General features: G+C 35.1%; 59 protein-coding genes, 1 riboswitch and 2 other annotated features. Of the genes, 23 read left to right on the top strand and 36 right to left on the bottom strand.

From position 1 onward, the window contains the following. Positions 1–24: 24 nt before the first annotated feature. The 4 genes from A6J74_RS19270 to A6J74_RS19255 form a co-directional block, all read right to left on the bottom strand. Positions 25–165 carry a DUF3985 family protein gene (locus tag A6J74_RS19270; RefSeq protein ID WP_000404759.1) on the bottom strand — a complete coding sequence of 47 codons (141 nt, stop codon included), beginning with the start codon at positions 163–165 and terminating at the stop codon, positions 25–27. A gap of 96 nt (positions 166–261) precedes the next feature. Continuing rightward, positions 262–1,314: a site-2 protease family protein gene (locus A6J74_RS19265; protein ID WP_002093078.1), complete on the bottom strand. Its 1,053-nt coding sequence runs from the start codon at positions 1,312–1,314 to the stop codon at positions 262–264. A gap of 42 nt (positions 1,315–1,356) precedes the next feature. Further along, positions 1,357–2,064, bottom strand: coding sequence for a DUF3169 family protein (locus A6J74_RS19260; protein ID WP_000837707.1), 708 nt, complete (start codon positions 2,062–2,064; stop codon positions 1,357–1,359). Continuing rightward, entirely contained in the window at positions 2,054–2,275 is a 222-nt protein-coding gene (locus A6J74_RS19255) for a helix-turn-helix transcriptional regulator (RefSeq protein ID WP_000776159.1), read from the bottom strand. The genes A6J74_RS19260 and A6J74_RS19255 overlap by 11 nt, the downstream gene beginning before the upstream one ends. 164 nt (positions 2,276–2,439) lie before the next feature. On the opposite strand from A6J74_RS19255, the gene A6J74_RS19250 reads away from it, so the two are divergent. Next, the gene (locus tag A6J74_RS19250) at positions 2,440–3,234 is read left to right on the top strand and encodes a hypothetical protein (protein WP_001044580.1); all 795 of its coding nucleotides are present in this window, start codon (positions 2,440–2,442) and stop codon (positions 3,232–3,234) included. Between the two features lie 154 nt (positions 3,235–3,388). Here the strand turns inward: A6J74_RS19250 and A6J74_RS19245 are convergent, their stop codons facing one another. Next, positions 3,389–4,003, bottom strand: coding sequence for a DedA family protein (locus A6J74_RS19245; RefSeq protein ID WP_000455364.1), 615 nt, complete (start codon positions 4,001–4,003; stop codon positions 3,389–3,391). A gap of 414 nt (positions 4,004–4,417) precedes the next feature. On the opposite strand from A6J74_RS19245, the gene A6J74_RS19240 reads away from it, so the two are divergent. The 5 genes from A6J74_RS19240 to A6J74_RS19220 all read left to right on the top strand — a co-directional run bounded on the left by A6J74_RS19240 (position 4,418) and on the right by A6J74_RS19220 (position 8,839). Beyond that, entirely contained in the window at positions 4,418–4,861 is a 444-nt protein-coding gene (locus A6J74_RS19240; protein WP_000388765.1) for a DUF3978 family protein, read from the top strand. A gap of 30 nt (positions 4,862–4,891) precedes the next feature. Next, complete coding sequence (locus tag A6J74_RS19235; protein WP_000735064.1) at positions 4,892–5,353, top strand: L,D-transpeptidase; 462 nt, start codon at positions 4,892–4,894, stop codon at positions 5,351–5,353. Positions 5,354–5,717: 364 nt separating this feature from the next. Next, entirely contained in the window at positions 5,718–6,383 is a 666-nt protein-coding gene (locus tag A6J74_RS19230; RefSeq protein ID WP_000148831.1) for a response regulator transcription factor, read from the top strand. Further along, positions 6,361–7,800, top strand: a complete 1,440-nt coding sequence (locus A6J74_RS19225) for a sensor histidine kinase (protein WP_000201947.1) — start codon at positions 6,361–6,363, stop codon at positions 7,798–7,800. The genes A6J74_RS19230 and A6J74_RS19225 overlap by 23 nt, the downstream gene beginning before the upstream one ends. Before the next feature lie 136 nt (positions 7,801–7,936). Beyond that, the gene (locus A6J74_RS19220) at positions 7,937–8,839 is read left to right on the top strand and encodes an EamA family transporter (RefSeq protein ID WP_000410523.1); all 903 of its coding nucleotides are present in this window, start codon (positions 7,937–7,939) and stop codon (positions 8,837–8,839) included. A 42-nt stretch (positions 8,840–8,881) separates the two neighbouring features. Here the strand turns inward: A6J74_RS19220 and metG are convergent, their stop codons facing one another. After that, on the bottom strand, positions 8,882–10,516 hold the full coding sequence (metG, locus tag A6J74_RS19215) for a methionine--tRNA ligase (RefSeq protein ID WP_000021595.1): 1,635 nt from the start codon (positions 10,514–10,516) through the stop codon (positions 8,882–8,884). Positions 10,517–10,566: 50 nt separating this feature from the next. Then, positions 10,567–10,837, bottom strand: a binding site (T-box leader). Here metG and A6J74_RS19210 point away from each other — a divergent pair. From A6J74_RS19210 to A6J74_RS19195, 4 genes are all read left to right on the top strand, one after another. Continuing rightward, on the top strand, positions 10,801–11,769 hold the full coding sequence (locus A6J74_RS19210; protein ID WP_002049370.1) for a class I SAM-dependent methyltransferase: 969 nt from the start codon (positions 10,801–10,803) through the stop codon (positions 11,767–11,769). It overlaps the preceding feature by 37 nt. Before the next feature lie 412 nt (positions 11,770–12,181). Next, complete coding sequence (locus A6J74_RS19205) at positions 12,182–13,876, top strand: methyl-accepting chemotaxis protein (RefSeq protein ID WP_000878428.1); 1,695 nt, start codon at positions 12,182–12,184, stop codon at positions 13,874–13,876. 225 nt (positions 13,877–14,101) lie between these two features. Beyond that, the gene (locus A6J74_RS19200; protein WP_001009246.1) at positions 14,102–15,793 is read left to right on the top strand and encodes a methyl-accepting chemotaxis protein; all 1,692 of its coding nucleotides are present in this window, start codon (positions 14,102–14,104) and stop codon (positions 15,791–15,793) included. Between the two features lie 116 nt (positions 15,794–15,909). After that, positions 15,910–16,227, top strand: coding sequence for a metal-sulfur cluster assembly factor (locus A6J74_RS19195; RefSeq protein WP_000082520.1), 318 nt, complete (start codon positions 15,910–15,912; stop codon positions 16,225–16,227). Between the two features lie 88 nt (positions 16,228–16,315). On the opposite strand, the gene nprB is transcribed toward A6J74_RS19195, so the two are convergent. The 7 genes from nprB to A6J74_RS19160 all read right to left on the bottom strand — a co-directional run bounded on the left by nprB (position 16,316) and on the right by A6J74_RS19160 (position 22,333). Then, on the bottom strand, positions 16,316–17,965 hold the full coding sequence (nprB, locus tag A6J74_RS19190; protein ID WP_033658435.1) for a neutral protease NprB: 1,650 nt from the start codon (positions 17,963–17,965) through the stop codon (positions 16,316–16,318). A gap of 158 nt (positions 17,966–18,123) precedes the next feature. Next, the gene (locus A6J74_RS19185; protein ID WP_000488950.1) at positions 18,124–18,819 is read right to left on the bottom strand and encodes a pirin family protein; all 696 of its coding nucleotides are present in this window, start codon (positions 18,817–18,819) and stop codon (positions 18,124–18,126) included. A gap of 51 nt (positions 18,820–18,870) precedes the next feature. Further along, a complete protein-coding gene (locus A6J74_RS19180; RefSeq protein WP_000845485.1) occupies positions 18,871–19,281 on the bottom strand; it encodes a MarR family winged helix-turn-helix transcriptional regulator in 411 nt (136 codons plus the stop codon). Positions 19,282–19,392: 111 nt separating this feature from the next. Then, the gene (locus A6J74_RS19175) at positions 19,393–19,827 is read right to left on the bottom strand and encodes a DUF3920 family protein (protein WP_000422813.1); all 435 of its coding nucleotides are present in this window, start codon (positions 19,825–19,827) and stop codon (positions 19,393–19,395) included. Between the two features lie 134 nt (positions 19,828–19,961). Then, on the bottom strand, positions 19,962–20,555 hold the full coding sequence (uptA, locus tag A6J74_RS19170) for an undecaprenyl phosphate transporter UptA (protein ID WP_000900210.1): 594 nt from the start codon (positions 20,553–20,555) through the stop codon (positions 19,962–19,964). A gap of 80 nt (positions 20,556–20,635) precedes the next feature. Beyond that, complete coding sequence (locus tag A6J74_RS19165; protein WP_000380223.1) at positions 20,636–21,835, bottom strand: cation:proton antiporter; 1,200 nt, start codon at positions 21,833–21,835, stop codon at positions 20,636–20,638. Beyond that, complete coding sequence (locus tag A6J74_RS19160) at positions 21,836–22,333, bottom strand: cation:proton antiporter regulatory subunit (RefSeq protein ID WP_001026079.1); 498 nt, start codon at positions 22,331–22,333, stop codon at positions 21,836–21,838. Positions 22,334–22,742: 409 nt separating this feature from the next. Here A6J74_RS19160 and A6J74_RS19150 point away from each other — a divergent pair, with 409 nt between their 5' ends. The 3 genes from A6J74_RS19150 to A6J74_RS19135 all read left to right on the top strand — a co-directional run bounded on the left by A6J74_RS19150 (position 22,743) and on the right by A6J74_RS19135 (position 25,416). Beyond that, complete coding sequence (locus A6J74_RS19150; RefSeq protein ID WP_000227598.1) at positions 22,743–24,176, top strand: alanine/glycine:cation symporter family protein; 1,434 nt, start codon at positions 22,743–22,745, stop codon at positions 24,174–24,176. Between the two features lie 169 nt (positions 24,177–24,345). Then, positions 24,346–24,786 (top strand): Dps family protein, encoded by a 441-nt coding sequence (locus A6J74_RS19145; protein ID WP_001041895.1) that lies wholly within the window; start codon positions 24,346–24,348, stop codon positions 24,784–24,786. Positions 24,787–25,218: 432 nt separating this feature from the next. Beyond that, positions 25,219–25,416: a hypothetical protein gene (locus A6J74_RS19135; RefSeq protein WP_000656329.1), complete on the top strand. Its 198-nt coding sequence runs from the start codon at positions 25,219–25,221 to the stop codon at positions 25,414–25,416. Positions 25,417–25,432: 16 nt separating this feature from the next. On the opposite strand, the gene A6J74_RS19130 is transcribed toward A6J74_RS19135, so the two are convergent. Together A6J74_RS19130 and A6J74_RS19125 are read right to left on the bottom strand one after the other, a co-directional pair. After that, positions 25,433–25,714: a hypothetical protein gene (locus A6J74_RS19130; protein WP_000390904.1), complete on the bottom strand. Its 282-nt coding sequence runs from the start codon at positions 25,712–25,714 to the stop codon at positions 25,433–25,435. Between the two features lie 119 nt (positions 25,715–25,833). Then, the gene (locus A6J74_RS19125; protein WP_001225748.1) at positions 25,834–26,412 is read right to left on the bottom strand and encodes an LOG family protein; all 579 of its coding nucleotides are present in this window, start codon (positions 26,410–26,412) and stop codon (positions 25,834–25,836) included. A gap of 73 nt (positions 26,413–26,485) precedes the next feature. Between A6J74_RS19125 and A6J74_RS19120 the strand changes: the two genes are divergently transcribed. The 3 genes from A6J74_RS19120 to A6J74_RS19110 all read left to right on the top strand — a co-directional run bounded on the left by A6J74_RS19120 (position 26,486) and on the right by A6J74_RS19110 (position 28,839). Beyond that, positions 26,486–26,809 carry a MazG nucleotide pyrophosphohydrolase domain-containing protein gene (locus A6J74_RS19120; RefSeq protein WP_000355745.1) on the top strand — a complete coding sequence of 108 codons (324 nt, stop codon included), beginning with the start codon at positions 26,486–26,488 and terminating at the stop codon, positions 26,807–26,809. A 53-nt stretch (positions 26,810–26,862) separates the two neighbouring features. Next, positions 26,863–27,369: a ferritin gene (locus tag A6J74_RS19115; RefSeq protein WP_000949401.1), complete on the top strand. Its 507-nt coding sequence runs from the start codon at positions 26,863–26,865 to the stop codon at positions 27,367–27,369. Between the two features lie 300 nt (positions 27,370–27,669). Next, positions 27,670–28,839, top strand: coding sequence for a DUF418 domain-containing protein (locus A6J74_RS19110; protein ID WP_001076342.1), 1,170 nt, complete (start codon positions 27,670–27,672; stop codon positions 28,837–28,839). A 44-nt stretch (positions 28,840–28,883) separates the two neighbouring features. On the opposite strand, the gene A6J74_RS19105 is transcribed toward A6J74_RS19110, so the two are convergent. The 4 genes from A6J74_RS19105 to A6J74_RS19090 all read right to left on the bottom strand — a co-directional run bounded on the left by A6J74_RS19105 (position 28,884) and on the right by A6J74_RS19090 (position 35,307). Beyond that, entirely contained in the window at positions 28,884–30,065 is a 1,182-nt protein-coding gene (locus A6J74_RS19105; RefSeq protein WP_000706852.1) for a NupC/NupG family nucleoside CNT transporter, read from the bottom strand. 499 nt (positions 30,066–30,564) lie between these two features. Further along, on the bottom strand, positions 30,565–31,746 hold the full coding sequence (locus A6J74_RS19100; protein WP_000673857.1) for a NupC/NupG family nucleoside CNT transporter: 1,182 nt from the start codon (positions 31,744–31,746) through the stop codon (positions 30,565–30,567). A gap of 354 nt (positions 31,747–32,100) precedes the next feature. Further along, positions 32,101–33,543, bottom strand: coding sequence for an alanine/glycine:cation symporter family protein (locus A6J74_RS19095; protein WP_000346394.1), 1,443 nt, complete (start codon positions 33,541–33,543; stop codon positions 32,101–32,103). A 333-nt stretch (positions 33,544–33,876) separates the two neighbouring features. Then, positions 33,877–35,307: an alanine/glycine:cation symporter family protein gene (locus A6J74_RS19090; protein WP_001022880.1), complete on the bottom strand. Its 1,431-nt coding sequence runs from the start codon at positions 35,305–35,307 to the stop codon at positions 33,877–33,879. Between the two features lie 307 nt (positions 35,308–35,614). On the opposite strand from A6J74_RS19090, the gene A6J74_RS19085 reads away from it, so the two are divergent. Continuing rightward, positions 35,615–36,253, top strand: coding sequence for an NAD(P)-dependent oxidoreductase (locus A6J74_RS19085; RefSeq protein WP_000689917.1), 639 nt, complete (start codon positions 35,615–35,617; stop codon positions 36,251–36,253). A gap of 47 nt (positions 36,254–36,300) precedes the next feature. Here A6J74_RS19085 and A6J74_RS19080 read toward each other — a convergent pair whose 3' ends face one another. The 4 genes from A6J74_RS19080 to A6J74_RS19060 all read right to left on the bottom strand — a co-directional run bounded on the left by A6J74_RS19080 (position 36,301) and on the right by A6J74_RS19060 (position 39,702). After that, positions 36,301–36,432: a hypothetical protein gene (locus A6J74_RS19080; protein ID WP_002093070.1), complete on the bottom strand. Its 132-nt coding sequence runs from the start codon at positions 36,430–36,432 to the stop codon at positions 36,301–36,303. Positions 36,433–36,485: 53 nt separating this feature from the next. Continuing rightward, entirely contained in the window at positions 36,486–37,409 is a 924-nt protein-coding gene (locus tag A6J74_RS19075) for a thioester domain-containing protein (protein WP_001022548.1), read from the bottom strand. Between the two features lie 124 nt (positions 37,410–37,533). Continuing rightward, positions 37,534–38,373, bottom strand: coding sequence for an aldo/keto reductase (locus A6J74_RS19070; RefSeq protein WP_000793554.1), 840 nt, complete (start codon positions 38,371–38,373; stop codon positions 37,534–37,536). A 165-nt stretch (positions 38,374–38,538) separates the two neighbouring features. Further along, entirely contained in the window at positions 38,539–39,702 is a 1,164-nt protein-coding gene (locus A6J74_RS19060) for an MFS transporter (RefSeq protein WP_002049375.1), read from the bottom strand. Between the two features lie 373 nt (positions 39,703–40,075). Here A6J74_RS19060 and A6J74_RS19055 point away from each other — a divergent pair, with 373 nt between their 5' ends. The 3 genes from A6J74_RS19055 to A6J74_RS19045 all read left to right on the top strand — a co-directional run bounded on the left by A6J74_RS19055 (position 40,076) and on the right by A6J74_RS19045 (position 42,519). Then, on the top strand, positions 40,076–40,420 hold the full coding sequence (locus tag A6J74_RS19055; protein ID WP_000760481.1) for a winged helix-turn-helix transcriptional regulator: 345 nt from the start codon (positions 40,076–40,078) through the stop codon (positions 40,418–40,420). Between the two features lie 435 nt (positions 40,421–40,855). Further along, on the top strand, positions 40,856–41,296 hold the full coding sequence (locus A6J74_RS19050; protein WP_001115309.1) for a DUF1641 domain-containing protein: 441 nt from the start codon (positions 40,856–40,858) through the stop codon (positions 41,294–41,296). 44 nt (positions 41,297–41,340) lie between these two features. Beyond that, positions 41,341–42,519, top strand: coding sequence for an NAD(P)/FAD-dependent oxidoreductase (locus A6J74_RS19045; RefSeq protein WP_000043190.1), 1,179 nt, complete (start codon positions 41,341–41,343; stop codon positions 42,517–42,519). A 196-nt stretch (positions 42,520–42,715) separates the two neighbouring features. Here A6J74_RS19045 and tyrS read toward each other — a convergent pair whose 3' ends face one another. From tyrS to A6J74_RS19020, 5 genes are all read right to left on the bottom strand, one after another. Continuing rightward, positions 42,716–43,975: a tyrosine--tRNA ligase gene (gene tyrS, locus A6J74_RS19040; RefSeq protein WP_001021116.1), complete on the bottom strand. Its 1,260-nt coding sequence runs from the start codon at positions 43,973–43,975 to the stop codon at positions 42,716–42,718. Between the two features lie 52 nt (positions 43,976–44,027). Beyond that, positions 44,028–44,244: a binding site (T-box leader), on the bottom strand. A gap of 105 nt (positions 44,245–44,349) precedes the next feature. After that, positions 44,350–45,267 carry a UDP-N-acetylmuramate dehydrogenase gene (gene murB / locus A6J74_RS19035; protein ID WP_001057110.1) on the bottom strand — a complete coding sequence of 306 codons (918 nt, stop codon included), beginning with the start codon at positions 45,265–45,267 and terminating at the stop codon, positions 44,350–44,352. A gap of 386 nt (positions 45,268–45,653) precedes the next feature. Further along, positions 45,654–46,049: an SET domain-containing protein gene (locus A6J74_RS19030; RefSeq protein ID WP_000573656.1), complete on the bottom strand. Its 396-nt coding sequence runs from the start codon at positions 46,047–46,049 to the stop codon at positions 45,654–45,656. Positions 46,050–46,244: 195 nt separating this feature from the next. Beyond that, on the bottom strand, positions 46,245–47,747 hold the full coding sequence (locus A6J74_RS19025) for a DUF4077 domain-containing protein (RefSeq protein ID WP_000455097.1): 1,503 nt from the start codon (positions 47,745–47,747) through the stop codon (positions 46,245–46,247). Positions 47,748–47,778: 31 nt separating this feature from the next. Further along, positions 47,779–48,837 carry an endonuclease/exonuclease/phosphatase family protein gene (locus tag A6J74_RS19020; RefSeq protein ID WP_000734836.1) on the bottom strand — a complete coding sequence of 353 codons (1,059 nt, stop codon included), beginning with the start codon at positions 48,835–48,837 and terminating at the stop codon, positions 47,779–47,781. A gap of 218 nt (positions 48,838–49,055) precedes the next feature. Next, positions 49,056–49,115: riboswitch (Fluoride riboswitch) on the top strand. Between the two features lie 54 nt (positions 49,116–49,169). On the opposite strand from A6J74_RS19020, the gene crcB (A6J74_RS19015) reads away from it, so the two are divergent. Both crcB (A6J74_RS19015) and crcB (A6J74_RS19010) read left to right on the top strand, forming a co-directional pair. Beyond that, positions 49,170–49,574 (top strand): fluoride efflux transporter CrcB, encoded by a 405-nt coding sequence (gene crcB / locus A6J74_RS19015; RefSeq protein ID WP_000639332.1) that lies wholly within the window; start codon positions 49,170–49,172, stop codon positions 49,572–49,574. Next, the gene (gene crcB, locus A6J74_RS19010) at positions 49,571–49,927 is read left to right on the top strand and encodes a fluoride efflux transporter CrcB (RefSeq protein WP_000969609.1); all 357 of its coding nucleotides are present in this window, start codon (positions 49,571–49,573) and stop codon (positions 49,925–49,927) included. Before crcB (A6J74_RS19015) ends, crcB (A6J74_RS19010) begins: the two co-directional genes overlap by 4 nt. 28 nt (positions 49,928–49,955) lie before the next feature. Here the strand turns inward: crcB (A6J74_RS19010) and A6J74_RS19005 are convergent, their stop codons facing one another. The 7 genes from A6J74_RS19005 to A6J74_RS18975 all read right to left on the bottom strand — a co-directional run bounded on the left by A6J74_RS19005 (position 49,956) and on the right by A6J74_RS18975 (position 55,933). Continuing rightward, a complete protein-coding gene (locus tag A6J74_RS19005; RefSeq protein ID WP_000980960.1) occupies positions 49,956–50,195 on the bottom strand; it encodes a DUF3947 family protein in 240 nt (79 codons plus the stop codon). Positions 50,196–50,292: 97 nt separating this feature from the next. Further along, positions 50,293–50,505, bottom strand: a complete 213-nt coding sequence (locus tag A6J74_RS19000) for a DUF3955 domain-containing protein (protein ID WP_000792613.1) — start codon at positions 50,503–50,505, stop codon at positions 50,293–50,295. A gap of 177 nt (positions 50,506–50,682) precedes the next feature. After that, the gene (locus tag A6J74_RS18995; protein ID WP_001293756.1) at positions 50,683–51,876 is read right to left on the bottom strand and encodes an MFS transporter; all 1,194 of its coding nucleotides are present in this window, start codon (positions 51,874–51,876) and stop codon (positions 50,683–50,685) included. A 5-nt stretch (positions 51,877–51,881) separates the two neighbouring features. After that, positions 51,882–53,429: an ABC-F family ATP-binding cassette domain-containing protein gene (locus tag A6J74_RS18990; protein WP_000054846.1), complete on the bottom strand. Its 1,548-nt coding sequence runs from the start codon at positions 53,427–53,429 to the stop codon at positions 51,882–51,884. Between the two features lie 436 nt (positions 53,430–53,865). Then, complete coding sequence (gene speG, locus A6J74_RS18985) at positions 53,866–54,381, bottom strand: spermidine N1-acetyltransferase (protein ID WP_000076822.1); 516 nt, start codon at positions 54,379–54,381, stop codon at positions 53,866–53,868. 141 nt (positions 54,382–54,522) lie between these two features. Further along, complete coding sequence (psiE, locus tag A6J74_RS18980) at positions 54,523–54,927, bottom strand: phosphate-starvation-inducible protein PsiE (RefSeq protein ID WP_000834705.1); 405 nt, start codon at positions 54,925–54,927, stop codon at positions 54,523–54,525. Between the two features lie 49 nt (positions 54,928–54,976). After that, positions 54,977–55,933: a nuclease-related domain-containing protein gene (locus A6J74_RS18975; RefSeq protein ID WP_002104392.1), complete on the bottom strand. Its 957-nt coding sequence runs from the start codon at positions 55,931–55,933 to the stop codon at positions 54,977–54,979. Between the two features lie 516 nt (positions 55,934–56,449). Between A6J74_RS18975 and A6J74_RS18970 the strand changes: the two genes are divergently transcribed. Beyond that, complete coding sequence (locus tag A6J74_RS18970; protein WP_001001101.1) at positions 56,450–57,007, top strand: cysteine hydrolase family protein; 558 nt, start codon at positions 56,450–56,452, stop codon at positions 57,005–57,007. A 40-nt stretch (positions 57,008–57,047) separates the two neighbouring features. On the opposite strand, the gene A6J74_RS18965 is transcribed toward A6J74_RS18970, so the two are convergent. Beyond that, entirely contained in the window at positions 57,048–57,482 is a 435-nt protein-coding gene (locus A6J74_RS18965) for an Lrp/AsnC family transcriptional regulator (protein WP_033657330.1), read from the bottom strand. Positions 57,483–57,671 lie beyond the last annotated feature (189 nt).

Here is a 57,671-nt window from a genome sequence, read left to right as displayed (position 1 = left end):
GACACTCGAAACACACAACATACCCTATCCCCCAAGCAACTTACTGCCGAACTCTACGATTAAAAAGATAATTAATAGGATCGCGAGTATCTTTAATGCTACATATGCTACTTTAAAAACAACATAAATGAGCAAGACTATCAAAACAATTGATAAAATTTCCATATTTACTTCCTCCAAGCTTTGCTCTTCTTATCTTATTTTACTCGTCCTAGGCTGTTTATGGAACGTTATAAGATGACATATAAAAAAGAGGATACCTCACCCATCGTAAGATACCCTCGCCTGTAGCTGCTCAAACCATTCTCTCTCTACTTGTAAATATCCCATTCCACTCTTCTCAGCACTCTCCAATTCTTTATCAGCTTTCTTCATATAAGTGCGGGAAGCTTCCATATCGTCCTCTAAATATTTAATAATTCCTTGTGTACGGTAATATCCGTTTAAATCCATTTTGGTAATGGCCTTTGCATGTTCCTTTGCTTCTTGCAGAGAAAGGCTATTTATCTGATAAAGAGCTTTATATAAAAGATACCAACTATGAAAACTACTAACGAAAAATTTATTTTCCTTCGTTACAGATAGTTGAACAATTTGTTCTATATACGGTATTGCTCTTTCCATTCCCCTTTGATCAGCTCGGGCATAAAAGACGAGCATAAGTCCGCTCATTATCTCTCTTATACTTTTATCCTCTTTTAATTTTTCCTCACTAAGTTCTACTAATCTCTCATCCCAATCTTTCGGTCTTTTATAACTAAATAACTCACTCGATATTTGAATCGTATATAAATGCTGCTTAGCTTTTTCATCATCTTTAATTAAAATGAGAAATTGCATACCATCACTCAGAAGCGTTCCTTTTATCGGCACGATTGTAACTGCAAAAATCACAAAGTGGAAAACGGAAAAATATAAAAGATATTGATAATAACTCACCATATATATGTAACCTGAAGTAATACCGAATAGTAAACTCATAATTGGCCCACCTAAAGTCATCCATGCCCATTTCTTTGAAAGGTTCGGTGTCTCTATAGAAGACGGCGCTAACATCACCACGCCACCAAAGTACGCCCATAATTTATTTTCTCGAATGCGTAATTTGCCTTTTTCCTTTTGAACAGTGATAGGTCCTACTGTCATAAATTTAAAATTCAAACCACCTATCAAGCCAAATAGTACGTGCCCTAGCTCATGAATGGCTAACACTAATAATACAATTCCAAATACTGCCCATATATTCAACATTACTTCTAATTTTCCAGTTCGGATTACTCCGTATAAAATGGACAAAACTAGCGCCGCCGTCATTGAACTAGCTGGCCTTCTTAAAATATCCACTCTTTTCTCTCCTTAATAAATCATTTTCCTCTGCATTTCGTACATGAATTTTCCGAGATGCAATATCCAAATAAATGAGATTAAGCCAATTAATACAAAATCGATATTACTAGCCGCTGTATATATAACGGCAGCCCACCATACATATGCTAATATTGTATTCGTAAATTCATACGCTTTATATCCAGCCTCATGCACAATGTGTTTTAATCCTTCATCTGCGTTTTTCGTCCACATTTTCATAGATTCCATATATGTTACACCTTGTTCAGGATATAGCTTATTATAACGATTTTTTGTTATGAGCCCGATAATCACTACAGTAGTTAAACAGACAATAGAAGCTACTAAATTCCACACCGCAAATGAAACATTTGTATCCTGCACCAGTGCACGTCTGCATGTAATAACTGCATATACAAACCATGCCTGCGTAACTATATCACCTACACGTAAATATATACTTATAATGCCTAATTTTCTGCCTTGTACGCTCTCTTCTTCATCGCGTGCTTCCGCTAACATACGTGTATTCTTCCAAGTGTAGTACATCATTAAAATTCCAAAAATAGTACATACACCTATAAATAGATTAGATGATAATTTTCTCGGTTCATCCGAGAGTAAATCTAAAGCTATATAAGATGTTAAAAAACCACCCATCATACTTAATGCTATTTTCCCCACAAAATCAAATTGTTTTTTTCGTTTACTCTTCATCTTCCTCTTCCCCCTCCACTAACGTGAATATTTCCTCCACCGGTACATTGAAAATTTTTGCGATTTTTAACGACAATACAATAGATGGTGCATAATCCCCACGCTCAATTAAACTAATCGTTTGCCGTGATGAGCCAATCGCTTTCCCTAAATCCCCTTGTGATAAACGATGCTTTGCTCGCAATTCCCTCACTCGATTTTGAAGCTTCATATCTTCCCTCTTTTTCATTTATTTAATTAAAATTGTAAATAATATCCTTATTTTTGTCAATTATAATTGTCATTACGACTATAATAATTGACAAAAATAAGGATATATTATGATGAAAATAACCTATATAATGAATGTGAAATATTAAACAAAGGAAGTGACATATGAATAAAACATCTACTTTTTCCTATATTCTTACTAAGCTTACAGCGACTTTCCTATTATTATTATTATTTATTAGCACGCTTCTCTTAACAACTAGTCAACAAACATTATATAGTTTCTTAGCTGGATTACGAGAACTGCTATATGTTCCCTTCGTTCCTATTCTTGCTGCATATGCATTTTTTTGTTCTATTTGCATCGATAAATTGAAATTAAAAACACATACAAGACTGAAGACATTATTACTTTATATTTTTTGCGGCTATTTATTTTTTCTTCCCTTCCTAACATTTAAAGAAGCTAGTCTAATACAGTTCTTGTTCCTCGGATCAATTGGTGCATTATGTTCTCTTTCTTTCTATTTATGTACAGTTATAGCAACAAAATTTAAGTGGCTACAATATTTCGTACCAAGCATTGTGTTTATTATATTTATCACAATTAACTTAGTAGATTTAGAAAGGTTTGGAACATCAAAAGAACAATGGGTCGAAACAAAAACAGATAACTCTTTCGAAGCATCTTTTCAACATTTTAGTGGTAAACATAAAGTCCCAATTGAACTAAAACGAGGGGACATATTAGAATTCACCATTGAATCACGAGCTGAAAATTCGAATGGCTACATGGGGGACATAAAAATGGCTAGTGAATTTCAAGAGGAAGAAAATTATTTAGCTCCAGCTGGACCTAATACATACCAGTTCGCGGCAATTAAGACAGGAACTTATTACATTATAGTTAGCGGAAATCAGCTAAAAGGAAAGTTAAAAATAGATTGGAACATAAAATGAAACTTTAATCAGTGGGGGTTTTGTTCATCCCCCACTGATTATCAACCCTCACCAATCGGACTTTTACGGGCAGCCCGACAAATAGCGGGATAAAATAAAAAAGGCAGTGCTTTTGCACCGCCTTCCTAAATTTTGACATAGAATGGATTCCATATTAACTTGCGTTTTGTAACAATACTCGTTTTAACTGTTTACGGAAACGAATGCCTAGCGTAATTGCTACGATTACGATAACTCCAAAAATGATTTTACCAATATGACCTTCTAACACCCCAAAAATATCATGTAAGTTTCCACCTAACCAATAACCACCGATTAAGAAGAATGACACCCAAAACAGAGCACCTGAATAAATTGTAATCGCAAAACGACGGAATGGTAGATTAATAATTCCTGCAAAGTATCCTGTAAAATGGCGTACACCAGGAATAAAGAAACCGATAAAGATCAGGAAGTACCCATACTTATCAAACCACATTCTTGTTAAGTCGATTTTTCTTTGTGTTAAAAATACGTATTTCCCATATTTTTGAACGAAAGGCATACCTAATTTATTTCCTAAAAAGTATTGAATCGTCATTCCTACACTTGTCCCAATAAAGGATAAGATAATTAAAATTGGTAAACTTAAATCACCCTTCTGTGCTAAAAATCCCGCATATGCTAATGTTGGCTCTCCCGGAAACGGAAGCGCAATATATTCTAACAGCAACCCGACAAGTACAACATAATACCCGTATTGCTGAAATAATTCATGAACCCATTCCATGTCATCTCTCCTTTCAGTCACGTACAACTTCTTACTATTATTGTATAAAAAAAATGTCGAAATAACTATCACAATAGCTTACATTTTTATTACATTTTTGTAAGGCTCACACTAAATTTTTTTGTTCTCTATTTACTTATATCTATTAGCATTTAAAAACAAGCTAACAACTATATATCACGCGAATGAAATCCATTAATATACATTTTTTATCCAATTTTTAACACTAAAAAACTATCTTATTTTGTTCTCTATAAAAAACCACCACAAACTCATACGAACTTCATATTAGCTTCATATACGTATTGTAAGATTATATCGGAATTTGTTGAAAAATTTAGCTAATATATGACTAAACATTAAATTGAATAAATATAAGTCGCTTTTCGAAATTGAAAAAAGGGTGAATAAGAAATGGAAGCTTATAAAATGCACGATTTTATTAATACGAATGTTGAATCTCATCAAAATGAAACCGTTTTTAATTTACAAATATGTGAAACAAATGAATTTGACGTAAGTTTAACAAAATCTACTACGCTGTCTTTTATCGTTTCAAAAAAGAACATTAAGATTGTCACTAGAAAATGGGTGAATTCAAATCCAGAAAGCATGATTGGCAAAAGCTACATCATTCCAACGAAAGCTTTTCACTATTTCTTACCAATTATTTCTGAAACTGAAGATGAACTAAATATTCAAGTTCAAAGTTTTGGACTACATGGTGAGCTTTTATTAAACGAAAGATTACTTATTGATAAAAACAACAAATGCAATCCAAAGATTACTACCTTCTTTGAAACATTAGATGAAAATGTTAATCAAGCATTACGAGGATTACAAATTCATTGTATGTAAGACTACTACAAGAAGTAAAAGGAGAATATAATGAAAAAATTATTATTAAGTGCGCTATTATCATTAGGATTTTTAACTCTTCCATTCACTACTGCAGAAGCAGCTACAACGAAAGATCAGCTTATCGTAAACACACAACTAAATAAAATGGATTATTATCAAAATGGAAAATTCATAAAAAGTTTCACTGTCGCTACTGGAAAAGCAGCAACACCTACACCTAAGGGTACTTTTCAAATTGTAAATAAAATTAAAAACCGTCCTTACTATACAGGAAAAATTAAAGGCGGCGATCCACGTAATCCACTTGGGGACCGCTGGCTCGGATTAAATATGGCAGGAACTTACGGAACAACGTATGCGATTCATGGAACTAACAATAATCAAGCAATCGGGAAAGCAACAACACTTGGTTGTATTCGTATGTTTAACAATGATATTCACTGGTTATTTGAGCGCATTCAGCAGCAAGCTACTGTCACTGTAAATTAACCTAAGAACAAGATTTACGTGTAGCCAAGAATTTTATGTCTTGGCTTATTTTATTTATTCATTTACAGTAGCAAAACAACTGTATTTACATATATAATAAAAATAGATTGCGTTCAACATCATCGTAACATTGATAAACATGGATATTAAAATTATACAGTTATAATATTTTATAAATTTTACAATACATACTATAATAGAACTACTGTAATTCTGAAATATTCAGTGACACTAAACAATCCCCCTTGCTACTTTCATTACTATTTTATAGCGGGGGCTTATTATATGTATAGACAATCTGAGTCATCCGAAAAATGATGAATTCGAATATTGCAGTAAAAAGCGTTATTTAGGAGGTGTTACTATGACGCATATACTGGTGATTGAAGACAACCCAGATATACAAGAACTTATTCGTGAATTTCTAATGGCACAAAACTTTACTGTTGATGTAGTTGGTGCTGGTACAGAAGGCATTCTTCTTTTCCAAAAAAATTCATACGACCTTGTCCTCCTCGATGTAATGTTACCAGATATAGATGGCTATAGTATTTGTAAAATTATGCGAGGACAATCTGATGTACCAATCATTATGCTAACAGGCTTACATAATGAAGAAAGTGAAATTAAAGGATTTGAGTTAGGTATTGATGACTATATTACAAAACCGTTCCATTACACCGTATTTATAAAACGTGTAGAAGCTGTATTGAGAAGGGCAGCAACGAAGGAAGCAGAAGCTGCAACTATACTACAATTCCATGAATTGATGTTAAATTCTACAGCATATGCCGCTTATGTTCATGGTAATCAAATTGAATTGACTACAAAAGAATTTGAAATTATATATACTTTACTGCAAAATCGGGGAAAAGTACTATCAAGAAGTGATTTGTTGAATAAGGTATGGGGCTATGAACATTTTGGTGATGTGAGAGTTATAGATACACATATTAAAAACTTACGAAAAAAATTAGAAATTCCTTATATTAAAACGGTGAAAGGCATTGGCTACAAAATCGAATCGTAGCAAAGACAACATCACCAAAAATATATTCATCAAAACCTTATTATTTTGTATTTTGTTATCACTTTGTCTTTATCAAATTATTTATTTTCTAGCCTCAAATTACGATAAAGATCGTTTGAGAGCGTCTGGAACACAAACTGCGGAACAAGCGGAATCAGACAAACAAAACGACCAAAGTAAAACAAAGCAAAATAAAGCTGTGTCAGAGAGTAGCATCTCTAATTTTCAATCTTCTCAAATAGACATGAATACACTCTCTACAGCCATCAATCATCTTTTGCAGCCTAGCCAAACTGCAAAAGCAAAAGAACATGCACAAAATATTCCGGGGAAAAGTAACACAACGTCTTCACTTACAGAAGCGGAAAAGCAAGTTACTAACAATGATGCCTTACATACACAAAATGCAGCAAGTAAAACAAATGATACACATGATAATCCATCGTTAACAGATGTGTTGCAGCAATTAGCTCCACATATTGGGGCGACAATGCTTGCATTATCTCTGCTTGGATCTTTAATCTACGCAAAAATAATCGCCAAACCTTTCCAATATATGAGCGATGCTTTAAAAGATATTATGAATCTTGATTTCTCAGATAAAAAGCTACTTAACAAAAATACAGATCAAACAGATTTTAATTTGCAAGTAGCTGCCTCACAAGTACCTACTATTGTGAAAAATTTACATGAAAGCAATCAAGATTTAAGAAATGAAATCAAGAAGGAACAACAATTAGAACAATCTCGTAAAGAATTTATGTCTATGATATCCCATGAATTAAAAACACCAATCGCAGCCGTTATGGGACAACTCGATGGCATGATTCACGGAATTGGCGCTTATAAAGATAGAGATAAATATTTAAAACGTTCATATGAGATGATGCAAGATATTAACATATTAACGGAAAAGGTGTCAGAATTATCCAAAATACAAAACCCTCAATTTAAACCCAATTTAAAAGTTATCTCATTGACTAATATTATTGAGGACGTTATAAAGAAAGTAGATTATTTTGTATCTGTAAAACAATTAAATGTTCAATCTAACATTAAACAAGATGTACAAATTTTAGCTGATCCTAAATTTATGCAAACTGCTATTTTTAACATTATTTCAAACGCAATTCATTATACAATTGACCATCAGCATGTATATATAAAGCTTTATGAAAAGCCAAACGGTTACGCATTAGAAGTATTAAATACAGGTTCTCAAATTGATGAAGATAAACTTGCCCATTTATTTGAGCCATTCTATCGCGCAAATCCTGACAAACATGGCTTAGTACAAGGTAGTGGTCTTGGGTTATATATTGTAAAACAAATATTAGATAAACATCAGTTTCCTTATGGAATACAAAACACACCTCAAGGTGTAAAATGCTCCATTGTATTCCCAAAGGCAATGTAAAACCTATTGTAATTTCATACCCCAAATTCATACTTTGTATGAATGGCGGAATTTTGTAGAGTATGTTACTCTGTTTCGTTCGCCCGTTGTCCTTATTTGGATAGCGGGCGTTTTTTATTTTAAAAGGAGGATTTTTATGGAGAAGTTTAAGTATTCACTACTCGTTTTACTCGGTGCTTGTAGCTACGGCGTGCTTTCAACTATTTTCAAACTCGGATTTATTAACGGATTTTCAGCACATCAACTATTAGGGGGACAATATGTCTTCGGATGGATTGGACTACTTCTGCTCGTTCTTTTCTTTTCACGCCATAAAGTAACAAAAAAGCAATTCTTGTCATTATTAACAGTCGGCACAACAATGAGTATGACTGGTATTTTCTATGCTATTTCTGTAGAAGAACTGCCAGCATCTATCGCTGTCGTTCTACTCTTCCAGTTCACATGGATCGGAGTAGTCATCGAAGCTATTGCAAATCGAACGTTTCCAAGCCGTGAAAAAGTTATATCTATCATCATTTTATTCACTGGTACATTGTTTGCTGGCGGTGTCTTTGAAGGTCTAGGAGAAAGTTTTTCTACGAAAGGTATTATCTTTGGATTATTAGCTGCTGTCTCTTTTTCATTCTATGTTTTTGCAAGTGGACGCGTTGCTACAGATGTTCCGCCTTATACGAAAAGCTTTCTCATGACAACAAGTGCTACCCTTATCGTCTGCCTATTCTTCCCGCCAACCTTTTTAACAGATGGTGCCCTGCAAGCCGGTCTATGGAAATATGCTTTCTTCCTCGGATTGTTCGGCGTTGTCGTACCTGTCGTTTGTTTTTCAATTGGTGTACCGAAAGTCGGAATAGGACTTGGTACAATATTAGGAGCAGCTGAATTACCAACGGCCATTATCGCTTCTATTACACTTGTACATGAAGTTGTAACGCTTATGCAGTGGATTGGAATTATATTTATATTGTTTGGTATTTTCACTCCTCAGCTCCTTACGTATAGAAAAGAAAACAAACATAATCGTGTGCATAGTGCATAACAAAAGACCTTTCATTTACTTGAAAGGTCTTTTCTCTCTCGTTCACTTTACCGCTCCATACAGTTTCTCTATCTCATGCTCAATTTGTTTTACATCGATTCGCTCAAATAATGGCTGTACGCTATCAATTCTATTGGGCAACGTATTTTGCGGTTCCCAATTTCGTTTAACAATCGACAATGTGTTTCGAACTCTTTCACTTGAAAATGGTAAAAATGGTTCAAGGAGATTTGCAAAATTAGCGATAAGATAAACACAATTATAAATCGTTTCTTCACATGAAACTGGATCATCTTCTCTTTGTTTCCAAGGCTGCTTTTCGTCAAAGTATTTATTTGCAAAACGTACTGCATCAAATATTGTCTCTAACGCCACCTTAAATTTAGTTTGTTCAATAGCCGCTCCTACATATTTATATAATCCTTCTACTTTATCTTTCAGCTCTACATGAATAGTTCCCTTCGGTACAACGCCATCATAATACTTTTCAATAAACCTTAATGTCCGATTCACAAAGTTCCCATATGCACCTAACAATTCACTATTATGACTGTAAATAAACTCACGCCACGAAAAATCAGTATCACGATTTTCTGGTGCATTTACTGTTAAAAAGTAACGGATCGAATCTGGATCATAGCTTTCTAATATATCAGGTACCCATACTGCCCAGTTTTTACTTGTCGATAATTTTCTTTTTTCTACCGTTAAATACTCATTTGAAACGATATGACGAGGAATCGCTTCTTCTCCTACTCCAAGTAATACCGCTGGCCAGATGATAGAGTGAAATGGAATATTATCCTTTCCGTGTACATAATACGTTTTCGTTTCTTTATCCCAAAACTCTTGGTCATCTTTCCCTGTTTTTTCAGCCCAATGTTTACTTGCAGAATAATATCCTGTCACTGCTTCAATCCATACGTAAATTTTCTTATCTTCGTATCCTGCCACTGGAATTGGAACCCCGACTGGTAAATCACGCGATACTGCCCTATCTTGCAACCCTTCTTTTACATATCTTTCTGTTAGCTGAATTGCATTGTCACGCCATGTTCCTTTTTGTTTTGCAATTTCTACGACTCCTTTAATTTGCTCCTGAAATGTATGCAGTGCGAAATAGAAATGCTCTGTTTCCTGTACGGATGGCGTACTACCACATAACTTACATTTCTTTTCTAACAAATCGAGTGGATCTAAAATGGCCGAACAAGCATCACATTGATCTCCTCTTGCTGCTTCATGGCAATGAGGACAAATTCCTTCTACGTAACGATCTGGTAAAAACTGTGTACACGTTTCGCAATATGCTTGTTCCACTGTTTTTTTATAAATATAACCTTCTTCTAATAAACGCAAAAAAACTTTTTGAACTGTTTCATGATGATACTCGCTATCTGTACGTGTATAGCAATCATAAGTAAAACCAAGGCTATGAAAACATCGCTCAAACTCTTCGTGGTACTTATCAGCAATTTCTACCACCGTCACACCTTCTTGTTTTGCTCTAATTGTAATGGGTGTTCCATTACAATCACTTCCTGAAACATACAACACATTCTCACCTTTTGCCCTGTAATAACGTGCTAAAATATCTCCCGGTAACAAACTAGCAATATGCCCAAGATGTAACGAACCATTTGCATACGGCCAAGCGCCTCCAATAAAAATACTCATCCTATATTCCTCCTTTAAAATATAAAAAGCCCCGCCCTTATCTTAAAAAAGATAAGGGCGGGGCTGTATAAACAGTCGCGGTACCACCTTATTTCGCCAATCACTCACATAATTAGCCTTAACAAGTACGGAGCTATATGCTCTTATACTGTGGTTTTGATAACGAGTACCAACTCTCGTCGCCGCCTACTATTATCATTTGATAAGTTCAGGACGAAGCTCAAAGGCCATTGTTCAAATGAATATTCTTGCTTCTTCTCACCTACCGAAGCTCTCTGGAAAGAATGGTTTCATCCTACTTTTCCTTTTCAACGCTTTTACGTATAACACGTATTTTACGATTTAATTATAGAAAAATCAAACTTTATTTAAAAAGAAAAGGAAATCCCATCTTCCTGCCGAATAACTATACGTTCGTAAAAGGAGTGATAACATTGAATCAAAAGCAACTAAGCATGATGAATGAAAAAAGCTGGAATGCAGCTGCTTATGAAGCTTGGACGAATCGCCACGGGGCGCCAGTTGATTATGCGAAAAAGATTATGGAAGAGCCCACACGCGAAGTAGCACATTATTTACCTTACATACAATCGCCAAAAGGAAAACGTATTATTAATTTACTCGGGTCAAAAGGAAACAAAGCCGTCGCTCTTTCCCTATTAGGATCTGACGTAACAGTTGTTGATATTTCAGCGAGTAATGCCAAATATGCAAATGAACTTGCAGAAGCCGCTGGTGTCTCTATCCAATACATCGTCTCTGATGTACTGGATGTAAATCTTTCCGAATCATTTGATGTCGTCTTGCTGGAACTTGGTGTACTTCATTACTTTTTAGATTTAAAACCACTCTTTCAAAAGATTGCTAACTTACTTAAACAAGATGGAATGCTTATCCTTCGTGACTATCATCCTGTTTACACTAAATTATTAGGTGTAGATCATCCATCATTTCGGGCCAATGGAAATTATTTCGATAAAGAATTGATTGAAGATGATGTTGCTTATAGCATTCTTCTTACAGAATCGCAGAAAGAGGCTTTACCGAAAACAAACGTACGCCGCTGGACATTAGGAGAAATTGTTACTACACTTGCGGAAGAACGTTTTAAAATTGAAAAGCTAGTTGAAGAACACGGATCTCATCAAAGGTGGGTTTTCCCTTCTACTTCACCTGAAGGAATTGAAGAACGTATACCAGGTCTATATACATTAATTGCGACAACATGCAAAAAAGGATCCCTTCACGGATAGGATCCTTTTTTGCATGCTTACGCATATAAGTTGAGGTTGGAGATTACCATAATTCTGTAGAATAGGACACAAGATATTTCAACATTTTGTCTCTGACTTACGTCGTCAAAAAGGGGTATGACCAACATAACGAAGAGTAATGTTTCAGTTGATACTGATAATCGTTATCAACTAATTAGAAGTATACATGATGTTATTTCAAATTACAATACCATTTCTAATTTTTATTTATGAATTTTTTGATATACAAATGTATACATTTTAAGAACATTTACTCACATTAATCTGCCATATTCCATTATCTGCTATAATTTTCATGGAACAGATTAATAACTTCTTAATCATGTTTTTATTAATTTCGTTCTAGATATTTATAAATTATAATAAACAGTTTTAAAAGGTAGGGGTAACGATGAAATATGTTAGCATTCGAAAAAAACTACTGTTCACACTCTTAAGCATTTCTTCCTTATTTAGCATTGCTCTTATTGTTATTCTTTCATTTGCGATGCATCAAGCAAGTGAAATCGAAACGTTAAAGAATGATGTATCGAAAAGAGCAACGATTTTAAAAGAACGTGGCGATTGGTTCCAAGCACAGGTCGCTGGTTTACAAGAATATTTACTATCACATGACCAAAAAGGATTGAATAAATTCAACCGGGAAGGAAAAAAACTAGCTGATACTAGGGAGAAAGTAACAAGTGATAAAAAACTCCCAGAAGGAATGAAAGAGGCCATTTTAATGGGAGCAAAATGGCGCAGCGTCGTAGATAATGAAGTCCTCCCTCTTGCGCGTGAAGGAAAATGGGATGAAGCATCCAAAATTGCTCTTGCTCAAACAAATTATGTAAATGACCTTTTAAGTCGTTTTACTAAATATACAAATGAAGAAAATGACAAACGGGATGTATTAATTGCTGACGTAGAGTCTTCTTCATCCCTTATTCAATATATTATTTTCTTCTCACTCATTACATGTACATTAACATCTATTCTATTGGCATGGTGGTTCTCTGGTAAACTCGTTAAACCGATTCGACAAATTGATGCGAAGTTAAAAGAATTAGCTTCGCAAGATGGCGATTTAACCGCTAGATTACACGTAACGAGTAAAGATGAAATTGGTGACATTGCAAATTCCTTTAATCAAATGCTTGCTAACTTACAGCGTATAATAAAGCAAGTTCAACAAACATCAACAAGTGTAAAAGAAGCTTCTGAAAATGTATTTATCGAAACAACTGCTTCTATGGAAAATACCACAAAATCGAAAGAGACTATGAATGCTCTTGTGCACAATATTCGTTCCCAAGTTTCTAGCATCGAAGAAAGTTCAACCGCAATGGATGATATCGCAACGGGTGTTCAGCGTATTGCAGAAACTGCATCTTCTGTCGCTAGCCTAGCTGTTACAACTTCTGAAAAAGCAGATGATGGAAATAAAGTCATTGAGAAGTCTATTACACAAATGCATACAATTAACGAAGCTGTTAACGCTACATCACAAGTGGTAGAGCGACTTATTACACATACGAATCATATTGATACTGCACTTCAATCTATTTCTAATATTGCCGAGCAGACGAATTTACTCGCTTTAAATGCTTCTATTGAAGCGGCCCGTGCTGGTGAACATGGAAAAGGATTCGCTGTTGTTGCCGATGAAGTACGAAAACTTGCTGAACAATCTCAGCTAGCAGCAACTGATATTAACCATTTACTTCATCAAATTCAAGCGGACACAAAAATAGCAAATGACATGATGACACAAGGTCAGTCAGAAGCTTCTGAAGGAATTACAGTCATTCGTACCGCTGGATCTTCATTCTCAGAAATTGTTAATCACATTAACAATTTATCTACACAAATACAAGAAATGTCTGCAACTACTGAAGAAATGGCCGCAAGTTCTGAAGAAATGAATGCAGCTTTAAATAATATCGCTTCTATTTCAAATGAAGTTGCTGCCGAAACATCACAAACAGCAACTTCAGCTGGTGACCAAGTAAACAAAATGAGTATCGTTGCTAAAAAATCATCAGAAATGAAAACAATTGTACAAGAACTTGAAGTGCTCGTTTCTCATTTCAAAACAAATGGTTAAAATGAAAATTCCATTTATACTTCTACGAACTCTAAATTGTTAGAAAGAGCGATTTAGAGTCTCTCTTTTTTCACGCTAAAATATCTCTTTCTATCTCCCATTCTGTCTGCTATAATTCCTAAAGGAAAGAGGAAAGCTTTATTCCTACTGGAATAAAGCTTTCTTTCAATTTTTTACATTAATTAATTCTAATACTAAGATTTTAAAAAGGAGGCTTTTTATCATATGAATTTTATAGGTATCAGAAAAAAACTAATGTTCATGATGGGAACGATTTGTGCTTTATTCGGCATTGCCTTAGCTTTTATTTTATTCTTTACCATGGATCAGTCTCATAAAGCTGAAACATTACAAAAAGAAATTTCTCCTCTTGCAACAGAATTGAAAGAGCGCGGAGACGCTTATCAAGTACAACTTTCTGCTTTAAGAGGTTATTTGCTACAACATGATCAAGTCGAATTAGACAAGTTTAATGAGATGAGTAAACGTCTTGAAGATACAAAAGGGCAACTTCTTTCTAACCCTAACACTTCTCAGTCCGTGAAAAGCACAATGGAATTAGGATCCACTTGGAGAAAGTTCATTGAAGAGAAAGTATTCACTCTTGCAAAAGAACAAAAATGGGAAGAAGCTTTACAAGTAGCTTCTACAGAAAATGGTACTGTTTATAAAGTAATTGGTGATTTCACAAATTACAGTAATGAACAAGCTAAATTACGCGAACAATCTATTGAAAAAATCGATCAATCTTCACTACGAATTGAATATGTTGTCTTCTTATCACTTGTTATTTGTATTGTAACTGCAATTATTCTTGCATGGTGGTTCTCTGGTAAGCTTGTAAAACCAATTCAACAAATTGATATTAAGCTAAAAGAATTAGCCTCTCAAGAAGGCGACTTAACAGCCCGTCTACAAGTAAATAGCAATGATGAAATCGGTGCAATTGCATCATCGTTTAATAAAATGTTAGAAAACCTGCAACATATCATTAATCGTGTTCAAAAAACATCTGTAGAAGTACAAACAGCTTCTGAAAATATGCTAGAAAAGACTAATACATCACGCGAGGCAACAATACGAGTTCAAAGCTCGATGTCCAACTTAAATTCAAGTATTCAATCGCAAACTTCTAGTATGGAAGAAAGCTCAACTGCGATGGATGATATGGCAATAAGCGTTCAACGCATCGCTGAATCTGCTTCATCTGTAGCCGAACTTGCTGTAGCTACATCTGAACATGCTAACGATGGAAGTACTGTTATCCAAAAATCTGTTTCACAAATGACAACGATACATGAAGCTGTAAATGCTACATCAGAAGTAGTCGAACGTCTAATCACCCATACGAAATATATTGATACGGCTGTACAATCTATTTCTAATATCGCTGAGCAAACAAACTTACTTGCTTTAAACGCTTCTATTGAAGCAGCTCGTGCTGGTGAGCAAGGAAAAGGATTTGCTGTCGTAGCTGATGAAGTTCGTAAACTTGCGGAACAATCTAAAACTGCAGCAACAGATATTAACCAATTACTAAATCAAATTCAAAATGATACAGAAACAGCTAGTTCTATGATGTCTAAAGGTCGTTCTGAAGCATTTGAAGGCATTACTGTCGTTCGTGAGGCTGGTACTTCTTTCACAACAATTGTTGAACAAGTAAATAAAGTATCAACTCAAATGCAAGACATATCAGCAACTGCTGAAGAAATGGCTGCAAGCGCTGAAGAAATGAACGCTTCACTTAATAACATCGCTTCTATTTCAAATGAAGTATCTAGTGAAACAGCCGCAACGGCACAATCTGCTGAGCAGAAAGTTATTGTTATGAATGAAATGACAGTAACTGCAAAACAAATGAAACAAACGGTTGAAGAATTAGATCAACTCGTATCTCATTTTAAAACTGAATAGCTCAAAAAAATATTCCTCTTTCAAGAGGAATATTTTTTTGAGCTCATTCCCTGCACATTATACATATATCCGTTATAATGAGAATCGATATCATTAATCTGTAGGGGGTGCTACACATGTCACAACAAGCATTTGAAGAAAAATTATATGCAAACTTAGAAGCTGTTATTGATCCTGAACTAGGTGTTGATATTATCAATCTTGGATTAGTTTATGACGTTACAGCGGATGAAAATAATAATGCTATCATTACAATGACGATGACTTCTATCGGCTGCCCAATGGCTGGTCAAATCGTATCAGACGTTAAAAAAGTACTATCAACGAACGTACCTGAAGTAAACGAAATAGAAGTAAATGTCGTTTGGAATCCACCATGGTCGAAAGAACGTATGTCACGTATGGCGAAAATCGCATTAGGTATTCGTGACTAAATAAAGTGAAACTTTAATCAGCCTACACCAATCCAGTGCTTGCTGGATAAAGAAAGACCTGACGTCATAGTCAGGTCTTTTTCTCTTATTATTTAACGCCTACTGCATCATAAGCTTTCGTTACAGCTTGTAACTCTTTAGAGTTTTTACCATATAAATCTTCTGCTGACTGAAGTGCTGCTTGACGCATCATTTTAAAGTCAGAGTTTGCAGTTAAATATTTAGTAAGAGCACGGTAGTAAATTTTTTCTGTCGCTTCACGGCCCACTCCAGTTACTTTCACGCCGTAATGCGTGCCACCGTCAGATACTAAGTACGCAGCTTTATTGTTAATACTACTGTTAATATGAACGCCGCCATTATCAGCTGTTCCAGTATAGCGTTTATTGTAATGATCTGGGTAACCTTCACCTGGTTTTAATGGGTTTGGAATAGATGCTGGATCTTTCAGAGAACGAAGCGCATCCCCAGGTTTACCAGGTGTATAAATATCAGCACCTAAATCCCAGCTCTTCTTCTCAACCATGACACCCATAATATCAGATAACGATTCATTTAACGCACCTGATTCATTTTTATAAACAAGGTTTGCTGTATGCTCAGTTACAGCATGTGTTAATTCGTGCCCGATAACATCTAGGCCAGCAGATAATGGAATAAATGTCTTGCCATCTCCATCACCATACATCATTTGGATACCGTTCCAAGCTGCGTTATTCCAGCTTTCTCCTACGTGAACAGAGGAGATCAGCTTCGCGCCTTTATCATCGAAAGAGTTACGGTTAAATGTCTTTTTGTAGTAATCGTATACTTTCCCTGCATTTACATGCGCATCAACCGCTGCTTTGTCATCAAAGAACTTATTTTTACTTTCTACTTCGACACCTGTATATCCAAACCATTGTGAGAATATGTTAAACCAGTTTTCATCCATATTCTCTGCATCAAACGTATGAACACCTTGTCCACGCTTACCATCAAATAAATGGAATGCTCCTGTCTTCTCATTTTGAGCAATTTCAAATGATTGTCTAGCACCTAATACTCCGTAACCAAATCCTGTAATGTTATCTACAGCATTATATTTCTCAATCACATTTCCATTTGTTGCATCAACAAAGTAATGCCAATAGCCTGGAGCTGGTTTTGAAATCGATGCCTTAACTAAGTATGCAAGATAGTAGTTTCCATCTTTTTCATACACAAATAAATCTTTTTTCACACCATCATAATTCTTTACTTTACCAACTTCTTTTTCAATATCTGCCTTTGCAATTGTTTCTGCTTGTTCTGCACTAATACTTGCAAAGGTAGGAATATTTTTATCCTCTAAATTCGGAATAACTTGTCCGAAGAATGCTTTTACATTATTCTCTTTATCTAGTGTAACAGTTTGGTCTGAACCATACACAGGAATGTTATTATGTTTCTCAACTAACTTCACATGTGTCGTACCAGATTCAGCATCTTTTTCTTCCCCAATGACATTAAAATGTGTTTCAATATTTCCTGCTAGTTTAAACATATCTTTTTTACTCTCTAAATATTGAAAGACCGTCTCTTTTTTATCTAGTCCTTCCGGTGCTTTCCATTCTTCACCTATGTATGCAGGTGTTTTAAATTCTTGATGATATTGAATTTTTTGTTCTTCTGCTTTCGTTGTCGTTGCTCCAAACGTTCCAAATCCCCCGGCGATAACAGTTAACGCTAATGCTGATGAAATGACTTGCTTTTTCACTATAACATTCCCCATTCCCATAAAGATTTTTGACACTTTTATAAAATTCTGAATTTTTAACCCGATACCTCTTCCAAAAATTTGAGAAACATTTTTCAGATAATTCCACACAAAAAGAGGACACCCTATCAGGTGTCCTCTTTTTTATAAACATTTTGTTATTTTTTTAGCTCAATTGCTAAATAGTGTGATTGCTCTTTCGCTTGAATATGAATATCTTCTTCTACTGCTTCTGCCGCATCGCGCATAACAAGTATCTCACCATTTATCACACTACTTCCTTCAATTTGTACAAGGTACAATTGACGGCCTTCTTTCACAGGAAAATGAATTTCTTTTCCTGCCTCTAACGATAAAGAATATAAATTCGCGTCTTGGTGAATTTGAATTGGCGCATCACCTTCCACTGGGGAAACCATATGGAACCACTCATTTTCACGTTTACTCCAATCAAATTTAAACTCACCATAGTTTGGTTTATGATCAGCACGGTCTGGTAAAATCCAAATTTGTAATAAACGCAATGTTTCATTTCCTAAATTATGTTCACTATGAAATACACCAGTACCAGCACTCATATATTGAACATGTCCACGCTCAATTGTTCCTCTATTCCCCATGCTATCTTCATGTGTTAAGGCACCATCTACAACGTAAGAAATGATTTCCATATCGCGGTGCGGATGCATATCAAACCCAGTTTGTGCCGCTACTAAATCATCGTTAATAACACGTAACGCTCCAAAACTCATATTATTTGGATTGTAATAATTAGCAAAGGAAAAATGAAAATGTGTATTTAACCAACCGTGATTTGCTCTACCCATATTTTTATGATCAACTTTTCTAAACATATCCTTCACCTCATATTATCTCGAATTCAAGATTTACTTTAAAATTGTTTCTTACTGTAATTTTTTTAGTAATTTTAATAATTGATTTTGTTCTTCTATATTTAATTTATGAAACTGCTCCGCTTGGAACGTTTCCTGGGGCGGGACGATCTCCTCATATAAAGCTCTTCCCGTTTCTGTTAACGAAATATATTTCGTAGTACCTTCTTGTTCACGCCCAATCCAGTCCAGCTGCTCCATTTTATTTAAAAGCTGCGTGACATTTCCTTTCGTAACAAATAGCTTCTTCCCAAGCTCTTGCTGCGTTAAACGATTATGTCCTCCAACTTGAGCTAGTACATCAAACTGAGCGGCAGATACATTCCATTTTTTCAAATGCTGATTCGTCTCACGAATACTCTTGTTATAAAAACGTGATAAACGAAACCATAATAGTAGTCCTAATCTATCTTCTGTTTTCATTTCATCACCTCGCTCGTTTCATACTATTAGTTTAGAACTAAACTTTATAGAAGTCAATTACTTATTTTTAGTAAGTAACAAAGGAAGCATAGCGCTATTTCTCCACTATGCTTACATCAATTTTCTATTTTTATATTCATCTAATTTCCTCTCCGCGAACTTCTTCGCATCTTTCTCAATCCATCTCTCTTCATACGATTTACTTCCAACATACAATACTTCTCTCTTATGCTGCATCGCATGGCGAAATTCATGCAGTAGTGTTTTAAGCACTTGCTCATACTCATCCCACATACAAACGAAAATTAATTGTTTTTCTTTATGATAAAAACCACCTACGGGGAATAAAAACTCCTCTTCCTCTTCCCCTAATGATAGAAGTACATGATTTGCATCACACGTATCACAAAAAATAACTGGCGTTTTACATACTTCAATAAGAGAAAATAAATCCTCTCTAATCCTTTTGACATCCCAAGGAAGCTCCGAATCCAACACATACCAATTCTCCACCTGTTGATATACATTTTGAAACTGGAGTTCCATTTCTTTTTATTCCCCTTTCCAAGCTCTCTTTTTCTATATGTATGCCACAATATGGTAAATATTAAACATACTCTTTCCCCCTTTGAAAAATGACAATAAAAAGAACCTATATTAGTATAGGTTCTTTTCCATAATTACTTTTTTTTCATAATTTTTTTTAGTACAAAATAACCAATTGCGCAAACAATAGCAGCAAGTGCAAAATATTTCACATATGGCCCAGCTACTTTATTAATGCTTTCCCACTCTGAACCTAATTTAAATCCTAAATATACAAACACAATTGACCATGGAATAACAGCTAATGTAGTTAGCGTAATAAACTTAGCATGTGACATTTTCGCAATACCCGCTGGTATGGAAATAGCATGACGCACAACAGGAATAAAACGTGCCGTAAAGATAACGCCAGTTCCGTAACGATTAAACCAATCTTCTGCATAATCAATATGCTTCTTCTGAATTAAAATATATTTTCCATATCGCTCAAGAACAGGTCTTCCTCCGTATCGACCAATCCAATAAATAAATAGTTGTGCGATTACACCGCCAATTGTCCCGAACGCAACAGCTCCCCAAAATGTAATGCTTCCTGTTGATACTAAATAGCCTGCATAAGACAATACGATTTCACTCGGAATAACTTCTAACATCAATCCAAGCATAATTCCCCAATAACCAAGTCCTTCTAGAAAAACTAAAACTGAATGAATCAACTCTCCTAACATCATTTACCTCTCTTTACTGTTTTCGTTACCAAAAATAAAAGTACAAGCAGTAAGTATCTTGTACTTTTACTTTTTAAAATTTAGTTAGTCTTCGTATCCCACTTAAAGATTTTATTTAAAAATTTATATACATTCTTTGACTCTTTTGTCAGAAGTGGACCTAAGATGGATAGTATAAGCACGTATAGTGCTGAGAATGGTTTTAACACTGACATTAAACCACCAGCGATACCGATATTAGCCATAATGATGGAGAATTCTCCCCTTGAAACGATTGTTAATCCAATATTTGTAGAAGCTTTATGAGATAATCCAGCTTGTCTTCCTGCAATCATCCCTGCTACAAAGTTACCGATTATCGTAAGAAGTACCGCACCTAGCGTTAACCATATTGCTCCGCCTAACGAGAACGGATCGATACTTAACCCGAAGCTGAAGAAGAAAATTGCTCCGAAAAAGTCTCTAAATGGAACAACAAGATGTTCAATTCGATCACTATGCTCTGTCTCAGAGAAAACTAATCCTAAAAGAAGTGCTCCGATTGCTTCTGCAACGTGAATTGTTTCTGAAAAACCAGCGATGAAGAATAACGAAGCAAATACTACAATAATAAAGATTTCATCTGAACTAATATTGAGCAATTTATTTAATAACGGCGTTGCTTTTCTAGCCACAATAAAGAATAGAAGCATATATCCTAAAGCAATTCCAATTGAAGTAAGAGCACCTAAGAAGGAAGCATGATCCCCAAGTACTAAACCAGAAACGACTGATAAATATACAGCAAGGAATATATCTTCAAACATAATAATTCCTAAAATTAGTTCGGTTTCATTATTACCAGTTCTTCTTAAATCCACTAATACTTTCGCAACGATGGCACTAGAAGAAATCGTAATAATACCCGCAATAATTAAAATTTCTAGTAATGGGAATCCCATGATAAACCCGTATAATAATCCAAGTGAAAAGTTAATTAGAATATAGATTGTTCCACCAATCGCAATAGAACGTCCGGATTTAATTAGTTTCTTCATCGAAAATTCTAGCCCTAGATAGAAGAGAAGGAACAGAACGCCAATTCTTCCAAGGAAGGATATTACACTTGCACTTTCAATAAATTTGAGATCGATTACACCTATTGTCGGCGCGTGCGGCCCTACTAACATGCCAAGAACAATTAGAAAAGGAATTACTGAGAACTTAAACTTTCCAGCGATTACTGCTGCAATTGCCACTAGAACTAAAGCTGTACCAACTTCAAAAATTAAAGTATCCATCTAGTCAGTCCCCCTATTCGAAAGTAACTCATTAATAATTTTTTTAATTTCTTCTCTCTCACCTGAAACTACTAGCATATCGCCTTCTTCAATTACTGTTTCTGGTCCTGGATTAAATAGCTTTTTCATATTCTTTTTCATAACTGCAATTATCGTTACGCTATACGTTTTTCTTATTTCAAGATCACCAATTGTTTTTCCGATTGCTGGAGCTGCATTCTCCACTTTAAACCACTCAATCGCTAAACCTTCAAAGACCATCTCAACATTTTCTAATGCCCTAGGCTTATATACCATTCCACCTAATATTGCTGCAACTTGTCTTGCTTCTGAGTCACGTAATGAAATACTAGAAATACTTTCTTCATGATCTGAATCAAAATGATACATTTCTCTACGTCCGTCATCATGAATCACAATCACCATTTTTTCGTTACCTTTCGTAACGATTTGAAATTTATACCCAATACCTGGAAGTTCACTTTCTCTAATATTCATATTTAGCTCCTCCTCAACAATTTTATTTGAATTTTCTGTTTTTCAGTCTTTTGTTCATCCAACCAATTTTAGAAATTCTAACCACTCCGGATACTTATGATTTGGAAATCTTTTATTGTAATAATAAGTGGCCCCTAGAAAAATACTTGAAGATGTAACGATAAAAAATACATTGCTTCTCATTTTTAAACTCTCAAGGCTTACTTTCAATAAAGTTTCTTCTTTCAAATTATCCCCACTTTCTCGCTTTACATTTAGTTTTTTAAAATGTAAATAATTCTAAAAATATTACGATGTAACATAATCATAACATAAAACGCATTTAAGTAACATCATTTTTTAGAAAAATTGATTCTAGTATATTTTTTGCATATAATTTTCTTATTACAGAAAAAAGGAAGTGTATTATATGGTTGATATCTTTAGCAGATTCCTTGAGGTAACGAATAATATTTTATGGTCATATATTCTTATTGCAATGCTAATCGGCTTCGGTCTTTATTTCTCTTTCAAATTAAAATTTGTCCAAATTACTCATTTCAGTGAGATGGTCAGTTTAATTAGTAAAGGATTTAATCGAAAAGAAAAAAAGAAAGATAGCATCTCTCCATTCCAAGCATTTTGCTTAAGTGCAGCCGCTCGCATTGGTATCGGGAACTTAGCTGGTGTAGCATTAGCAATTTCAATGGGAGGACCTGGTGCAATATTTTGGATGTGGTTTATCGCGATTCTCGGAGCAGCTACTAGTTTTGTAGAATGTACGCTCGCGCAAATTTATAAAGTAAAAGATGGACGCAGGTTCCGTGGTGGCCCAGCATATTACATGGAAAAAGGGTTAAACAAACGCTGGATGGGTGTCTGGTTTTCACTTCTTATTACAGTTGCGTACGGATTAATTTTCAATTCAGTACAAGCAAATACAGTAACAATAGCGTTTGAAAATGCTTTCGGATTAGAGCGAACGATCGTAGGAGCTATACTAGCTTTACTAGTTGCAGTTATTATTTTCGGCGGTATTAAGAGCATTTCACGCATTACAGAAATGATTGTTCCCCCAATGGCAATTGTTTATATTGGTGTGGCTATTTTTGTCGTGATTAACAACTTCAATATGTTACCAAGCATTTTCATGGAAATCTTTAACGGTGCATTCGGTTTAGACCAAGCCATCGCTGGTGGTATTGGAGCAGCTATCAAGTTCGGAATCCAACGCGGTTTATTCGCGACAGAAGCAGGTATGGGGAGCTCTCCTAATGCAGCAGCAACATCTGATGTATCTCATCCTGTAAAACAAGGACTTGTTCAAGCATTAGGTGTTTTCGTAGATACATTCTTAGTATGTACATCAACAGCGTTTATCGTATTATGTTCTGGACTTTACAAAGGATCAAATTTAGAAGGTATTGAATTAACACAGCAAGCATTAAGTTCACAAATTGGACCGTGGGCAAGCACTTTCTTAGCGATTATTATTTTCCTCTTCGCTTTCAGCTCCTTACTAGGAAACTACTATTATGGTGAAACAAATATCGCATTCATTAAAGAAAGCAAAACATGGTTAATGATTTATCGCGTTGCAGTTGTCGGAATGGTGTTCTTCGGATCAATCGCTGCCCTTCAAACTGTTTGGAGTTTAGCTGATTTATTCATGGGACTAATGGTATTCACAAACTTAATTGCCATCTCATTCCTTAGCAAATTTGCCTATGCAGCATTAGTAGACTACATTAAGCAAAAGAAACAAGGTAAAGATCCTGTCTTCCTTGCAAGTTCTATCCCTGGCTTAAAGAATACAGAGTGTTGGGATGGGCAGGATGTAGAAGAAAAACAAAAGGCTGTTTAACAAACAAAGGCCCTATTACTTCACCGTAATAGGGCCTTTTATTTACAACAGTTCATAATTTGTTCAAATTAATTCCAGCAAAAGGGTTGATTTATACAAATTACTAGATTATAATAATTATAAATTAGTAATTGATATAACATAACAACTCAAAAGGAGATTGATCATAATGAACAAACAAGTAATCGAAGTATTAAACAAACAAGTAGCAGACTGGAGCGTTTTATTTACAAAATTACACAACTTCCATTGGTACGTAAAAGGACCTCAATTCTTCACATTACACGAGAAATTCGAAGAACTTTACACAGAATCAGCTACTCACATCGATGAAATTGCAGAACGCATTTTAGCAATTGGCGGCAAACCAGTAGCAACAATGAAAGAATACTTAGAACTATCTTCTATTCAAGAAGCAGCTTACGGAGAAACTGCAGAAGGGATGGTCGAGGCAATCATGAAAGACTACGAAATGATGCTAGTCGAACTGAAAAAAGGCATGGAAATCGCTCAAGACTCTGACGATGAAATGACATCTGACCTACTACTAGGCATCTACACAGAACTAGAAAAACACGCTTGGATGCTACGTGCGTTCTTGAATCAATAATAGATTTTAAAGCGGAGGTAGCTTGCTCAGAATGTGAGGGGGATGGAGCTTTTGACGTAGAGGCGCTCTTTACCTCGCAGGAAAAAGCGAAGCCACCGAACATTCTAGCTACCGGAGCTGGATATTATGTAAAAGCGGAAGCGACTCGTTCAGAGTCGCTTTTTTTATGTAATGGTTGCATTTAACGGTACACGAAATTATATCAACGATTTTTTCATTATATCGATCATTACAAGCAATATATCAACGATTCGACAAAGGATATCAATTTATCGACAAATCACGACAATATTAACACACCCCTCGCCCTACTTTTATCAATATATTACAATCTCATCTATGTTAAAATATAGGAAACACCTTTTAGTAAAATAGATCCAAAAAGCTTTTCCAAATTCATCATTTACTACTTAAATGGCGGGAGTGGTTCAGTTGAAAGACTACTTAATTAGAGCATTTTTTGCGTTAATAACAGTTGGAATCGTCTTACTTATAGCTAATATTTTCAATATACGTGTCGAGGTGAAAGACTATGCTTTCCTCGTTGTCGTAGCAATTGGTGGCGGCTGGGGTGGCTGGTACCTGTATAAAAAACAAAGTAATCAAAATGATAAAGGCATTCCAAAGTAATATGGAATGCCTTCTTTTATTTCCGTCTATAATAAATAACAAAATTCAAACCACTGATACAACCAATCGCAATAAACATAGAAAACGATTGTCCATCTCCACCTAGACTATATTCATCAATGATAAATCCAGACATAAACAATGTTATCGCTGAAACACCAACACACAATATCGAAATAAACCAAAGCGAAAACTCATTAATCAGCTCTTTCTTCTGTCTTAAAACAATTAGCATAACAAGAATAGACGCTGCTAAAATACTTTTAAAAACAGGACGTAAATACACAAACTCCTCCATCTATTCCTCCTTTCCGAAAAACTATATATTCTAACATTAATATATTTAACTAAATTAAAAACACATGTCTTTTTACGATAAAAAAGACATGTGTTTCTATAAATCGCTATAAAAACGTACTATGATAATTGCTTCCACTTCGTCCCCAAGACAGGACGCTCGTAATTTTGGATTTCATGAATTAGTTTATCTGCCGTCTCAGCGGAAACAATTAACTCTTTATTCGATGGATTCATAAAGCCTTCTTCTGCTGCCCGTTCAACCATTTGCAAAATTGGTCCGTAAAAGTCTTTTATGTTCAATAAACCAACCGGCTTATTATGTATACCAATTTGTGACCAACATACTACTTCAAAGAGCTCTTCAAACGTTCCATATCCGCCTGGTAATGCAATGAAAGCATCCGCAAGCTCTGCCATTTTCGCCTTGCGCTCATGCATCGTTTCTACCTCAATTAATTCTGTTAATCCTGTATGTACGATTTCTCCTCGAAATAGACCACGCGGCATAACACCTGTTACACGTCCGCCTAAACGAAGAACTTCGTTTGCTACTTCTCCCATTAATCCAACGCATGAACCACCGTATACGAGCTCATAGTCGTTCTCAACAAACATTTTTCCTAACTGGATTGCCTGCTCTTTAAACTCTGGTCTCTCCCCTAAATTGGAACCTGCAAACACACAAATCTTTCTCATTCCTACACCCCGAAACTATATATTGTTATGATACAATTGACATTGTACAACATATTGAGGAGATGAGGAAGAAATGGATATCGTTGCATTTCAAAGATGGGTTGAGGAATTTTACGAAAAACGAAGCTGGTCACAGTATAATGCCTTTATTCGCTTAAATTTCTTAACTGAAGAAGTTGGAGAAGTTTCACGAGTTGTTCGCGCTATTGAAATCGGCCGCGATCGTCCCGATGAAGATGCGAAAACAGAAGAAGAGCTAAAACAAGAACTAAAAGAAGAACTTGGTGATGTACTATCTAACCTTATTATTCTTTCGCAAAAATATGATTTGGATTTACAAGACATTATGGACGCACACGTCACAAAGCTTTCGAAAAGGTTCGAAGCACTCAAATGAGAATATTATCAATTATGGTATAATATTCTTGTCACAATAATAAGGGGGATTTTATGTTATCTAAAAAATTGCACGACGCATTAAATGAACAAATGAACTTTGAATTTTACTCTGCCCACGCTTATATGGCAATGGCTGCTTACTGTACAGCTGAGAGCTATGATGGATTCGCTAACTTTTTCCTTGTACAAGCTGAAGAAGAGCGTTTCCACGCAATGAAGCTTTACAACTATATTAACGACCGCGGTGAGCGCGCTATTATTACTGGATTCGATAATCCAAATAACGAATATGAATCTGTATTGAACGCTTTTGAAGTCGCACTTGAGCACGAGCGTGAAGTAACGAAACGTATTTATCACTTATCTGATATTGCTTGGGATGAGCGTGAGCATGCAACAATTACATTCTTAAAATGGTTCGTTGATGAGCAAGTAGAAGAAGAAGCTTCATTCGATAGCATCATTCAAAAATTAAAACGTATTACAAGCGATTCAAACGCACTATTTATGCTAGATGCTGAATTAGAGAAACGTACATTTACGCCTCCAACTGAGTAGTATTTTAATCACCTTAATGCATGTATTAAGGTGATTTTTTTATTTGCTTTCTATCTTAAAATCACCTTAAATTTCCTAGCATTTGACATAGAACTAGTTAATAAATGGTATTATTTTCAATATAAAGTGAAACTTTGATCCGTGGGGGGTTCGTTCATCCACCACGGATTATTAGTTGAACTAATCGGGTCTTTACAGGCAGTTGATCTCCCACCTAACCTCTTTGCCCCCGCCAAATTTTGAGGTGGGAGTCTTACTGCTCGTTAATGCGGGATAAAACAATATGTGAGGAGAGAAAAAATGAATCAACGTGTAGAAGCTGTTGATGCAATTCGTGGTTTCGCTTTATTTGGCATTTTACTTGTTAATATAACATTAATTCAATTCGGGTTATTCGCTAATGAAAAACCCACTTATATTTTCGGAAAACTCGATGAAAGTGCTAATTGGTTTATTCAATTTTTCGGCACACAAAATTTCATTTCCCTATTCTCTTTTTTATTTGGGCTTAGCATTATTTTGTTACAAAAAAGTATTATCGCAAAAGGAAAAAAGTTTTTCCCCACATATATAAGACGTATTAGCATTCTTTTACTACTAGGTTTCATTCACGGTACCTTTATTTGGTCCGGAGATATTTTATTTGCATACGGACTTATCGGGATTTTCTTAATGATGTTTATAAATAGAAAACCAAAAACATTATTGATTTGGGCAACTATTCTACTCGCACTCATTACACTTATGTCTTATCAAACTGATCCAAATACAAATATTAATGATTTTGCTCCTTATATTGAAAAAGAGCATAAAGTTCATGAAACTGGAAGCTATATGGATCATGTCAACTTTAGGTTAACTGAAAGTCCTTTCGATTATATTGGGATTAACGGTTTCTTCGGACTAGTTTTCATATCAATTTTCGCAATAATTTTTATGTCCCCACTTTTCTTACTCGGAATGTATGTAGGAAAAAAGGGCTGGCTATTTGAGATTGATAAACACATACCTTCTATCAAAAAGATTTGGCTTATCACTGGTATTTTCTCTTTTACAATTAAAATCTTAGCCGTGTTCGTAAAGCATCCAATTTTAATTATGTTACACGATGGCCTTACATCAGTAACCATGACATTCTTTTACGGAAGCACCATTATTTTATTATTCCATTACAAAAAAGCATCGCGCTTACTAACATATATGGCGAATATGGGGAAAATGTCGGTTAGTAATTACTTAGCTCAATCCATTATCACAACAACAATTTTTTACGCATACGGCTTTGGCTTATTCGGTAAAATCGGATATTTCTTCGGTATTCTTTTGACCATTGGAATTTATACAATTCAATTATTCGTTAGCACCTATTGGCTACAGAAATACCGAATGGGCCCTATAGAATATGCGTGGAGAATGGGAACTTATTTAGAGAGACCACGATTTAAAAAAGACTTGGATAAAGCAAGTTAAACAAAAAAAGCAATGAGCCTACGCTCATTGCTTTTCTTAATTTATTAAAGCATAACCCCAACAATAATCGCTGATAATATACTTACTAACGTTGCACCGTATACAAGTTTTAGTCCGAATGATGATACAACATTTGCTTGTTTGCCATCGATACTCTTTGTTGCACCTGCGATAATTCCGATAGATGAGAAGTTCGCAAATGATACAAGGAAGATAGATAAAATACCTACTGTACGAGTTGATAAATCACCAGCTACTTTTCCAAGGTCAAGCATTGCAACGAATTCGTTCGTTACTAATTTTGTTGCCATAATTTGTCCCGCTGCTAGCATCTCTGATGTTGGAATACCCATTACGAATGCTAATGGTGAGAAGATATATCCTAAAATGCTTTGGAATGTGATTCCGAAAATTGAATCGAATACACCGTTAATTGCTGTAATTAATGCTACGAAACCGATTAACATCGCCGCTACTGTTACAGCGATAGAGAAACCAAGCATAATATATTCGCCTAACATTTCAAAGAATGTTTGTTTCTTATCTTCTTGTAATTCTAAAATATCGTCTTCTTCTTTCACTTCATATGGATTGATAATATGAACGATAATGAATCCACTAAATAAGTTTAATACAAGTGCTGTTACTACATATTTTGGATCAATCATTTTCATATAAGAACCGACGATTGACATTGATACTGTTGACATTGAAGATGCACAAAGTGTGTATAAACGATTTTTCGGTAATTTGCTTAATTGATCTTTTACTGTAATAAATACTTCACCTTGACCAACAATTGCAGCTGCTACTGCATTATATGATTCTAGTTTTCCTAAACCGTTAATTTTACTTAGTACGAAACCGACTGCACGAATGATAATCGGTAAAACTTTAATATGTTGCAAGATCCCAATTAATACCGCTAAGAAAATAATCGGTAATAATACTGTTAAGAAGAATGGTGCTTGTCCATCGTTCGCTAAACCACCAAATACGAAATTAACCCCAGCTTCCGCAAATTTTAAAATAGCGCCAAATCCATCTGCAATCCCTTTTACTAATACAAATCCGACCTTTGTATTTAATAAGAAATACGCAAGTACCAATTGAATGACAAGCATAAGTGCAATTGGCTTATATTTAATTTTCTTACGATCTGAACTTATAAGGAAACCTAGTACAAACACTACAAGTAAACCAACTAGAAACATTACTATTTTCATATGTGAATCCTCCACTTCTCCCACGAGTTATTGGTCGTATAACGTATAACGAATGACGTCTGACCATTGATGTTAAAAAAATTTAAAACCCCTAAATACTATTCAACTGTTATCTAAAATCAGTAAGCGTTTACATAAATTGCAATTTATAAAAGGTAGCCTCTTCTCTCCTACCGTATTAAAAGTCTGAAATTGATACCACCTACAAATCAAATTGTAAGCGTTATCTAGAAGAAATGCAATATAAATTTTAAAAGATTTTCATATGTTAATATATTCCTAATTAATTGGTTTTTTTATGTAATTTAACCATAAAAAACGGCCCTAGCTATGAGCTAGAACCATCCTTTTTTATCCCGCATTAACTGGCAGTAAGATCCCACCTCAAAATGCAGCGAAAGCAAAGAAGTTAGGTGAGGGATCAACTGCCCGTAAATGCCCGATTGGTTCAACTAATAATCACTGGGGGATGAAGCCCCCCGCTGATTAAAGTTTCACTTTATAGCATAACACCAACGATAATCGCTGATAATATACTTACTAATGTCGCACCATACACAAGACGTAAACCGAATGATGATACAACATTTGATTGGTTTTCATCGATACCTTTCGTTGCACCTGCGATAATTCCAATTGATGAGAAGTTCGCAAATGATACAAGGAATACAGAAAGAATACCTACTGTACGAGCTGATAAATCACCAGCTACTTTGCCAAGATCAAGCATCGCAACAAACTCGTTTGATACTAATTTTGTTGCCATAATTTGTCCCGCTGTTACCATCTCTGCTTGCGGGATACCCATTACGAATGCTAATGGTGAGAAAATATATCCTAAAATAGCTTGGAATGTAATACCGAACACTGAATCAAACAAGCTATTGATTGCTGTAATTAATGCTACGAAACCAAGTAACATTGCTGCTACCGTAATTGCAATCGTGAAACCAAGCATAATATATTCGCTTAACATTTCAAAGAATGATTGCTTTTTCTTATTTTCTAACTTCAGTGTATCTTCTTCTTCCGTAATATCGTACGGGTTAATAATATGAATAATAATGAAACCACTAAATAAATTTAATACAAGTGCTGTTACTACATATTTTGGCTCGATCATTTTCATATAAGAACCAACGATTGACATTGATACTGTCGACATTGAAGATGCACATAATGTATATAAACGATGTTTTGGGATTTTACTTAATTGATCTTTTACTGTAATAAATACTTCCGCTTGTCCAACAATTGCAGCTGCTACTGCATTATATGATTCTAATTTCCCTAAACCATTTACTTTACTTAACAAAGTACCAATAGCACGAATAAATATCGGTAAAATCTTAAAGTGTTGTAAAATTCCGATTAATACTGCGAAGAATACGATTGGTAATAATGCAGTTAAGAAGAATGAAACTTCTCCTTTATTAACAAGGCCACCAAATACGAAAACGATTCCAGCTTCCGCATACCCAAGAAGTGCGCCAAATCCATCTGAAATTCCTTTTACTAAAATATAACCCACTTGCGTATTTAATAAGAAATACGATAATGCTAACTGAATTACAAGCATGAGTGCGATTGGTTTATACTTAATCTTCTTTCGATCGGCACTTATAAGAAAACCGAGTACGAATACAACGAGTAATCCTACAAGAAACATAACAAACTTCATTAATAAAATCCTCCATTTAACTCTTCATTAACGTTGAACGTCTGACCATTCAAAACAAGAAATAATCCGAACTTTCCATTTCTCCACCAAAACACTTAACTGGATATGAAAAATCATAAAACCTCTTGTCTCAAAGGCATTTTCCATTCTATCATAAATCCCAACTCATATCCGCACTTTTCTAAAAAAAATTACATTTTATTATAAAAACCTCATTAATGTTCGTCTTTTGCCCCTTTCTCCTGTTTTATAACTACACAAAAAACGAGCATCAAATTTCACTGATGCTCGTTCTATCTTTTATCCCGCTATTTGCCGGGCAGTAAAACTCCCACTGATTAAAGTTTCACTTTATTATACAGCTTTTTCTTTATCTGCTACTTCCGGCTTATCCCAACACTCTGTATTGTTCAACCCTGGAATAGACTCCGCATAAAAGACTGGATCTTTTCCTTGTTTCTTTTGCTTTACGTAATCTGATAACGCTGCGAAAGCGTACTTAGAAAGGAATACAATTGCCACTAAGTTAATAACAGCCATAATCCCCATAAATAAATCTGCTAAGTCCCAAACGATTTGAATTGTTGCTACAGATCCTAACATAACCATACCAAGTACAGCAATGCGGTATGCCGTTAATAACACTTTACTTCCATTTAAGAACTCAATATTTGTTTCACCATAGTAGTAGTTACCTACTAATGAGCTGAATGCAAATAAGAAGATTGCAACCGCTACAAATACAGATGCCCACGGTCCGATATGTTGGCTTAACGCTTGTTGCGTCAATTGAATTCCATTTAAATCAGCTGCACCAGGTACATCAGATAATAAAATGATGAACGCTGTACAACTACAAATTAATAATGTATCTGTAAATACCCCTAAAGTTTGAATGAAACCTTGTTTAACTGGGTGCGTTACGTTCGCAGTCGCTGCTGCGTTCGGTGCACTACCCATACCAGCTTCATTTGAGAATAATCCACGTTTTACTCCTAGTAAAATCGCAGCTCCTAATCCCCCACCAACTACTTCTTTAATTCCGAATGCATGTAAGAAGATTTCTTTAAATACATACGGAATTGCCGTAATGTTTGTTACAACAACGAATAATGCAACTGCTACATATATAATTGCCATTACCGGAACAATCATTTCAACCGCACGCGCAATTCGCTTAACCCCACCGAAAATAATGATTGCAAGTAAACCAGCCATAAACAGACCTACAAGTCTACTATCCATTTTAAATGCGCCATCAAAAGCTGCCGCTACTGTATTTGACTGTACTGCATTAAAAATCAATCCGAAACTCACTGTTATTAGAACAGAGAAAACAACACCTAACCAGCGTTTCTTTAAACCCTTTTCCATATAATACGCTGGGCCCCCACGGAATGCGTTCCCATCTTTTACTTTATAAATTTGCGCTAATGTGCTCTCTACAAACGCAGAAGCACCCCCAATTACCGCAATTAACCACATCCAAAATACAGCACCTGGACCACCTGCTGAGATTGCAATAGCTACACCAGCTAAGTTACCAGTACCTACACGAGAAGCTGTACTCATACAAAATGCTTGGAATGATGATACACCGCTTTTTTCTTTTTGCGCTTTTCTTGTCTTTGAACTCGCCCCGTCCCCAAGTAGGCGAATCATTTCTCCAAAGTAGCGAATTTGGACGAATTTCACACGAAATGAAAAATAGAGTCCTAATCCAATTAACATCGCGATAATGATATATGACCAAAGGACATTATTTACATCCCCAATTACTTTAGCTAAAAAATCCATAATCGAATTGCCCCCTCTTCCTAACAATAAGAAAATTATATTCTAAAAACTTTTAGTAATCAAGAACTTTATGTTAGGTTTTATGACATGATTAAGTTAGATTTCTTAACATACATATGTTTTTCACTTAAAACTATAACCAATACGTGCATTTATCCACTACTCAATCACTCATCCTATTCGACCAATCATACTTTTAAGACAGTACGTTGCCTACAAATAACGAGAGAAATGAACAAACAAAAATTATATTAATAATTACCTTTCACCCTTCTCATCATTTACTACAACAAAAAAGGCGAGCATCAAATTCCTCTCGATGCTCGCCTTTTCTTATACTGCTTTTTCTTTATCCGTTACCGCTGGCTTATCCCAACACTCTGTATTCGTTAAACCAGGAATAGAATCTGCACTGAAGACTGGATCTTTTCCTTGTTTCTTTTGCTTTACATAGTCTGCCAACGCAGCATACGCAAATCGTCCAAGAAGTGTAATCGCAATTAAGTTTGTAATTACCATTAGACCCATAAATAAATCCGCCATATTCCATACGACTTTAAGCGTCGCAACAGAACCGAATAATACCATTGCAACTACCGCAATACGGTAAATTGTTAACCAAGCTTTACTTTGTTTAATGAATTCAATATTCGTTTCACCATAATAGTAGTTTCCTAGAAGTGAACTAAATGCAAATAAGAAAATAATAATCGCTAAGAAGCTACTTGCCCATGGGCCGATTTGTGAACTTAATGCGTTTTGTGTTAATTCAATACCTTCTAAATTTGTTGCTTTATATGCACCAGAACATAATACGATAAACGCTGTTGATGTACATACTAAAAATGTATCTACTAAAACCCCGATTGTTTGAATAAAACCTTGTTTCGCTGGATGCGTTACATCAGCTGTTGCTGCCGCGTTCGGCGCACTACCCATACCTGCTTCATTCGCAAATAACCCGCGCTGAATACCAAATTTCATTGCAGCACCGATACCGCCACCTACAGCTGAATCTAAACCGAATGCACCTTTAAAGATTTCTGTAAATACATCTGGTATTAAATAGAAGTTTTTAATAACAACGAAAATAGCTACTGCAATATAAATAAGTGCCATTGGCGGAACAATCATTTCTGACATACGCGCAATACTTTTCACACCACCAAAAATAATAACTGCAACTAATGCCGCTAATACAATCCCAACAATATAACGCTCTAAACCGAATGCATTTTCAAATGCTAACGTAACTGTATTCGCTTGTACTGAGTTGAAAATTAAACCGTAACTAATTGTGATTAGAATAGAGAACCAAATTCCCATCCAACGTTTATTTAAACCTTTTTCCATATAATAAGCAGGACCACCACGGAAGCCACTGCCATCTTTTATTTTATAAATTTGCGCAAGTGTACTTTCCACGAAACTTGAAGACGCCCCGATAATTGCAATAACCCACATCCAAAATACAGCTCCTGGTCCTCCCATAGAAATAGCTAGCGCTACACCAGCTAAGTTTCCGATACCGATACGAGCTGCTGAACTCATACAGAACGCTTGGAAAGAAGATACGCTACCCTTTTTACGTGTCTTACCAGTTAGTCCATCACTCATTAATCGAACCATTTCTCCTAAATGAGTAATTTGTACGAATTTTAATTTAATAGAAAAATAAAGCCCTAAACCAATTAGCATTGCAATAAGAACATATGACCAAAGAATCGTATTCGTTGATGAAACGAATTGATCTAAAATATTCATACAATTAACCCCTCCTTTTCTCCATAAATCGAATTATATTCAAAAAATATTCAAAAATCAACATTTTTCGACATCTTATAACTTCCAAATATTAGGTTTCTCTACGTAAATACATCCTTCTTTTATGACTCCACTTTCAGTAGCTGTGCATACTAAAACAAAAAATAATTTCATAAACAACACCATTGACAAAAATATATAACTGTAACTATAATAGTTACATCAGGTTGTAACTAACCTAATTACATTACATTCATTCATTCATTTCAGATATACACTTTAACAAAACACTTTGGAGGGATTTATTATGAAAATCGGAATCATCGGAGCAACTGGTAAAGCTGGAAGCCGTATTTTAAAAGAAGCATTAGATCGTGGACATGAAGTTACTGCAATTGTAAGAAATGCTGCGAAAATTACAGAAAAAAATGTAAAAGTTTTAGAGAAAGATGTATTCGCTCTTACATCTAACGATCTACAAGTATTCGATGTAGTTGTAAATGCTTTCGGTGCTCCAGCAGGACAAGAGCATCTTCACGTAGATGCAGGAAATGTACTGATTGAAGCTGTGAAAGGTGCACCACATACAAAATTACTTGTAGTTGGTGGAGCTGGAAGCTTATTTGTAGACGAAGAGAAAACAACACGTGTATTTGATACACCAGGTTTCCCGGGCGAATACCTTGCAACAGCTCAAAACCAAGGTAAAAACTTAGAAATCTTACAACAAACAAATGACATCACTTGGACATTCATCAGCCCTTCTGCACTATTCGCATTAGGAAAACGCACTGGCTCTTACACAGCTGGTAAAGACAATCTTCTTGTTAACTCAAAAGGCGATAGCTATGTAAGTTACGAAGACTTCGCAGTAGCAGCACTTGATGAAATCGAAAATCCAAAACATGTGAACGAACGCTTCACAGTAGTTTCTGAAGCTGAATAATACGAAAAAGCTCGTAAAACATTATGTTTTACGAGCTTTTTTATTTTTTAAGCTTTTACCTCTTGTATACCTTCTGTTCTTTCGAAACCTTGTTTCGTAATTTTAAAGAATACGTCATGTATACCATACTCAAATAACATACCATTAAATTGTTCTGTCAATGCTTTCGTATTTTCCATTCCTTCTAATCCATGTATATAAAAAGCATCGGCAAATGCCAATGCTTTTTATACTATCTTTTAATTTGATTTGGTTTATGTGGTTCGTTTGGAGTATACGGTTTATTCGGTTTCTGTGGTCCTTCAGACTTTTTCCAACTCACCGCTAATTCCGGACTTGTTTTCTCTTCACTACGTTCTAATAATACAACCGCATTTTGAATCGTCGGTGTTCCTTTATGCGCAATCCCTTGTAATTTCGTTAAATTTCCTGATACTTTAAAGCTAAATCCACCTGCTGGTGTTTGTTTTGGAATTAAAATGCGGAACTTTTCTCCTACATTAAATTCATTTTTTGCTTCGCCTTTTTCATTTACAAATTTCACACCAGCTGGTGCACCTGTTGCTTGCACTTTATACGTTCCGCTTTTTGCATTCGTTTCTACTGTATATAAACCTGTTTCAAAGAAATCATTTTTCAATACTGCTTCTTGTTCTTCTGTAGGAGTTACACTCATCGTAATTTCTTGTAACTCTTCACTCGCATTTGCCTTTGCAACTATGTCTTTCGTTACTTTCTCTACGTTTTTATTACGGAAATCTAAATCGTTAATATCGATTTGTTTTAATGCATTCCATACTGCAAGCTGTGTTGCGTAATGTGCTTCTCTCCAATCGGAAACGCCTAATTCTTGCGGACTCTTTTGTGGATATCCATTTAATAGTACACGGTACACGTTAATATCCACTTTTCCCATTTCCGGTAAATCTTGACCACTTGGAGATTTCAAATCTACATTTAAGCAAAATGCAATTTTTCCATCTGCCGTTTTAATAAGCTCTGTTCGGATTGGTCTTTTCTTTGACTTACTATAACTCCAATCCATTTCATACTTTGTATGGTCCATAACTTCTGCAAATGCTTTTTGAAGTGGGAATAATACAAATAAAACACTTAAAAAAACAGCTAAAAGTTTGAACGATTGCTTTATATTCATGTTTTACAACCCCTTATGAAATAACAAATTTACTAATAAGTAGTATTTAGTTAGAATTTTTTTTTATACATAAACACAACAAAAAGAGTGCAAATAATTTGCACTCTTTTTCTCTACTTTAATCTTAGAAATCGAAGTTATCAGGATCTGGACCAACGCGGTGATTTTGGTTTAATGCATCGATTTTTTCCATATCTTCTTTTGTTAATTCAAAGTTAAATACATCAGCATTTGCAATAATACGGTGTTCTTTCGTTGATTTTGGAATTGTAATAACTCCATTTTGTAAGTCCCAACGTAAGATAACTTGCGCTGTTGTTTTACCGTGTTTATCAGCAATTTCTTGTAATGTTTCGTTATCTAATAATTGACCTTGCATAAGTGGTGACCATGCTTCCATTTGAATACCTTGTTCTTTACAGAAAGCTTGTAATTCTTTTTGTGTTAAACGAGGGTGATATTCTACTTGGTTAATCATTGGCTTAATTTCTGCATCTTTCATTACATCTTGTAAGTGATGAATTTGGAAGTTACTTACGCCAATTGCACGTACACGCTCTTCTTTATAAAGTGTTTCTAGCGCTTTCCATGTATCTTTATATTTTCCTTCTACAGGCCAGTGAACAAGGTATAAATCTAAATAATCTAGTTCTAATTTTTTTAAGCTCTCTTCATATGCAGCAATTGTTTCGTCATATCCTTGATCTGCGTTCCATACTTTTGAAGTGATAAATAATTCTTCTCTTGAAATACCAGTCGCTTCAATACCTGCACGGATTCCTTCACCTACAGCTTTTTCATTTCCGTAAATTGCAGCTGTATCGATGCTACGGTATCCTGCTTTAATCGCTGATTTAATTGCTTCTACAAGTTCTGGTCCTTCTTCTACTTTAAATACACCTAAACCGAACCAAGGCATTTCTACACCATTATTTAATACTGTTTTACTTTGTAAGTTTTTCATTTTATTTTCTCTCCTTTTATCCCGCATTAACGGGCAGTAAAATTCCCACTTCAAAATTCGGCTGAAGCAAAGACGTTAGGTGGGAGATAAACTGCCCGTAAACGCCCGATTGGTTCAACTAATAATCATTGGTGGAAGAACACCCCCACTGATTAAAGTTTCACTTTATTTTACTTGATCTCTTTTTTCTAATGTCATACTCCATGCTGTTAAAATAACAGCACCTACTACCATAAGGCCGCCTACCCAAGCAGTATGGATTAACCCTAACGAATTCGTTACAAGGCCACCTATATAAGAACCTAAAGCGATTCCTCCGTTAAATGCGGCAATATTAATTGCTGAAGCAACATCAACCGCACTTGGAACAAAGCGCTCTGCCAATATAACTACATATACTTGTAGCCCCGGAACATTCATAAACGCAAATAGTCCCATGAAAATAATTGTGATTAATCCAGCTACTTTAAACGGCGCTGTAAATGTTAAAACAAATAATATAATCGCTTGAATAAGGAACATGTAGAATAGCGCTCGAATTGGATTATGATTCGATAATTTTCCGCCGACCATATTCCCTATCGCAATGGCGATTCCATACACTAATAAAATGATGGTAACGGTACTTGCTTCAAATCCTGTTACTTCTTGTAATAACGGTGATAAATACGTAAATGTTACGAATGTACCGCCGTATCCAAGTGCAGTAATAATGAAAACAAGTAACAGTCTTCCATTTTTAATTAGTTTAAATTGATCACGAAACGATACAGGTACACCATTTTTTAAATTAGATGGGACGAGTATACTATTTGCGATGAAAGCAATAATTCCAATTACAACGATCGCCATAAATGACACTCTCCAGCCAAACTCTTGACCGATAAATGTTCCAATTGGCACACCAGTAATAGTCGCGACTGTTAATCCAGTAAACATAATCGCAATTGCGCTAGCACGTTTATTCTCTGGTACGATTGCAGCCGCAATTGTAGATCCTATCGACATAAACACACCGTGTGCAAATGCAGCTACAATCCTTGCGATAATTAATACAGTGAAGCTTGTTGCTACCGCCGCAATGCCATTACCAATAATGAAAACAACCATAATCCACATTAATAATGTCTTTCGCGACATACTAGCCGTTAACGCTGTTAAAACAGGAGCTCCTACTGCCGCTCCTAACGCATATAAGGAAACCGTTAAACCAGCTGTTGTAACCGAGACATTTAAATCTTTTGAAATAGATGGTAGTAAACCGACACTAATAAACTCGGTCGTACCAATCCCAAACGCACTAATTGCTAGTGCTAATAAAGCAAACATACTTCTTCGATTCGTCTGAACTTCCGAAGATGGTACTGTATATGAACTCAATTGAATTCCTCCTTATTACAAGAAATCCAATCATAATAGTATGATAAAAGGGCCCTTCTATCTTCTAAAACATATATTTCATACTTACAAATGCTATTATGAATGGTTTCATCCTTTTTTTGAAGAACGCACTTTAAAGTACGATAGGCACCAAAAAGTAACATAGTCACTTTTCAGTACCGTACTACTCATTTGCCTCTTACATGTGCTATTATGAAACATATTTAACATAATAAAAAGTACGTACTTTAAAGTGCTATAGGTACTAAAAAGTAACATTTATATTATTTAACTTACTTCGCTCACAAAAGGAGGGTTTCATATGAAGAAATACAATATTCCTGTAGAGGCGACTTTAGAAGTTATCGGCGGCAAATGGAAAGTTGTTATTCTTTGTCACTTAACGAAAGGTACAAAGAGAACGAGTGAACTAAAACGCTCAATGCCTGGTATTACACAAAAAATGTTAACGCAGCAATTACGTGAATTAGAAGACGACGGCGTTATTCAAAGAAAAGTATACAATCAAGTCCCACCAAAAGTAGAATATTCTCTTACTGATTACGGTTGGTCTTTAGAATCGATTCTTGATTCTCTTTGTTCTTGGGGCGAATGCCATCTTGAAAAAGAAGGTAACACATCGATGCTAATTGCGGAAGGTGAATAATAGGAAAAAGGAAAAAACGAACATGAATTTGTTCGTTTTTTCCTTTTTTTCTATATATATATGTACATTTCTAACTGAAACAAAATATTTTATACGCTTTCATACCTTGTCAGCACTACGTTATACACTCAATATCAAATAATTAGGAATCATTTTTATGTTAACATAGGTGTATATAGTATATAATATAGGATATATATTATATACACTTTCCGGTAACGGAGCTTTTCCATTATGCGGACAAGCCATATATCGGACAGTTCATAAATAATAAGTAAGACGTTATGGTTTTAGATTTATGTTTGCAGCTTAGTTGCTGTCATAAATTTAAAGGCATTTTATTGTGTTTTGTGAAACTTTGTATAAAGTTTCGTAAACGGTTACTATCTTACTTATAAAAAATAAGAGTATTGCTATCGTAAAGGAGAATTGGAGATGCCAGAAACTATGACTCAAACAAAGCCAGAACAAGAAACTGTACAAATTTCTGCTAGCCAAGGACAACTTGATGTACTTGATCAGTTGTTAAAACCTGAGGTACAAGAATCATTAACAACACTAGTAGAACAGCTTCCAAAATTAACTGAGCTTGTTAACATTTTAACTAAGTCTTATGACTTCGCTCAAACTGTTGCTACTGATGAAGTATTAAAAAGCGACACTGTTGGTGCAATCACAGAGCTTGTAGAGCCTGTAAAAGATACAGTGAAAAGCATGGCTGCAACTGCAATCGAAGCGAAAGATCGTGCTGACGAAAGCAACGAAGTTATCGGCCTATTCGGTCTATTAAAATTACTAAAAGACCCACAAGCACAAAAAATGTTCCGCTTTGTGAACGCATATCTTCAAATTAGTGCAGAACGTAACAATAAATAATTTAACTTATAACAACAATTAGTAAAGACGGGGGATATCATACTATGTCAAAACAAATTGTCATCTTAGGCGCTGGTTATGGCGGTCTTCTTGCCGCTTTAAACGTACGTAAATTTTACAGCAAATCAGAAGCACAAGTTACAGTGATTAACCAATACCCAACACACCAAATCATCACTGAACTACATCGCCTTGCAGCTGGTAACGTTGCTGAGCAAGCAATTGCAATGCCACTTACAAAGCTTTTCAAAGGTAAAGATATCGATCTTAAAATCGCAACAGTTGAGTCATTCTCAGTTGATAGCAAAGAAATCAAACTAGCTGGTGGCACTACATTATCTTACGATGCACTTGTAGTTGCTTTAGGAAGTAAAACTGCTTACTTCGGTATTCCAGGACTAGAAGAAAACAGCATGGTATTAAAATCTGCTGCTGATGCAAACAAAATCTACAAACACGTTGAAGACCGTATTCGTGAATACGCGAAAACGAAAAACGAAGCGGATGCTACAATCGTAATCGGTGGTGGCGGATTAACTGGCGTTGAGCTAGTTGGTGAGCTTGCTGACATTATGCCTAAACTTGCAAAAAGCCACGGCGTAAATCCAAAAGAAGTTAAACTTCTTCTTGTTGAAGCAGGTCCAAAAATCCTTCCAGTATTACCAGACCACTTAATCGAACGTGCAACTACTAGCCTAGAAGCACGCGGTGTTACATTCTTAACTGGTCTTCCTGTAACAAACGTTGCTGGCAATGAAATCGACTTAAAAGACGGTCAAAAACTTGTTGCTAACACATTCGTTTGGACAGGCGGCGTACAAGGTAACCCATTAATCGGTGAATCAGGTCTTGAAGTAAACCGTGGTCGTGCAACAGTTGATGCATACCTACAATCTACTTCTCATAAAGACGTATTCGTTGCTGGAGACAGCGCTGTTGTCTTCGCTCCAGACGGACGTCCATACCCACCAACTGCACAAATCGCTTGGCAAATGGGTGAGTTAATTGGATACAACTTATACGCAGCACTAGAAGGCAAAGCATTCGAAGAGTTCGCACCTGTAAACTCTGGAACACTTGCTAGTCTAGGACGTAAAGATGCTGTTGCTACAATTGGAGCAAGCAATACTCCACTTAAAGGCTTACCAGCATCATTAATGAAAGAAGCAAGTAACGTTCGTTACTTATCACACATTAAAGGTCTATTCAGCTTAGCTTACTAATCTGAATATAAGCCCGAATCATGCCCGGCATGGTTCGGGCTATTTTTATCCGTAATATTCTCTACTTACTTATATTCGGCAAAGAGATACTATAACCCTTTTTAATTATCTAAATATACTGACTTTTTTGTGTCGGAATTGTGTATATGAAAAGAGTGAAAGCATCTTTCTTACTTCCACTCTTCCACAAAAATTATTATCCCAATTTCACTAAGCTGTAGTTCTTCTTCCCTTTACGAATAATAATAAATCTTCCATCAAATGTATTTTCTACAGTAACATCCGTACCTACATCCGTTACTTTCTCACCATTCATAGAAATCGCACCGTTATTAATGTCTTCACGAGCTTGACGTCTAGATGGTTCAATCCCTAAATCAACTAGCCACTCTACAATATTTTTCGTCTCTTTGGAAGACTGGAATGTCGGCATCTCTTTAAAGCCTTGTTCAATTTCATCAGCTGTTAACGATTTAATATCTCCGCTAAATAATGCCGAGGTAATTTTCACAGCTTGCAATAATGCCTCTTCTCCATGAACGAATTTCGTCATTTCTTCGCCTAACACTTTTTGCGCTTCACGTTTATGAGGCTCGGCTTCTACCTTCGTTGCCAATTCATCAATTCGCTCTTTCGCTAAGAATGTAAAGTATTTCAAGTATTTAATTACATCACGATCATCTGTATTCACCCAGAACTGGTAAAATTCAAATGGCGTTGTTTTTTCAGCATCAAGCCAAACCGCACCACTTGCTGATTTTCCAAATTTCGTACCGTCTGATTTTAATAATAACGGAATTGTTAGTCCAAATACTTTCGCCTCATGTCCTTCTAACTTACGAATTAAATCTAACCCGCTCGTAATATTTCCCCATTGGTCACTACCACCAATTTGCAGTTGAACATCTTCTTTCGTGTATAAATGATGGAAATCCATCGCTTGCAAGATTTGGTACGTGAATTCTGTAAAAGAAATGCCTGTATCTAAACGACTTGCTACAATATCCTTCGCTAACATGCTATTGATGCTAAAGTTTTTCCCGTAATCACGTAAAAACTCAATAATGTTTATTTCATGTGTCCAGTCGTAGTTATTTACCATCTTCACTTCGCTATTTCCACCGAAATCAAATAGCTTTTTCATTTGCGCTGTTAACGCATCTACATTATGCTGCACTACTTCTAAAGTTTGCAGTTGACGCTCTGATTGACGTCCACTTGGATCACCAATTGTTCCTGTTGCCCCGCCAATTAAAATAACCGGATGATGACCAGCTAATTGGAATCTCTTCATCATCATAAACGGAATCAAATGTCCGATATGCATACTATCACCAGTTGGATCTACTCCGCAGTATAGTGAAATCTTTTTCTCTTCTACTAACTTACGTAAACCTTCTTCATCCGTCTGTTGATTCACAGCACCGCGCCATTCTAATTCATCAATAATATTCATCTTTTGTCATCCCCTTTATTTTTTTAAAACAAAAAAGCCCCTATGTCTATGACATAGGGACGATTATTCACCGTGTTACCACCCAGTTTGCATAAATAGCATAGCTATTCATACCACTCTTAGCAATAATATCGATTGCTACTCCGCTTAGCGTTACCTAAGATACTCCAGAGTGTAATTCACAAGTTTGTTTGTGCTAGGTTCCAGCAACCCCTAGCTCTCTTTGATAACAGTGACAAACTGCTACTGGGCTCTTTCAACGTATGTTATTTGTTAAATTATTAGCCATTATATTGAATTGAAAACAAATTGTCAACAATACCCAAATGTTATTTTAAAATAATTCATACTTTTATACGCTTTTAATTCAAAAATTATTGTAGATCTTCTCCAATAATCCTTACTTCTCTCTCTAACTTCACACCGAATTTTTCTTCAACTGTCTTTTGTACGAAGTGAATTAAATCGATGTAGTCTTGTGCTGTTCCATTATCAACATTCACCATAAATCCAGCATGTTTTAATGAAACTTCTACTCCGCCAATTCGCTTTCCTTGTAGTCCTGATTCTTGAATCAACTTACCAGCAAAGTTATTTGGTGGGCGCTTAAATACACTACCGCATGACGGATATTCTAAAGGTTGTTTTGATTCACGCTTATACGTTAAATCATCCATTTTTTCTTTAATCTCTTCATGTACACCTTCTTCAAGTTCAAATCTCGCTTCAAGAATAATGTAATGATTGTTCGCAAATACACTCTTACGATATCCAAATTCAAATGCTTCTTTCGTTAAAGTGCGTAACTCTCCATCACCTGTCATTACGACAGCTTCTGTTAATACAAACGATACTTCACCACCGTAGGCACCAGCATTCATATATAATGCTCCGCCAACTGAACCTGGAATGCCACAAGCAAACTCAAGCCCTGTTAAATTGTGGTCTAATGCAATACGTGATACATCAATAATTGCTGCACCGCACTGTGCTACAATCGTTGTTCCTGTTACAGTAACACCTGTAATATGAATTAAACTGACCGTAATTCCGCGAATCCCACCATCTTTAATAATGACATTTGATCCATTTCCTAAAAACGTAACTGGAATATTATATTGGTTAGCATACTTAATAACTTCTTGAATTTCATCATAATTCGTAGGCGCAACGAACACATCTGCTTTTCCGCCAACTTTAATATGCGTATGATTCTTTAACATTTCATCTTGTGTAACATGACCTTCAGGCAATACCGTACTTAAATATTTATAAACCTCTTGCATATTCATTTTACGATTCCTCTATTTCTATATTCTTTTTATCCCGCTATACGGGCCCATAATATCCCCACATACATGAAATGAAACTAAAGTGGTGGATACAGTGTACCCAAAATCAATTCGAGACACCTATAAACCTCTTAAATTATAAGAGGTGCCACTCATATTAAAATATATATTGCATAATAAAGCAACCCAAATGGACTACTAAACTTGACATGTCATCAGAAAGACAACAATTTGTAAAATATATAACTTTTATAAAACACTATCCTTCAGTATCTTACTATACCACACGAAAATAAAGTGGTATTTTTTTGTAATCTTTACTTTATTTTCTTCAATATAAAAAAAGAGCACATCCCACAGAATGCGCTCTTTCTATACTCTTTATATTACTTTTCGTTCTCTTCTTTTTCCTTATCAAACCATAATAGTTCATCGTCATCAACTTCACCATTATAATTGATTAAAATCTCTTCTCCAGCTTTTATATCCTTATAAGCAAAGAAGTTAAACGTATGGTTCTCGAAGACGATATCATACGTTGCATTCGGCTTATATGAATGATTAAATAACATGCCGTATCCTAAAAGGAATGCCGTATGATTTACCCCATACTCAAATGCGTAGTCAGCAAGTAACGTTTTCTCAATATGTTCATGCTGTTCATTCGGATAAGAGATAACTGGTGCTGAATGTATCAACTCACCCTTTTTAATATCACGAGTTGCAAATACACCTCTATTAAATTCTCCATCACTAAGTTCAGAAGTCTTAACTTCGATCATATGCGTCACCTATATAATTCTTTCTTTGAAGTATTTTATCTCGCTATCCGCGAGATTTAACTAATAATCAGTAGCTATTAGTTAAATTTTATCTCCTTAAGCTTGGCAGAAAACTCATAGAAAAGCAATTAAATTCCTATCAAGTATTCGTTCAACTGAAAAAGAGCACATCATTTGTGCTCTTTTTCAGCGATATTATTTTTCTAAAATATCTTCTAGCAACTTCACTTGCTCACTAACAGTATGTAGCGTCTTCACCGACGTATCATTTCGATTCTTCTCTTCTTCAATACTTGCTAACACTTCTTCCGTAGCTGCAGAAGTTTGCTGAATTACGTTAGAAGCATGTGTCACATCTTTAACGATATTCGTCGTTTTAACTTGGAAATTTTCTTGATGACCAACAATCTCTCTCATTACATCATTAATCGTATCAATAAACTTCCCTAAATCCGTTACATTCGTTAAAACACTTGCTAACATTTCGTTACACTCTTCTTGTACTCTTTCTGACTTCTCTACCTGCACTTCTACTTTACTTGCTTGATTACTAAACTCCTTCAAAATTCCTTGAATTCTCCCCGCAGAACGATTCGATTCTTCAGCAAGCTTTAACACTTCATTCGCTACAATAGCAAAACCTTTTCCATGTTCTCCTGCCCTTGCAGCTTCAATATTTGCATTTAAAGCTAGCAAACTCGTTTGACTTGAAATATTCGTTATTACATCTACAATTTCATTAATTTGTTTCGATTGTTTCATCAATTCTCTAAATATCGTTCCTGATTGTGAAACAACATCATTTAAACTTCTCATGTTAGCTTCAAAATTTCTTAAAGTGTTTACACTACCCTTTGAGATTTCCAAACTTTTATCAACACGCATCGAAGCATTTCTTACTTGAGAGATGATTTGGTCAATATTTCCCTCCATATCATTCAATACTTCTACTGAACGTGACATCATCTCTGATTGTGATTGAGTACCAACTGCCACTTCTTCAAAAGCAAAATTAATTTCACTCATCGACTCCATCGAAGTGTTCATATTCTGTCTTAAATGATTGAAATTACTATCTAACTTCACAACAGTTTCCTCAATAAGCCTTTGCGTTTCTTCTAACTCCTGAGCTTTCTTCATCACTGCTTGCTTCTCATCACTTAAACGAGCCAAAAGATTAGAACCAATCTTTGTGACACCCCACATTGCGATCGTTACAATCGCTAACAAGCTTGCAAAATTTGCAGCTTCAGATGATGCTGTATAAGCAAAAAATTGATTTGGCCAATAACTACAAAGTATAAATGTAACAACAACTGCTACCCCACCAAGAATTAAAATAAGACGTTCACTCAAATAAATAAGTGAAACTGCTAATGTAAAATAGACCATTTGAAATACAGCTGGGCTTTCATTAAATGCTTGTACCATAATGAAAGACATAATAAGTAGCATACATGTCATGATGTATTTATACATTGCTTCCATACTTTCTATAAAAGTAAGTAGCGTTCCAAATACTACGATAGAAATACCACACATCCAAAATGCTATTGCTCGCTCTGTAAAAATATATCCGTAATACCCAATTGCGAGTACCCCGAGGAAGAAACTGCAAATCGTGATAAACAGCAATAAATGATTTTTCTGTGATTCTTTCTCAAGGTTAGAAAAACAAGTTCTCTTTAACCACTCCATATATGAAGCCCCACCTTCTCATACGTATCGATTACTTCAGCTTGAATACCGCACTCACTGGGTTATGATCGCTATTTTCAAACTTCAAATCTTTCCCTTGTACATTTACAATTTCAACATTCGGTGAAACGATAAAGCCATCAATAATCGTGACAAAGTTTTCACCTTCCACGTATTTCTTTACATCATCTCTCACAGTCATAACAGACGGATCTACAGCCCACTTAAAGCCACCATCGGTAAAGTCCTTCGGTAACTCTACTAACCACTCAGGACGCTCCTTCACGAACTTCGGATCACTTAACTGAACGTTAGAAATTAATTGATTCCAGTCCCCGCCCATTATTACGTAATCACCATTTTTATAATGTTTGTTCATATATTCTTTTAAATACTCCACTTGTTGCTTTCTAATTTTTCCGCCTTCATCATAAGCAGACAAATGTAAATTTACGAGTCTAACAAATTTTCCATTATTAACAGGAATTTTATGTTCAACAATCGCTCGGTCTAAATCAAATAAACGCTTTGGCCACGGCTCCATTCCTGGTAATTGGAACCTCTTCGCTGTTTGAACTGTATATTTAGAAAACGTACTTAGTCCAGCATCAGCATATCCCATTGGACTTGTGATTGGCACCGGAACCCATTTTGTATCATAGTTCTTTCCGAACGAAGAAGCATAATCAGGCAGTCCTTTTTTCAAAAATTCATGCCCATTTATATCAAATGATCTCATTGATTTTATATCTACTTCTTGTAATAGCGCAAAATCACTATTCTCATTTTGTAAAAACGAAAGCATATTCTTTAAATTCGTTTCCGTTTGTTCTTTACTACTTGAACCAGACCCTTTTCCTCCATCCATAAAGAAGTCTTGATCCTTATCTAGTCCAGCATATCCAATATTAAACGTTGTAACTTTAAATTCATTTCCCTGCGCAATTACGCGCTTCTTATTGTTTTCCACCTTCAAGCTTATAACATCAGCTGGCTGTTCTTTTGTAAGTGTCATATACGCTAAAAACCCACCTACAACTCCCACACCTACTAAAATACATATAAGTATTATTTTTAATAACTTTTTCAAACAAACGACTCCTTTTCTAAAACATACGATTTTACTTTTCTTTATTTTCAGTCAAATAAAAAATGACAGATATACGAAACATTTTATCACACTGAAAACCTTATATCACTATATTTAGTTTATAAGTAATAATTCTCTATCTTAAACGATTAGAGAACTACAAAATACACCAACTTCTTCACTGGAAATCAAACGCAATTTTTAGTACACTATATGTAATAATTATAGGCGATGGAGTTCGCCATAACCGCTGCTTAGCTAATGACTCCTACCAGTATAACTACTGGTAGGAGTCTATTTTTTTGAGCAAGCTATTTAAAGAGGTGAGGAATTTGATTTATATTATCGTCGGTATAGCCGGTATATTAGGAGCCCTTTCTCGTTATTATTTAGGTCTTACTATCCATGAATCTTGGCATCATTCATTTCCATTAGCTACATTACTCATTAACTTAATCGGCTGCTTCTTATTAGCATGGCTGACTACATATGTTGCACGGCTAAACATCTTACCTTCGGAGGTTATCACAGGCATCGGTACTGGATTCATCGGTTCTTTTACGACGTTTTCAACATTTAGTGTAGAAACCATGCAATTAATTAATCATTCTGAATGGAGCATGGCTTTCTTATATGTATCATGTAGCATACTTGGCGGTCTCATTATGTCTGGACTTGGCTATACACTAGGTGATTTCTTAATTAAGAAATCAGTTACGGAAGGTGATCACTTATGATGGAAGCTTTATTAGTGGCAACTGGAGGGTTTTTCGGTGCGATTACACGATTTGCAATTAGCAATTGGTTTAAAAAAAGAAATAAAACATCCTTTCCAATTGCTACATTCCTTATTAATATAACAGGAGCATTTTTACTCGGATATATAATTGGCAACGGAGTCACTACAGGCTGGCAATTATTATTAGGAACTGGATTTATGGGCGCATTCACAACGTTTTCGACGTTTAAATTAGAATCCATTCAGCTTCTCAATCGCAAAAAAATTTACACATCCCTTTTATATGTAAGTACTACTTACATAATCGGTATCCTCTTCGCATTCCTTGGAATGAAGCTCGGTGGAATATAAAAAAGCGACTCTATTGAGTCGCTTTCTTTCATAAGAAGTAAGTCCCGCCATATGGAATGGAAAGTAAACCCGCTGGATACACATCATAATGCACACTTTGCATTGGAAATTGTGAGTATTGCATATACTGTCCTTGCATCATTTGTGCAAAATATGCTTGTTGCTGCATTTGAATCACTTGATTCACAGCATGAATTGTCCCCTGTGCCCCGGCTAGGGTTATAGCCGCACCTACTTGTCTACCATTATAAAAATAATGATTCATCATTATTCAGCTCACTTATTATTTTTCCATATGGTATGTTTCTATTTCATAGTGAGTATTTTGTCCGGATTGGGGAATCCATCACTAATTAAGCTTCACTTTATCTATTACTTTTTCTCAGCTTTGAAGTAATACATCCAAATAGTAATACACCAATACCACTAAAGAACAATACATAACTTACCGGTACTAGGAAAAAGAAAGGTTCTTCAAGAAATCCATCCGCTCCAACTTTACTGTTTGAAGCATGTATAGTTAAAGAAATAATCGCTAAGATCATGAAAGAAATAGCTACTACGTATTTATTTTTCATTTTACATTCTCCTCTATTCATATAATTCTTCTTAATTAACATCATATTATCCAAAACAAAATCATTAGTCAATAATATTTTATCGTTTTACAATAAATTATTATTGAATAGAATGGAAATAAAAGGTTTATGAAGCATCTTAAATTGCCTCACAAACCTTTTATAGACAATAAATATTTACACTTCAAACTTCCTGCTTAATACAACATACATTGCGCAAAATAGTACGAATATCCCAGCATAAATTAACAAAACCTCTACACTAAACACATCAGCCAAAGGACCAAATATAATCATCCCTAAAGGTAAAGCACATGAATTTGCAATCTGTACGAGGCTAAACATTCTGCCATGCATAACTGGATCTACTTTCTCCTGCAATAACACAGTAACTGGCGTATTAAAACATGGCATTGTTATACCAATTAAAAAATTAAAGACTAAATACATAATAAATACCGGTGCAATTCCTAGTCCTACCATAAGCAGACCATATAACGCACAGGCCAACGCTGTTGTATGCATACGATTACGGAAACCACCCCATGCTGCAATCAGTACGCCACCAGCTGCTGCACCAGCACTAAAGGTCATCTCACTAGCAGTAAGTCTCCACATTTCCGCCCCGAAGGAACGAGTCACCATTAAAGGTGTTAAAAAGGCGGCTGGACTTATTAAAATCATGATGATAATTAATAAAACGATTAGCCTTTTAATAAATACATTTTCTTTTAAATAAGAGAACCCTTCTTTAATTCCTTGTAGATTAGATTTTTGCTTATTCTCTGCATTCACATGTCCCTCTACTTGAATGATAAGCATAATACTAATTCCAATCATAGCCGTAATAACATCAATAAAAAATGTTGTTTCAATGCTGGCAATAGAAAGAATCGTAGCACTTGCTGCTGGAGAAAGAAACATAATTAAAGATGTAATACTGCTATTTATTCCATTTACTTTCATAAGATACTCTTTCGGAACGATTTGCGGAATTAATGCATTCACAGCTGGCGTTTGTACTCCTGTTCCAGCTGAACGAATGAGTAACACAATAAAAAGTAACCAAATACTTTTATATCCTGTTAAAAATAAAATTGCTAAAACTAACGTCGCAATCGCTATAATCCCGTCCGATAACATAATCATCTTTTTACGGTCATAACGATCAATCCAAACACCTGCAAACAAAGATATCGCAATTTGTGGTAGGAAACCGCAAACAGTTGAAATAGTCAACATCACTCCTGATGATGTTGTAAGGGTGATATACCATATAATCGCATATTGCACGAGAGAGGAACCGAACAACGAAATAGTTTGAGCGGTCAAAAATAATATAATTTTCGTTTTCCAATTGTTTTCACTCATATGTTTCACACCCCCTTAACTAATCCTGTCTCTATATCAAAGATGCTATCTGCCCAATTAAGATAAAAACTTGCTTCGTGAGATACAAGTATAATGCTGCCCTTAAACTGAATTAGCGCCTTTTGCAAAGCTTCCTTCGCTTCTGCATCTAAATGATTTGTCGGCTCATCTAAAATTAAGAAGTTACAAGGTGATAGTAATAATCCACACAGTTTCACCTTCGATTGTTCACCACCACTTAACGTACGAATTTCTTGCGAGACATGAGTATCTTTCACACCACACGCAGCTAAATGATGACGTATTTCCTTCATATTCAATGTAGGAAACTGTTCCGAAATAATTTGAAGCGGAGTTAAAGAATCATTGCTCCAATTTAAATCTTGCTCATAATATCCAATCTTTATTTGCTCTGAGAAGTGAAATTCTCCAGCAATACTAGCAATAGTGCCAACAATTGTTTTTAATAAAGTAGATTTCCCTACTCCATTGAATCCTGTAATAACAAGTTTTTGCCCACCCATTACTGAAAAATTCAATTTTGGTAAGAGAGCAAAGTCATAACCAACTTCGAGATTATTTACCTCAAGAACTGTTTGAACTGAAATAGGAAGTTCCCGAAAATGAATAGACGGTTTATGGGTAAAACTTGGTGGCGCAATTCTTTCCATACGTTGCAACTGCTTTCTACGTCCTTGTGCTATTTTTGAATTCACTCCAGCAATATTTCTACGAATATACTCTTCCGTTTTTTCAATTTTCTTCTGTTGTGCATGGTATTGGCGAATATAATCTTTTCGCAAATGCTCCTTTTGTCTTACAAAATCTGAGTATTTTCCGTAATACTTCTTAACTGTTCCAAACTCTACATCACATATGCAAGAAGTCACCTTTTCCAGAAAATCAAAATCATGTGACACGACAATAAACGCCCCTTCAAAATTCATTAAATAATTAGCAAGCCACTCCACATGCTCCTTATCAAGAAAATTCGTCGGTTCATCTAGTAATAAAATAGTCGGCTCTTCTAATAAAAGCTTCGCTAAAATTACCTTTGCACGTTGTCCTCCGCTTAATTCACCAATAACACGATCCATCCCGATAGCATCAATACCTAAACCAGCTGCCACCTTATTCGTTATACTGTCTACCGAATAAAAATCACGAGCCTCAAGCTGTTCTTGAATCTCTGCCGCTTTTAATAGTTGATTCTCATCTCCAGTCCTAGCACTTTCTTCATATAACTTGTTCATTCTATCTTCCATTTCATACAAATCATAAAAAGCTTTCTTTACATATTGTGAAATGGTATAGCCCCCATCAATTTCTGCGTATTGATCCAGATGTCCAATTTGAATATTAGGTTGCCACTTTATATCTCCTTTATCAGGAATGATTTCTCCAATCAATATTTTCATTAACGTGCTTTTTCCTGCACCATTCTGTCCAACAATTCCCATATGTTCTCCTTTATGCAAACTAAAAGAAGCATTTTCATATAAGGCTTTATCTATAAAACTATGTGATAAACTTTCAACTTTAAGTAAACTCATTCGTATTCCTCTTTTCCTGAAATTAAAAAAAGCAGAGAGATAGCGTCATTCGACACTAGCCCTCTGCTTCGTGGTTTTTCCTATACTACTCCAATTTATAGTAAAAGCTCATTGGAATAATATACACAAAGGGCCATAGACAAAGCATTGTCTATGGCCCTTAATCTATTTTATACATCGACTTACAAACCGTAACCAAATAAGCATAGATAAACTATACTTTTTTAGAAAAGTTATTCAGCCGATGAATATAGGGGATTTATGCCCCTTGATTAAGCTCCGTACAACGCTTCACCGTATACATTTGTGCGGAGCAAAGTTTTCTAATGAGTTTTACAAATTTTATATAAAGCATGTTCTGCACCTTCCTTAATACTTAAAAGGGATTTTAGCATACGGTTTTGCGAAGCGTCAACATTACTTCCAAATCATTCAACTACTTACTTTCAAAATATTGCTTCTGAAACATACACATTCTTATCGCATTATGATAGTTACCATCAACGAAAAACTCGTCGAGAAGCTCACCTTCTACCATAAATCCAACCTTTTTATAAACATGCACAGCCTTTTCGTTTTCTTTATCGACAACTAAATATATCTTATGCATATTTAAGACAGCAAAGGCATAACCCATCGCTAAACGCGTCGCTTCTGCTGCGTAACCATGCCCCTGATAATTTGGATCAATAATAATTTGGAATTCTGTTCTTCGGTGAATATAATCAATCTCCACTAACTCAACCAATCCAACCATTTCATTATCTTTCTCAACGATAAATCGGCGTTCACTTTGATCGTGTATATGTTTATCATACAAGTCCTGCAATTCTACAAAGGCCTCATAAGGTTCTTCAAACCAATACGACATAATATGCGCGTTATTATTCAGTTCGTGTACAAACTTTAAATCTTCTCGTTCTAATGGACGTAACTTCAATTCCTGACTCATTTCTATAACCTCCAAGTAAAAGAAACCTCTTCACTTAATTTCTCAATTTTTTTCAATTTCAAACGCCCTAATTTCATTGTAAACTTTCAAGTAACTTGAAGGTCAAGGTGAAAAAAGTAGTGCAAACTTATGTCTGCACTACTACTCTTTTCTCAAATCTCTCATATTCGATATGTATAAAGCAATGACTAAAACAAGAATGGATCCCGCATATAATAACGTCTCCATCGGTTCCTCATGAGATACAATAATTAACCGAATTAATGCCGTAATTCCGATATAAATAAAATAACGTAACGGGAAATGATAGTTCGATTTAAAATACTTAATAATTAATGCAATAAACTCGAAGTATAAGAAATATACGATGATACTTTCAACCAATTTATACGATGTATATTTCTTTGTTGAAAAGATGTATTGAATAAATGTGATTGTCTCATTAATTAAAAAGATAGATAAGACAATGGATAATATAATTAGCGCTATATTTAATATCCATTGCAAAACACTAGCTATAAGATGATCGATATTAAATGACTTCATTTTCTCTTTAAACTCCCCTTCGTATACGTACGTATTTATTATAGCAAAATTACGATTGGAAAGAAGTTAAATCATATATTCGTCCTTTGTTGTTGCCAGTGTAGGGAAGATTTAGTGTGTGGAGAATTCTGTTTACAACCATACCCGACGAAACATGGAGAAACTCTTTCAAATTACCGTTTGTACATGTCGTACTAATGAGCAATGCATAATCTCGTATAGCATCCTCATGTGCCACTTTTGAAAAATCTTTACAACTTGTACAACACCAACCCTTCTTCACTTTAACCATTGGAATAACTAAGCATTTCTCACATTGTACTCCCTTTAACAACTCCTCTTTTTCTATTTTATATTGCTCAAGTATATTTTGTTGAAGTGGAGAATGCTCCGTTATTATTTGATGAATGAGCCTATCTACATTATCTATAACTTTTCTTTTATATTTACTTTCAAACCACTTTATTTTATGAGGTAAATTTGCACTATGAATAATTGTATGAAGAAGATTGTCATCTGAAGATTTTATAATGGTACGAGGCGAGCTAATAACAACAAGGGACTCAATTGGAAGACTAGAAGAAAATCCATGTAAGCTTAACCATCTCTTTATTTGTATTTCTTGCCTTTTTATTTGTAAAACCGGATCTGGAAATCCCTCTGAATTTCCTTCTGTTATTCGGATAAGTTGATTAAACTTTGTATCAAATATTAATGTACCTGCTATATTTTTTATCTCAAGAAAAAGAAGAAACTTTGTGGAAAGGATAATAGTATCAATTTGAAAGTATTTATCATAATTAGATAAACGAATATCATGTAAAATACTATACTCTTTCTCAGAAATAAAACTAAGTGGATAATCAATCGATTGCTCCCCTTTATATCCCGCCATGTGTTTTGCCAAGTTTTCTCCAATTAAATTTCGTTTCGGATGATGTACAGGTAACCTTCTAAGAAGTGCTTCTAACTGCCTTATATAAATCGGCATTTTTCTTTCTTTCACAATCACCTCAAACACCCCTTTACAAATATATCAACGATTTTTTCAATATATCTATCATAACTCACAATATATCAACGATTTTTCCAATATATCTATCATAACTCACAATATATCAACGATTTTTCCAATATATCTATCACAACTCACAATATATCAACGATTTTTCCAATATATCGATTGGTCGACAATATCCGACACTACCTCACTCCAATCACTCACAGCATATCCTAGAAAAACACCTTCAGCAAAAACTTAAAATCGCATTTCCGCATAAAAAAACATAACCTGCTCCTCCAGCAAAGTTATGGTTTTTACCTTATAATGCCACTCTACCTATAACTTTACCGTGAATTCCACAAAATCCATTTGTACTTATACCAACTTTCACTTTTTTCACACTGAAACTATATACCTCAAAATCGTTTCATAATGTTATTACTTCAGCATAGCTACAATTTATATAATAACGGTACAGTACAAATAACGTGCTGAATCACTAAGTATGGGGGAATAACGATGAACGAAGCATTACTATTAGTCGACATACAAAATGATTACTTTAAAGGCGGCAATATGGAATTACATCTACCTGAAAAAGCCATCCAAAAAGCGAAAGAAGTATTGAGAGTGTTTCGTGAAAAACATAAAACAATTATTCATGTACAACATATTGCGAACAATGAAGGAGCTACCTTCTTCCTCCCCGAGACAGTAGGTGCTCAAATTCATGATGATGTACAACCGATCGCTAATGAAAGAGTCATACAAAAACACCACCCTAACAGTTTTTTAAGAACAAATTTATTACAAACATTAAAAGAAGAGAAAATAGACCAACTAGTCATTTGCGGTATGATGACTCATGTATGTATTGATGCAACAGTACGGGCTGCCAGTGATTTAGGATTTCAATGTATTGTAATTGAAGATGCTTGTACAACAAAAGATTTAGAATTCCAAGGAAATCTAATCCCAGCAGTACACGCTCATCAATCGTTCATGAGCGCATTAGAGTTTGGTGATATTTACGCAAAAGTCATGTCAGCAAGCTGTTTTATAAATAAAAACAAATAAAGAATTACAGTTCCATATGAAAAAAGAAAGGATAAATATCTTATTCTTTCTTTTTTTCCATTGTCTTAATGACAGTATTTATACGATAATCACCATAATGTAAAACATCTGCAAGCGTCTCTTCTAATTGCTGATGCGAAGATGTGTGAAGAATCATGATATAACACCCATCGCCACTTATACGATACATTTCAGTGATTACGTCTGTTTTTTCGAAAAAACTTTGAATTTGATTATGATAATGTGGTGCATGCAAAAATAGCGTAACAAACGTCATAATGGATCCTTCCAGCTTAGCTCTGTCGATATCTATCGTATATTTTTGAATGACACCTGCCTCTTCTAATTTGTTAATTCGTTTTCCAACGGCTTGGCCAGTCAAATGTACTATCTCTCCAATTTCCCTCCAGTTCATTCTAGCGTTTTCTTGTAGTAACTGTATAATTTTAAAATCTGTTGAATCAAACATGGACATCCCCTTCCTATATGAAGCGACTTCTATAAAATCTTCATTTCCCATACAGTTCAGCTCAAAAATTTTGCACTACAATCGATTAACTCTATTAGGAATTACATTATTGTTAACGGCTTTCCTTCTTCTTTACAATGTATTTTTTTGATTACTCGTAGGCATCAGAAACAACTTTGGTAAATATTCGAAAGA

Origin of the sequence: Bacillus sp. FDAARGOS_235 (genome assembly GCF_002073415.2) — a bacterium.
Classification (GTDB): domain Bacteria; phylum Bacillota; class Bacilli; order Bacillales; family Bacillaceae_G; genus Bacillus_A; species Bacillus_A toyonensis.
This window is presented reverse-complemented; position numbering and strand designations above follow the sequence as displayed.

Excerpts from the sequence above, each read along its gene's own strand:
- A6J74_RS19045 (WP_000043190.1), top strand. The coding sequence starts at position 41,341 with ATGTCAAAACAAATTGTCATCTTAGGCGCTGGTTATGGCGGTCTTCTT.
- A6J74_RS19185 (WP_000488950.1), bottom strand. The coding sequence starts at position 18,819 with ATGTTTAGAAAAGTTGATCATAAAAATATGGGTAGAGCAAATCACGGT.
- metG (WP_000021595.1), bottom strand. The coding sequence starts at position 10,516 with ATGAGTATTTTTATTGGAGGCGCTTGGCCGTATGCAAATGGTTCGTTA.
- A6J74_RS19235 (WP_000735064.1), top strand. The coding sequence starts at position 4,892 with ATGAAAAAATTATTATTAAGTGCGCTATTATCATTAGGATTTTTAACT.
- A6J74_RS19080 (WP_002093070.1), bottom strand. The coding sequence starts at position 36,432 with ATGGAAAATACGAAAGCATTGACAGAACAATTTAATGGTATGTTATTT.
- A6J74_RS19090 (WP_001022880.1), bottom strand. The coding sequence starts at position 35,307 with ATGAATATTTTAGATCAATTCGTTTCATCAACGAATACGATTCTTTGG.
- A6J74_RS19145 (WP_001041895.1), top strand. The coding sequence starts at position 24,346 with ATGAACAAACAAGTAATCGAAGTATTAAACAAACAAGTAGCAGACTGG.
- A6J74_RS19095 (WP_000346394.1), bottom strand. The coding sequence starts at position 33,543 with ATGGATTTTTTAGCTAAAGTAATTGGGGATGTAAATAATGTCCTTTGG.
- A6J74_RS19255 (WP_000776159.1), bottom strand. The coding sequence starts at position 2,275 with ATGAAGCTTCAAAATCGAGTGAGGGAATTGCGAGCAAAGCATCGTTTA.
- A6J74_RS19025 (WP_000455097.1), bottom strand. The coding sequence starts at position 47,747 with ATGGAGTGGTTAAAGAGAACTTGTTTTTCTAACCTTGAGAAAGAATCA.
- A6J74_RS18995 (WP_001293756.1), bottom strand. The coding sequence starts at position 51,876 with ATGAGTGAAAACAATTGGAAAACGAAAATTATATTATTTTTGACCGCT.
- speG (WP_000076822.1), bottom strand. The coding sequence starts at position 54,381 with ATGAGTCAGGAATTGAAGTTACGTCCATTAGAACGAGAAGATTTAAAG.
- A6J74_RS19240 (WP_000388765.1), top strand. The coding sequence starts at position 4,418 with ATGGAAGCTTATAAAATGCACGATTTTATTAATACGAATGTTGAATCT.
- A6J74_RS19100 (WP_000673857.1), bottom strand. The coding sequence starts at position 31,746 with ATGAAGTTTGTTATGTTTCTTGTAGGATTACTCGTTGTATTCGTACTC.
- A6J74_RS19030 (WP_000573656.1), bottom strand. The coding sequence starts at position 46,049 with ATGATCGAAGTTAAGACTTCTGAACTTAGTGATGGAGAATTTAATAGA.
- A6J74_RS19125 (WP_001225748.1), bottom strand. The coding sequence starts at position 26,412 with ATGAGAAAGATTTGTGTGTTTGCAGGTTCCAATTTAGGGGAGAGACCA.
- tyrS (WP_001021116.1), bottom strand. The coding sequence starts at position 43,975 with ATGAATATTATTGATGAATTAGAATGGCGCGGTGCTGTGAATCAACAG.
- A6J74_RS19000 (WP_000792613.1), bottom strand. The coding sequence starts at position 50,505 with ATGAAAAATAAATACGTAGTAGCTATTTCTTTCATGATCTTAGCGATT.
- A6J74_RS19075 (WP_001022548.1), bottom strand. The coding sequence starts at position 37,409 with ATGAATATAAAGCAATCGTTCAAACTTTTAGCTGTTTTTTTAAGTGTT.
- A6J74_RS19110 (WP_001076342.1), top strand. The coding sequence starts at position 27,670 with ATGAATCAACGTGTAGAAGCTGTTGATGCAATTCGTGGTTTCGCTTTA.
- psiE (WP_000834705.1), bottom strand. The coding sequence starts at position 54,927 with ATGAAGTCATTTAATATCGATCATCTTATAGCTAGTGTTTTGCAATGG.
- A6J74_RS19175 (WP_000422813.1), bottom strand. The coding sequence starts at position 19,827 with ATGGAACTCCAGTTTCAAAATGTATATCAACAGGTGGAGAATTGGTAT.
- A6J74_RS19120 (WP_000355745.1), top strand. The coding sequence starts at position 26,486 with ATGGATATCGTTGCATTTCAAAGATGGGTTGAGGAATTTTACGAAAAA.
- A6J74_RS18990 (WP_000054846.1), bottom strand. The coding sequence starts at position 53,429 with ATGAGTTTACTTAAAGTTGAAAGTTTATCACATAGTTTTATAGATAAA.
- A6J74_RS19085 (WP_000689917.1), top strand. The coding sequence starts at position 35,615 with ATGAAAATCGGAATCATCGGAGCAACTGGTAAAGCTGGAAGCCGTATT.
- A6J74_RS19260 (WP_000837707.1), bottom strand. The coding sequence starts at position 2,064 with ATGAAGAGTAAACGAAAAAAACAATTTGATTTTGTGGGGAAAATAGCA.
- A6J74_RS19220 (WP_000410523.1), top strand. The coding sequence starts at position 7,937 with ATGGAGAAGTTTAAGTATTCACTACTCGTTTTACTCGGTGCTTGTAGC.
- A6J74_RS19130 (WP_000390904.1), bottom strand. The coding sequence starts at position 25,714 with ATGGAGGAGTTTGTGTATTTACGTCCTGTTTTTAAAAGTATTTTAGCA.
- uptA (WP_000900210.1), bottom strand. The coding sequence starts at position 20,555 with ATGTTAGGAGAGTTGATTCATTCAGTTTTAGTTTTTCTAGAAGGACTT.
- A6J74_RS19105 (WP_000706852.1), bottom strand. The coding sequence starts at position 30,065 with ATGAAAATAGTAATGTTTCTAGTTGGTTTACTTGTAGTGTTTGTACTA.
- A6J74_RS19060 (WP_002049375.1), bottom strand. The coding sequence starts at position 39,702 with ATGTTTGCTTTATTAGCACTAGCAATTAGTGCGTTTGGGATTGGTACG.
- A6J74_RS19200 (WP_001009246.1), top strand. The coding sequence starts at position 14,102 with ATGAATTTTATAGGTATCAGAAAAAAACTAATGTTCATGATGGGAACG.
- A6J74_RS19050 (WP_001115309.1), top strand. The coding sequence starts at position 40,856 with ATGCCAGAAACTATGACTCAAACAAAGCCAGAACAAGAAACTGTACAA.
- A6J74_RS19005 (WP_000980960.1), bottom strand. The coding sequence starts at position 50,195 with ATGATGAATCATTATTTTTATAATGGTAGACAAGTAGGTGCGGCTATA.
- A6J74_RS19055 (WP_000760481.1), top strand. The coding sequence starts at position 40,076 with ATGAAGAAATACAATATTCCTGTAGAGGCGACTTTAGAAGTTATCGGC.
- A6J74_RS19115 (WP_000949401.1), top strand. The coding sequence starts at position 26,863 with ATGTTATCTAAAAAATTGCACGACGCATTAAATGAACAAATGAACTTT.
- A6J74_RS19245 (WP_000455364.1), bottom strand. The coding sequence starts at position 4,003 with ATGGAATGGGTTCATGAATTATTTCAGCAATACGGGTATTATGTTGTA.
- crcB (WP_000969609.1), top strand. The coding sequence starts at position 49,571 with ATGATGGAAGCTTTATTAGTGGCAACTGGAGGGTTTTTCGGTGCGATT.
- A6J74_RS19165 (WP_000380223.1), bottom strand. The coding sequence starts at position 21,835 with ATGGATACTTTAATTTTTGAAGTTGGTACAGCTTTAGTTCTAGTGGCA.
- A6J74_RS19230 (WP_000148831.1), top strand. The coding sequence starts at position 5,718 with ATGACGCATATACTGGTGATTGAAGACAACCCAGATATACAAGAACTT.
- A6J74_RS19210 (WP_002049370.1), top strand. The coding sequence starts at position 10,801 with ATGGTTTCATCCTACTTTTCCTTTTCAACGCTTTTACGTATAACACGT.
- A6J74_RS19270 (WP_000404759.1), bottom strand. The coding sequence starts at position 165 with ATGGAAATTTTATCAATTGTTTTGATAGTCTTGCTCATTTATGTTGTT.
- A6J74_RS19265 (WP_002093078.1), bottom strand. The coding sequence starts at position 1,314 with ATGACGGCGGCGCTAGTTTTGTCCATTTTATACGGAGTAATCCGAACT.
- A6J74_RS19195 (WP_000082520.1), top strand. The coding sequence starts at position 15,910 with ATGTCACAACAAGCATTTGAAGAAAAATTATATGCAAACTTAGAAGCT.
- murB (WP_001057110.1), bottom strand. The coding sequence starts at position 45,267 with ATGAATATGCAAGAGGTTTATAAATATTTAAGTACGGTATTGCCTGAA.
- A6J74_RS19180 (WP_000845485.1), bottom strand. The coding sequence starts at position 19,281 with ATGAAAACAGAAGATAGATTAGGACTACTATTATGGTTTCGTTTATCA.
- A6J74_RS19070 (WP_000793554.1), bottom strand. The coding sequence starts at position 38,373 with ATGAAAAACTTACAAAGTAAAACAGTATTAAATAATGGTGTAGAAATG.
- A6J74_RS19205 (WP_000878428.1), top strand. The coding sequence starts at position 12,182 with ATGAAATATGTTAGCATTCGAAAAAAACTACTGTTCACACTCTTAAGC.
- A6J74_RS19150 (WP_000227598.1), top strand. The coding sequence starts at position 22,743 with ATGGTTGATATCTTTAGCAGATTCCTTGAGGTAACGAATAATATTTTA.
- A6J74_RS19250 (WP_001044580.1), top strand. The coding sequence starts at position 2,440 with ATGAATAAAACATCTACTTTTTCCTATATTCTTACTAAGCTTACAGCG.
- A6J74_RS18970 (WP_001001101.1), top strand. The coding sequence starts at position 56,450 with ATGAACGAAGCATTACTATTAGTCGACATACAAAATGATTACTTTAAA.
- A6J74_RS19160 (WP_001026079.1), bottom strand. The coding sequence starts at position 22,333 with ATGAATATTAGAGAAAGTGAACTTCCAGGTATTGGGTATAAATTTCAA.
- A6J74_RS18965 (WP_033657330.1), bottom strand. The coding sequence starts at position 57,482 with ATGTCCATGTTTGATTCAACAGATTTTAAAATTATACAGTTACTACAA.